This window comes from Arthrobacter sp. Hiyo1 (genome assembly GCF_001263615.2).
In the GTDB taxonomy this organism is placed as follows: Bacteria; Actinomycetota; Actinomycetes; order Actinomycetales; family Micrococcaceae; genus Arthrobacter.
The window spans coordinates 930,182-982,003 of the sequence record NZ_DF952468.1 but is presented as its reverse complement, the minus strand read 5'-3'; the positions used below and the strand labels follow the sequence as shown (position 1 = coordinate 982,003).

The window sequence follows — 51,822 nt, the reverse complement described above, 5'->3', positions numbered from 1 at the left end:
GCCTTCCTTGTCCCGACAGCATCAGCCGTTGACGTCGAAACCAAGTTCAGCGACGGAGTTGGCCAGGTACTGGAAGGCATCTGGCTCATCATTCTTCCGTACGCTTCGGTCGCCTTCGTCCTCTTCCTCATCATCATCGCGCTGAAGAAGCTCGCTGGACGTTCGCGGTAGCTGGTCGAAAGAGCCACATTGTGCCACAGTAAAAAGTGGCATGATGTGGCTCTTTCTATTTTCCCTTCTACCTCCATCGTTAGCATTGGGAGTAATAGATATGAGACTCAAAAAACAAAGTGAGCTTGATCAGGAACGCAAATCTTTCCTCATCACTTTCCCTAGCGACTTGTCCGAAGAACGCGTGCTGGCGATGCTGCGCGTATTAAGCAGTAGCATCCATTCCGGCATCGAGCGCATCTTTGGCGTGAAGACCATCGTCTTTGAAACATGGGCAACCTCTACTGGTATCAAGCACCGCGTACTCCTCCCCTGGCAGATAGCCGACCAGGTTACGAGCCACATGCGTCACCAGATCCCTGGTCTCATCGTCGAGCCGGACAAAGAGCGGCTGCGCCCGGTATGGAAGAACGCAGTCGAGATTGGAATGGCACGATCAAGTCATCAGCTTAAGGTGGGTGATGCTACCGACTTATCCACAGGAATCCTGACTGCCGCGGCTCACGCTCTTACCGATGGTGAATCAGCCGTCTTGCAGTGGATCATCACGCCGACAGCCGGCAGTAGTGAGTTCAGCATTATGGGCACACTGCTAGGACGCCAAGAGAACCCTGACGACATCAAGGACCGCCAAAAGAAACTGGAAGAGCCAAACTTCCTCGTCTCTGGACGCGTGGCCGCGACAGCAGGGACAGAGGCAAGGGCTCAGTTTCTAGTCCGTGGCATTGTCGATGTTCTGAAGTCGAGCAACGGGGGCTCGGCTTATCTAAAAGTTCTAGGCGGGTCTTCGGCGACAGTTGGTGAGAGTCTCAACCATGCTGTTACACCCTGGCTCTTCCCGTGCCAGTTCAATGTCTCGGAGCTGGCAGCGTTGGCCGGCTTCCCCATCGGCAATCCGTTCATACCTGGTCTCCCCCGCGCATCAAGTCGCCATCTTTATGCCACCGAGGAGGTAGCCCGCACTGGTCGGCATTTAGGTATAAGCAACTACCCTGGCCATCCGCGAGACATTGCCCTTAGCTATAAGTACGCGCCCTATCACAGCTATATCTCTGGGTCTACTGGTTCAGGTAAGTCAACCATGATGGCCAACGGGGTAGCGCAAGATATGGCTAACGGATATGGCGTCATTGTCATCGACGCGAGCAACAGCGAATCTGACGAGACACTGTTCAACCGGTCGCTTGGCTACATTCCTTACGATCGGCTAGGTGACACCATCATCATGGACGTCAATAAGTCGCTTGACCGACCAGTTGGCTTCAACGTCCTTGACCAGGGCCATGCACACATGGTGGTTGACCAAATATCGGGCCTGATCCAACAGCTCTACCCTGATAGCAAGGGTGTCTGGACGCGTGAACTTATCCACCATGGGCTGTACGCGCTGATCGATCACGGCAACTGCACCATCATGGATCTGATGACGTTGATCCGTCCGAACAGCGACACCGAGAAAGTCTGGGCCAGAGACGTCGTCAAATCAGTCAAGGACCCGCGTATCCGCCAGTTCCTAGAGGAATGGCTCGCACTCAAGGATGAAGAGAAGCGCACCAAGTCGCAGCCGCTGTATGACCGCCTCTGGCAGTTCAATAACCGTCCTGAGATTCACAACATCCTGGGACAGACCGAATCTGCCTTCCAAATGCAGGACGTCCTGAAACAGAACAAGATCTTGCTCATTAACCTTGCAGGGCTACCTGAGGAGACCTCCGCGCTATTGGGGACACTCCTGTTCGAGGCTCTGTGGACAACTGCTCAGTCGCTGAAGCCGGCTAGAGATAACTTCGTCTACCTAGATGAGGTGCAGCAGATGACCAAATCATCGGTCAATCTTGGTGCTATCATGGCTCGTGGCCGTAAGCATCTGTTCGGCCTGACACTGGCGACACAGTACCTCGACGGTTCCAAAGTGAGCGCTGAGACTAAGTCAGCCATCATCAACAACGTGGGCACGAAGATCATATTTGCCACCAGTTCCCAGGAGGCGAAGATCTGGGGCAACGAGTTTGGCCATCACATCACACCAGATGATTTCATCAACATCCGTCAGTTCGATGCGTACGCCAAGATCAGGAATAAGGCCGGGGCTGGTGAACCCGTCTCACTAACCGCAGCTCCCCCACTTGAACCGATGGGGAACGCGGCTAAGGCTATCGAGCTGTCAGCGCTCAAGTATGGCAAACCGATTGAACAGGTTGAAGCTGACATCGCAGCGCGGCGTAGTCCATCTAAGTCCGCTGACGAGGAGCGGCCAACGCTAGGTAGCTGGAAGTTGTAACGAAAAGCCAACAAAAAGGTCCCCACCGGCAATGGTGGGGACCTTTTTGTGGAATGGACCTCTAACCGACCGATTCGTGGTAAGCATCCTCAACGGACTTTGCGATACGTCCACGGGCGTTCACTTCAATTCCCTGCGAAGCAGCCCACTCCCTGATCTTTTTGAGTTCTTGTTTGTCGCTCTTAGCGGAGGAAGAAGCAGCGCGCGGAAGACGCGAGACTTCTTGGGTAGCAACGGATGTGTACTTCTGCATCAGCTTGCGGAACTCATCAGCGTTCTTCTGCCCAAGGTCGATGCTGTAGGACTTACCTTGGAAACCGAAAGTGAGCGTTTCACCCTGGCCTTCTTCAAGGACTTCGTTGGTGAGATCATCAATAACGCGGGTATACGTCTGCTTTGCCATATGACAACAGTACAGAACAGTCACTCAATTCAAAAGCCACCTAGCGCGCTTCTAGGTGGCTTCATTTTTTGGACGACTGTTGTATCAGGTTTTCATGTACGAACGCTGAGAAACGATGATAGCAGCCAATTAGCCACTATTTCAGGCTGCGTTGCTGGCGGATGTGCAAGACGCCAAGTCCAAACGCGGCGAGGATGGCATTGATGAACGTGGCTGTGGTGTCTGGCAGTGATATGTAGCCCGAGTCAACCAACGCGTTCGTGATGACTAGGATGACGCCGACCCAGAACGGTACGTCTGTCCAGAATGATTTGATTGTGTTTTTCATAGTTGCTCCTTTGCTTTACGTTGTTGTTCCTGCGCCAGGGCGATGCGATGCTCAATCGCTAGCTGCGTACGCAGACGCCCGATGACGACAGGGTTTGTTGTGACCACCAAGGTGTTGTTCTGCGCTTTCCAGCCCTTTGGCTGTGCGCCGAGCTTCAGGCTGATGCCAGCCCCTTCCCCCGACACGCTCCAGTTGGTCGAGCCCTCAAAGGCAATACCCTGGCCAACCAGCACCCCGGCCTTTGTGTGACTTATCTGGTGTGTTGCCGACTGGCCAATTGCAATCGAATTGCTAAATCCCTCTGGATCTCGAGCTTCATCCATGGCGAGAAGATTGCGTTCGTGGACACCGCCAGCCTGAGAGCGGTCAAGTGTCCCCTGCACCACAACCTCTGGGTTTTGGACGAGCTTCATGATGTCGGCGTTGATCTCATCGTCTGCGTACCCGTACTGGTTGAAGTCGAATTCAAACTGCTCGCGTTGGATCAGATGCCGCAAAATGCCGTGTACATCGTCCCGACCGACAAGGAATACGTAGTGGCTACCAAAGCCAGGCGTTAGCTTGCCTTCCGGGGTGAAACGCGCGAGTTCCAATATGCGTTCATCGTCAACCATCACCCGTTCCTTCTAAGTGCGCTGACAAGCCAATCCACAACTGTTGTGAGCCATGTTGATGTTTTTGGTGGAGTTAAAGGAGGATTCGTTGCTTGTGATGTAGGAGGTACGACCGTTCCGGTTGGTTTTGTCGGTACTGGCTTGTCAGCCGCTTCAAGTTGCTGAATGGTGGCGTTTGCTGCTGCAACAGCTTTGTTGGCAGCGTCGAGTTTGACAGTGAGGTCGTGGATCTTTCCCGCGTCATCGCTAGCAATGCTTTCAGCCTGCTTGACGTCTTCATTAGCGGCGGAAAGTTGAGCCGTGAGGTCAGCGACGTTCTTGACCAGCCCGACGCTCTTAGACTGTTCAGTCGCGAGTTGAGTCTTAGCCGCTGCCAAGTCGGCTGCTGTCTGGGCTTGCTGTTGAGCCACTGTCACACGGCCAGCCATATATTGCTGGCGTTCTTCGGAAGCCAGGATGTCGTCGGCAACGAAGTCGACCGTGTAGTGACCTACGTAGTGGTCAATGGCCCCCTGGTCAGGTTCTCGACCGAGATAAGCCCAGTAGATAGCGTTTAGTCCTGCGTTTGTAATCATGTCTGTATCACCTCCTTGTGATGGTTGGGTTGCTATCGTTTTGATCTTTGGTCGCCACTTGCCAAGGTAGCCTTGCGAAAAGAAGGCATCGAGTCCAGCTGTCCGCCTACCAGCAAAATTCTGGTCATAAATCTTGCCGTGGTACCAGATAGCGATGTGACCATATGGGCCAGTCCAGTTGCCGACGTCATCACCCCAAACAAGAATGTCGCCATCTTGTGCCGTAGTCCCGGCCGGTAAGCGGTCAAATGCCACAGGAATTGCTGGGTTCGGGTTCGTCCAGTAATCCACCGCGTTGCCCCAGGCGCCTGGTTGCATATCGAAACACTGGGCCAAATACTGCGAAACCAAACTAACGCACTCGCCTTGGTAGCCACCCTGGTAGTTGGGCCACGCCTTGCCTATGGTGTCGTTGTAGAACTGGTCCAGAGTCTTTGCCATGCCGCTACTTGCCTACGTGGCCGCCTACAACAAGGTAGACAATGCCGCCGACGATTACATTTGATATGGCTAACGCGGTGGCCACCTTCGACCAGATCTTGTCGTACCGCGAGTTGAGGGCGGCGATCTCGATTGAGTGTTCACCCTGCACTTTGGCGAGGTTGGTGATCTCGGTGATGAAACTGTCGGTTTTCTTCTCAACAGCCTTGGTGATACTCGCGCCGTTCTCATGAATCGCCTTATCCATGCGTTCAAAGATGACGGCGTTGTTCTCAAGCAAAGCGATCTTGATGTCGTTTTTGTCTACCTGGTTGTGCTGCGTGCTATCCATTGCTAAGCAGCCTCGTAGGTTATCGTGAAGCAAATATTGTCTCCGGACGCCCATGTGACAGGGTTGGTTGGACCCCATGAGGCACCGGAAGCGGCCGAGTTGTATATCTGGCAGACGGAAGCCCCAGCATTAGCTTTTGCAGAACCACCTAGATAGCTCACGCCGGACCTAAAACCCCATGCCGAGCCTATATACATAACGCTCTGCGTTGCTGTCACTACTGGCAGCAAAAATGTATACTCACCACTGCCATACGTCGTGGTTGAACCTGTCGTGATGGTGACTGTAGCCGTAATCGTCTTTCCGACCTGGATGTATCTTCCCTTGATGGTTCCATTCCCTAAGGTTGGCCACGTTCCTGTCGATGTCCACGTTGGGGCGTAATTTATCCATGACGCGGCGATGCCATTGCGAACGCTTGTGATGGCGCTACCACTTGTAATTACCTGTGAGAGCCATACTGCGTTGACAGGCAAAGCTGGCTGTGCGGCCCCGTTAGCTACCTCGTTGTAGGTCACGTTGCCGTAAACATCCACTGCGACATAGGTGTCTTTGCTCGCGGTGAATGCTCGGCTTGCGATAGCGGCAAGGTTGACCGCCAACATGACGCCGCTGATGTTGACGTAAGCAAGTCCCGCAGTCATTGTGCCGTTGAGTCCCGATACGGATGACCACACCAGGCCGTTGTCTACGTAGCTTGCAGCTCCAAGCGCGAGTGCATTTCGAGAAGCAGCAAAGACGCGCTTGTCAGTGATGTTTGGATTGGTGATCGTGCTGACGCTTGCGCCCACAGCAACTTGCGCCAGGATGATGTACGGGTTGGCGGCCCCAATGGCTGTCTGAATCTGGCTAAGCGTCGGGACAACTGGCGAGCCTGAAGGAGTACCGGCAACCGATGCGAACTTCAGGACGTTGTTGGTGTTGTTGACGTTGGCACCAGAGGTAGAGCCCGCCACCGCCTTATCGATGTAAGCAAGGACATAGTCGATACGAGCTGAGGCAGCGGCTGTCGCGATGGTGACTGCCTCGCCCTGGCTACCCGTGTCGTGGCTGATGAGGTAGCCGTAAGAGCTTGGATACGTGCCCGTGGTGATTCGGCCACTGCCAGGCTGCACATAGACAGTCATGTTTGGCGACGAGTTGGCAACTACCGCGAAGCCTTCAATTACGTCGCCTTGAAAGAAGCGGTTAAAAGTTACGAAAGTTCCGTATTCATCCGAGGTACTGCTGCCATTGGCGGTGTAATTTGCTACGAGTTTCGACAAGGTAATGTTCTCTATTTATGTTTCTGTCCTTAATGTAAAACAATGACCGTCTTTTGCCTACCCTATTTACGGCGTGACCTGTGCCACGGTGTACGTAGCCGGTGAGATTGTCCAAAACGAAACGCCGACGCCAAGCGAAGACGTTGTTGAGCCGACAGCTATAAGGTACAGACGAAACTTTTGCACACCGCCGACTGGCGGCAATGGATCAAATCGATAGCTCGTGACCGCACCGGATGGGCCGAATAGGTTGAAGGAGAAATCGTAGGCGATGACGGGATTGCTGGCCAGCGTATTGGGAGTCAGGGTTATCTCGATACACTGCGGCGTTGTGGTGGTAAGACTGGTCAACGTGATATCGATGTTCGATGTTTGGTTGTAGATCACGTACGTGCGCACGTCACTGGCGCCAAAGGTTTGATCCTGACGCATATCGTTCAATGTGGTGCGCAGGTAGGCCAGCTTCTCCTCAACGCCATTGTGGGGTTGGCGCTCTAGGTGGTTCATATCAGCCTCGCGTAGGCAACGCTGACCGGGACCGTCGCGTAAATGTGAGCCTTAAAGTAAAATATGCTGGCGCTGACGGCATTCCGCGCACTGATCTGATACCAGTACTGAGTTTTAGTGATGTCGTCGGTAATGATCTTGTTGTAGGTGATCTGGTAATTGCTCACCAGGGTGTCATGGTACGAGGTACTCGTATTGGGTATCCACAGCTCCGGGGTAAAGGCCGATAGGAAGCTGGAGGCGTCCACCGATGTCGCCGTCACTAGTAGTAGGGCGAGAACCTGGTTGCTGCCCGCCGATGCACCAAGCGAGCCGGTCAGGTCATAGGCGTTGCCGCTGGAGTACTCATACAGTTTTGCTTCGGTGAACTGGACGCCGGTCTTCAGTTCCCGGATACCAGCATCAAGCTCATTGACCTGAGCGATGAAAGTGTTTTCAGTTTGTTGGTTGATACGGCTAGTCATAGGTTCCCTAGTAGCTCAGGCTTAGGCTTACCCCTTTACACGTCATCATCGTTCGAATCTTGATGTAGACAGAGGCACTCGAAGACCCGGCTTGCACCGCAATCGTCCAGCTCATCTTGTTCGGCCCAGCTAGTGGCGACGGCGGCGATGGTAGCCAGGAGTAATAGGTGCCTGTTGCGTCAAGCTGCTGGTAGTCCGATAGCCGATGGCCGGCGTCCGTCCCGCCGTTATAGACCTGGCTGTACTGGATGCCATAAGGCTGGGGCTGCGACCCATCGCCGGTAACCGTTATGACGAACGAGTGCAAGGTGTTGGCTGGAATGCTGTAGGCGCTTAGGTCAAAGGCATTTGCAGTCTGGACGACGTATGTCCGCTTCACCAGTGCCCGCCCGATGCTCTGTCTCGACTTCAATTCAGCAAAATCGCTCTGAAGGTTCTTGATCTCAGTGAGCGCGGCGTTGTCCTGGTCTTGGTCAAGCCGACTATTCACTCTGGTTGACTCCGTAGTTATCAAAGGTCAGGGTGATGGCGCTCTCGAAGTCGTTTTCATCGATCGTCACGTCCATCTGCTCGATTCGGTACAGGCCGTTGATGTTGGAAAGCCACGTGTGACTGTTGACCTGGAGCGGGATGCGGTCACCGACGCTAAGGAAGCTGGCGTTCAGTTCCTTGCCCGTGATGGTGATCTTCGGCAGCTCAAGGATGTCCTTGGCAAGCGAGACCGCAGTCGTCGTGTTCTGGTCAAGCGTCGCTTGGATGACCACCGAGTTGAACTGCAGGATCTGCTCGCGAATGTAGTAGTTCAGCTGGCTTGTGGCGTCCGCTTGAGTGCTAAGCAACTGGTCGGTTCCGTAGCCGGAACCTATGCCGTAGATCTTGTTGAAAAGGTTGATTCCGCTGCGCGAAAGCTGGAAGCCGGCCACGTTTGAGAGCGGTCCCCCGTAGATGAACTTTAGATCCGTCCGCCGTGCACCGATCTTGCTGTACGTCTGGAATTTCTTGTCCCATGTAAAGGCGAAGTCGAAGTTGCCGTCAATCAGCGTGGTCAGCTCTTGGATCTTGAGCTTTACGTTGTCGCGTTGGTAGGTGCGGTCGCGGTTGACCCCCGTGATGTACTGGCTGACCGCGTTAGTGACCCCGACGCTGCCGTTGGTCTGCGCTTGGGTAGTCGTCAGTAGGTCCGTCGCGATTGAGGTTGCTTCAGTCGCCGTGTAGACCTTGGAAACATAGCGGTCTTTGAACAAGTTGAGGTAGCCGGTGCAGGTAACCGTCACCTTATAGTCCTGTGACGTCGCCTGAGCTCCCCCACCGCCTTCTCCAGCCCGAGACATGTCTGTGGCCAGGTCGAAGCTAATGTCCACCACCTGCGCGCCGAAAAGGTACTGACCGGCTCGTTTTACTTTGACGTCGGTGACATAGGGAGCAATGAGCGTGTGCGGATCTGCGCCGCCTAGGTTGTTCAGGCAGTAGTTTTCAAAGGCAAACAGGTTGAGGCTGAAGGTCAGTGTCTCCGCTTCGTTTCGTTGCATCGAGTATGAGCGGTTGAAACAGAGCGCGGATATGTCAGCAATGCGCGAACCTCCCGCGCTCCAGAGTTCGATCTCGTACAGCCGGGAGCCGCCGAAATCCATTTAGATGCCCCTGTAACCGCTTCGCCAGGAAACGGTCGCCACGGTCGTATCCGTGCCGTCATTAGTGGTCAGGTTGATGCTGTTATTGCCAGGAAGCAGCGGCCACCAGGAACTTGTGCTGGTCATGAACGGCAAGACTGAGCCGCCGTTGAGGAGAACCGTGCGGTTCTTCATGTCGATCTTGAGGACGTCACCGGCAGTCGTTGTGAGGCCTGTCAGGGTGAAGAACTGGCCGGTCGTCTGGTTGGTGATCGTTGGGTTGGTCATCTTGTCGGTCAGCGTGATCGTCGGATAGATGGTTGCATTACCGGTGTTGTTGACCGTCGTTGGTTGAGATCCAGCAGCCCACGTAATCGGCCACGTGATCGGCCAAGTGATGCCGCCGCCCCTCGCTGGGGTGACTGTGACGCTCATAGAGCCGCTGGATGAGTTGTCATAGATGATCGGATCGGTCGCGATAAGGGTGATCTTGAACGGCGCCTTATTGATAGCGCGCAGGATCGGCATATCCAGCGAGTCGATGTTGCAGTTAATGAGGTACTGGTTGCCCCCGTTGGTTGTGATGTTGAGCGTTACGCTCGATGTGGCAATAGCCGCGGCAAGGGCTCGACGGCTCGTTTCAAGAGCGGCAGGACTGCTCGAGAAGAAGAAGCCAGTCAGCGTTATGAGACGCATCCCATAGAACTGGGAGCCAACGTAGCCGCCGTCACGGCCGCTGTAGTTGCCACTTGAGGTGCGGACAGGTGGGAGACCGAGCCCGTCGATAGGTTCATCTAAGTAGAGACTGTTTGGGTTGGTCGGATCATTCAAGACGTAGCCGTTGAGTGAAACGATCATCGCAGCGACAACTTCCACCCGAGGTTAGCCAAGAACCTCCGCTCATCCATGTTGTTGTGGATGTGCAGGCCGCCGGTGATTGTTAGATTTGGACCACCCCCTTGGCCCATCGCTTGCTGGGTTTCCCTCGCGGTGTGAACCTTTGAGCCCGTAGGCAGGTTGACCAGCTCCGGACCGTTCTCGCCGACCATCGTGAGGCCGCCAGGGGCGAAGTTGGTGCCGAGGGCATAGCCGCCAACCCCATCGTTGTGCAGGAATTTCTTAGCTAGCGCTTTGGCGTTGGCATCGCTGTTTGGGTCTTTATAGACGGCAACAAAGTGGCTAACGAGTTTGCTGTCCTCAGAGGCGAGTTGTGATTTTGCATCTGAAGCAGCGTTGACGGCATCTCTGGCTTGCATGGCTGCGTTGTAGACCAAGGCAATGGCGGCCAGAGCAGCTCCCACGGCGATGGCTGGCATAGCTATAGGAGCCGCAATAAGCGCATCCAGACCGGTGACTTGAGCAATTAATGCAGGGATGCTGTTACTCGAAAGGATCATGAATCCTGTTTGCAGGACACTGAAGGCTTCTTGGAGCATCATGGCAGCTCTTAGCGCGACGAAGCCCCCGATAATCGGAATCAAGAAATCTTTGTTTGTAATAAGGAAGTTGATTACGGGGGTGACGACAGTGAGAAGAGCCGCCAAGACATCGACAGCTGCCCTAACGGCTATAACGAACAGACCGCCAAATATCTTAATGAGCGGAACGAGAACTTCCGCCCATAGTCGTTCTAAGGTTGGCGCGACCTGCGTCGCGATGACCTTTCCGAGATTTTCAAACGATGGTGTTAGAAACGCCGACACTTGCTTGGCCATGTCGATGACCTTTTGTTTTGACGCTTCGATTTTCATGCCGAAATCAACGATCGATCCCACTACCGTGGTAAGAACTGGTAACAGCTTTTGTCCGAGAGTCAGCAGACCGACGCTAATTAACTGGTGGAATTGGCTCCACTTGGTATTGAAGTTGCTTTGAATCTCGGCCCAGCCTTTGACATTGTTTCCGGCTTCAGCCGTCGCGCCGCTGATCGACTTAATCGCATCGGTGGTAACGCCGTAGTTCTCACCAGCGAGCATGAGGGCCACCTTGAGTCCAGTGGCATCACCCGTGGCTTTGCTCAGCGCCTGACCGTAGTTCTGCATGACACTTGCGCCGGTCATTTGCTGGTCACCAATGCGGTGCATAGAGCCAGCGAGGGTGGCGAATGATGCTGCTTGTTTGGCACTGATTGGATCAAGCGCCAGGGCAGCCTTGCCGTAGTCTTTGGCGCTCATCGTGCCGTCAAACAGGTGCATGCCGAGTTCCTTGACGGCAGGCGATAATCCGTTCAGCGCAGTCTTCAGGTCCAAGATCACTTTGTCTGATCCCGGAGGCATCAGGTTTTGAATTCTGGTTGAGATCTCCTGGAGCGTCCCCGACAAGCCGTGGGTCTTCATATCGTCGGCGAGCTGCGTCGTCGTCAGGCCGAGTAGAGCCAGCTCTTTACCCTGCAAGGCTGTTGGTGCCTGCATGTGGCGGATAACATCAGTCAGGTTCTCAGCTGCTTGCTGGGCGCTCATACCGTGAACGGTCATGGAGGCCATGTCGCCGAGAATGTCGTTGAGCGATACGTGGGCGGCAGAAGCGACTGGCAGGATGGCCGGCATGGCGGCAGCTAAGTCCTGGAAGCTCATTTTGCCGGCTGCGGTCGCAGCTACGAGTTTGGACGTAACTGTCGCGGCATCCTCTGCCTTGAGGTGGTAATCCACCAGGACGCTGGTGAGTGCATCAGCCGTCGTGGTTAGGTCTGAACCTTCAGCCTTGGCACCCTGGGCAGCGGCTTTGAGCACGATCAGTCCAGCAGCGCCGTGTTGTCCGCCTGATTCAACCTTGTACATGGCGTCGGCAAGCTCAGTGACGCTATCTCCAGTCTGGAGGGCGAGGCTCTTAATGCCGCTGTTGACCAGGGCTAGGTTGTTCGCGCTCTCGCCAGCACTGGTGACAAGCTTGGTGAGCTGCGCCTGGAAGTCCCCGGCTTTATGCGCTGCCTCTGAGAAGACCGCGATGACACCGCCGAAAGCGAGAAGGCTCGGAATCAAACCGCCGCTGAGTAGACCGCCGGTTTTGCTCGATTCGGCACCGAGTGCATTGACCTCACCAGTGGCAGCTTTGGTTTGAGCGGCAGTCTTAGCAATAACGGCAGAGGCTTCGTCTTTTGCTGCGATCAGAATGCCGATTGTATTTATAGATGCCATGCAGTATTTAGTTATGTGTTCCTTGACTTTAAATTATCACGTTTGGCATCAAGCGACCATATAAAGAAGGCGCGGTTTATTACTTCGATTGGTTCATTCATCGCCTGCTCATACGTCAGATGAAAACGCTCCATATATCGAAAGAGCCGTATGTCATCGGCGACAGTACGGCTAATATTCGAGGAGTCTTCAAGAACAATCGCGTCTTCGTATTGTTCGTAGATTTCTAGAGCGCGGTCGTAGGCTCGCTGGTCGGTGACGTTTCCGTCGCTGTCGATAAAGCTTTTGGGTCGAGGGATACCCCCACGATCTCGCTGAACAGCTTGTCTACCAGGTCTTTGCTGGCGTCAACGTCTTCAGGCAGCAACTCACCGAGAACCGTCTTGCCGTCGTCGTCAAGCAGGTTGACCTTGCCTGAGACGAGGTGTTTCTTGACGAAGTCGATTAAGTAGGAAACAGCCTCGAGCTCTGTTTTGTCCTTCATAGCGCTGAACTCGATATATTCGGCGTAGCTAGCTGGAGTAACGAGCGCGAAGCAGTCACTCCCCCAGCCATCAGCAACCCCTTCGAGCGAGACGCGCTTAGTGATCGCCAACCTACGCATGTGCGTAACCGTTCTGAAGGTTAGTCAGGACCGCTTGAAGCATGTAGCCGGCAGTCGTGTTGAGTTCAGCGTGGAAGTTGTAGGTTGCGCTCAAGGTCTGTTCGAGCTTGTTGTCCAGGGTTTGTGGATCAAGACGGACTTGAGGGGCTGTGAAGATCAGGCTTGGTTTGGCCGACGTACCGATGGTCACGTCTGTATTGACGATGGCGATGCTCATTGCCTGTGCGGTATTAGCGAACGCGATGTCTTCTAGCGTCGTGTCGGTGTAGCGCGTGACGATGGTGCCAGTGACACCCCAGGCGTTGGGATCGAAGGAGACAGGGTCGATGCCGCCCAATGGCGTGAAGCGTTCCGCCTTGCGGCTGATCTTCAGCTTCAGGCTCTTTGCCTGTAGTGCCGTCGCGCCAGCCAGGCCAGCCAGGTTGGCCGCCGTCTTGATGGTGACATGCTTTGAGGTGAAGAGGTTGTTAGCGGTGTAGGCCACCGTCTCGGTGCTAACCGTTCCAGATTTAGCTGTCACAGTTGCGGTGAACTGCACCCAGTCGTTCTGTTTGATATCGATTTCAAGATCGGTCAGGGTACCCATAGCGAAGCGTTGAGATCGGACTGGGTTAGAGCGAGCGAATGTCAGGCTTGGTGGCAGAGTGCTTGAGGCGACCGTAAAGGTGTTGTCGTAGACGATCGTTTCGGATGAGTGGAGCGCTGGCGTGACGATGCCAAACATGTTGGCCAGGAAGTAGCCGATAGTGGTGTCGCCGACGATGCCGTTGATTGAACCATCCACCCATTCCTCAGTTACTGCTGAGTCGTTGATGTCCTCGACACGGCCCATGGCGCTGTTGTTCTGAACAACCGTCGTCTTTGGATCGAGCGTTAGCGCCATCTGTTTCTTCCACGCTTGCGGGGCAACCGCGGTTCCTGGTGTGGTTTCAATACCGACACCGATTGAGTCTCTTTTTCCAATAAATGGATTACCTGGCATCACCTACCTTTTCTTCTTTCGTATTAGTTTCGTCGGCTTCTAGCGCCTGCACTTGGGATACAGCGTCTTCCAAAGACTCGGCTTCAACTTCACCCCTTGTTGGACTGAAATACTTCCGTTTCGGTGTAACGAGCTTCTTAGCGATTACTTTCTTTGGCTTTTCGTCCGGTGTATCTTGCATAATTTCAACTTAACATTTAGAACACGTCTTTGCTATAGGAAACTTCGATATCAAGGTTGCATAGCAACAGCGAGCCAGACTTGCCATTGGCGATATACCAACGACCTTGTTTTACGACCATTAGCCAGTTCTGGATTGTTGGATCAATCGTCGAGAGTTGACCGATGTAGTCGGAGTGCTCAGTGGTGTCGATGATCAGGTCAGTCAGGTCGTACATGCGGTTGTAGATGCTGCTCTCTACTTCGTCGGGTGAGTTCAGCGGGAAGTGCATGATGACAGCGAAGGAGACGGTGTGGTCATTCTGAGCGTTGGTGACGATGGTGCTGTTCAGGTTGTTCGGCAGGATGCGGATGGCCGGATAGCCCTCGAACTCGTCTTTAGTGTTGTCCAGGACGCTAACGAAGGCCGGCTCAGGACCAGCGCCAGTGTCGTAAGTGATCCCACTCAAAATTGTCTTCAGTGCGTCTTTGATTCGGCGGTTCATGCCTATGTACTGGGTCATATTGCTTGCATCCTTCCTAGGTATTGGGCGATTCCCTCGCTGAACATGACTGCTACAGGCCCTTTCGTAGCCTGGTAGGTCGGTTCTATGTAAGGGTGAGGTTTAGTGCCACGCAGTTCGATGCTCTTGGCGACAGCCCAGACATTTAGTCCCTTCATCTCGCACCACTGCGCCAGGGAACTGTCTGGACCCGCTGGTGGTCGGTGGGGACGTGAGCCAGTCTCGACGGCGTCGGCGTAGGCAATGCTGTTGTTCGGCTTGATCATGGCTGTTCTGAGGGCGGGATCTATGTCGATGCCGATGTTGTGCTTGAGTCCTTGGCCGTTGACACCACCAACGCCCTCTGGGGCGCGGCTGCTCATCTCTTCCTTGATGAAGTACGAAGCGTTGTGCAACCACGAGTTGATGTAGCTGTCGAGTCCCATTGACATAGCTTCCAAGCGCTCGGGCAGGCCGTTCGTATCCATAAAGATCTGATATGTGATGCCGTTACTGGCCATTGGCGTGCTCCGTCTCCGCAGTCATATGGAGATGGCTGACGAGTGGCATGTTGGCGTAAGGCTGCTTGCCGCGGATGATGTAGGTCTGGCCGTTTTGCGTCAGGCGGTCGCCAATCTTGACGTCAGTTCCATCTAGGAAGTAGATGTCCCAGGCAAAACCAACGCTAAAACCGTTCTGAATCGCCGCCTGTGCGCTCATAGGCAAAAAGAGGCATTGCATACCAGTTGCGAGCGATGTGAATGAATGACGGCCATTGGTGCCGACCGGCTGGTTCCTGGCGATGTCACAGGTATGGACAAGTAGAGGCCCCATTACAACCTCTGCAGTGCGTAACCCTTGATTGTCATGAAGTGAGCCTCAGCCGCGTCCTTGTAGGGCGTTGGACCGGTGTTGGCTCCTCGTACTGCGCCCGAATACTCCTGGCGGAAAGAGCCGACTGAGGTAGCAACGATTTCTTTACCACCCGCGATAGTCCAGTTGTACATTCCGAGAGCTACACCCATTGCCGCTTCTTTGAGATCGGCCGGCACTGCCGTCGTGCCGTAGCTATAGCTGACTTCGATGTAGTCGTTGTAGTAGCCGCTTGGACTAGACGGCCGACCTGCCAGCATCCAAAACAGCGTGATACGTCCCCACCCGTTATTGAAGTAGCTACTCGAAGGCAGTGTTGTTTGGATCTGGCCTGGCCAGCCAACCTTGATAGCGGTAACTGCCGTGACATCCATGTGTCGAAGCCAGAGCGTCTTACCCCAGTCGTAGCGCTCGACGACAGTCTTAGTCTCACCCCAACACCGATGAGTCTGTGTCTCAATGTATGCGTTGACCGATGCCGTTACCTCAGCAGCTGGACCAGACTGTAATGTTTTGCCCGAATAGGTGTTCAAATCTGCTGCGGTAAAGATGACGCTCATATATGTTTGTAATTTATAACAAAAGAAGCGCCATTACTAGACGCTTCATTTGTTGTTAGGTGATTAGCCTATTAGTTGACCTGTACTTGAACAAACACGCCGGCACCGACCGCGAGGCCAGTTCCGTTTTGTACCATCTGCACATCGAAAACGTCATTGCCTTGCACCGCGAGAGGTGCAGTTACAGGGACAGTGATAGGCGTTTCGGCGACGAGGTTCGCGCCAACAGCCAACTGCAACGAGGCAATTGTGCCGAGGCTAGAACCTGCACGAAGCTGGCGAACGTTGAACGTTACGTTGTTAGTCGCAACACCAGTGACAGTCGAAAAACCGGCTGGTGGTGTGAGCGTGACGGTGACACGGTTCGTGACATCACCATTCGTCGTTTCAGCCGTGCCCACATAGGTGGTTGACGTCGCGCCAGCGGCAGTTTGAGCGGGAAGTGCTTGAGTATAACGACTCATTACTTTTTCCCCTCAGCTGTCTTAGCGGCTACCTTGGCTTCAGCCTCGACAACCTCTGCTTCGACTGCTTTTTCTGCGCGAACGGTAGCGTCGCTGAACTCCTTGTACGCACTTGATGCAATGTGCTTGAGTTCATCATCCGCCAGTTTGACGACATCGCCAACGCAGTGCGGGTACACATCTTTTACGAATTGAACTAGTTTAGACATTTAGTTTCTCCTATTTGACAGCGGTTAGTTTGCTGAAGGATTCACCGATGACTGGTTGACCACCAACTCGTTTGATGACGCGCAAGCTGATCTTGTCGTTAGCAAAGTCGCTACCGTTTGTACCGTAGTCAACACGCAGCCCACCACGATCACCAATGAAGTAGTTTTTGAAAACGCCGTACCAGATTTCAGTGGTGTTACTGCCACCGCCTAGGTTTGCTGGGATCTCATCAACGATGAAGACCGGACGACCAAGCAGCTTGTCAGGTTGACCTTCTGCGAGACCTTCGCGCCAGATTGGACGACCGTAGTTGTCACGGACGTTCTCAAGAGCTTGAGCAGCGGCGCTTGACACGAGGTAGACAGCCATCTGGCGGTATGCCGTGGCGAGCGAGTACTTCAGAGCCGTAACGTCGGTGTAGGCGAGAGATGCACCAGCCTGAGCAACGCTGTTTGGTGTGATCGCGCTTGAGCGGAAGCCGAACGGTTTGTTTGAACCATCACCGTTAACGAATGCAGAGTTTTCAAGCAATGCCAGGGCGATCGCAAATCTGCTCTCGACGTAGTTCTGGATGCTTGGATTGGTTGCAGCGTCAGCGATAACTTCGCTCGTGAAGCTGTCCAAACCGGCAGCTTTGTGAGGCTGGAGGAGGTTCGGATCGAAGACTTCACCACTTTCAGTGATTGGAGCGCCTTCGTTTACCCAGTAGGCCGTTGCCATCGTGTTTTCGCTTGGAAGTTGCAGGCTTGCAGGCATGTTGTCGATGACCGTCGCAACCTGGCGAAGAGGTGAGATGTAGTGCATCTTCGAAATGATGCTGTCAGCCACGGTCGTAGGAACGAGGATGCCGCCAGCGGTGCCTGAGCCAATCACGCCTTCGGTCTGAGCCTTAGCGCGGTACTCTGCCAAGTCTTCACCACGCTCAACAGCGGCGTCTTCGTGTTGTTTGGCAATGATCTCGTTGATCGCGCGCTGTTCTGTTTCGTTCTTGGTGAGAAGGGCTTTGTACCAACGACGTGTTAGGTCCTTCTCTTCCTTGTCCGCGTTCGCCTTTGAGACGTGTGCGCCGTTGACTAGGTTTTTAGCTTCTTGTTTCTGGATCTCTTTAAGTTGAGCTTCAACTTCGGCCGATACCATTTGGCCCATGTAATCTTTGACTTTCATATCACCCCCTTAGGTGTATATAAGTGGTCGAATGACCGGTTAGTAGTGTTTCCGAGAGACTGGTCGTCTGCTTCGTCTTAGCACCAGGCTGGTCGGGTTACGCCGCCTTTAGCTAAGTACCACTGTGGGTGTCTGCGCTGTTTATTGATTTGAATGTGCGGCTTCTAGTTCTGCGTCGATCTGCGCTTGAAGCTCGGGGGTGAGCTCAGCGTCCTCGTCGAACTCGACAGGTTTAGCTGCATCTTCTGCAGCTTTCGCGTCAGCGGCAGCCTGAGCTTCTTCAGCAGCCTTTTTGTCGGCCTCAGCCTTTGCAGCGGCCTCTTCGTCGGCTTTTGTCTGTGCCTCTTCAGCCTCACGAGCTTCGCGCTCTTCGTCAGTTTCAACGGGGAAGGTAATAGTTTCGATCTTTGCGGACATCGCAGCGTTCTGTTCGCTGAGCGTGTTCATCGTCTCGGCGACCTTGCCAAGCGCGTCGGTGAGTGCTGATAGCTGTGATTTAACTTCGTCCATGTTTTCTCCTTCGTCAGTGATTTGTTCCTTGAGCTGGGCATCGAGCAGGTCCGCTTCTTTGCGCATGCTGTCTCGTAGCCAGGTCGCAGTTTTGGTGCTGATTTCACCGGACTTGTACTCCAGGGCAATGGCGCGTGGGTTCGCCGGGATAGCGACAACGCTGACTTCAAGCAGCTCGTTGTCCTTCAGGATCGGCACATCGTCTTGCACGTCCCAGGTGTGGTTGATAAAGCCTGCCGAGACGCAGCGCAGGGTGCGTTTGACCAACTGGCGGAAGATCGTGTCGGCCTTCGGGTTGGTAGCTGCATCATCGAACTGCGCTGTGATGTAGCTCTTGCCGTTGTTGTTCAGGTCAAGGCTGATCCCCTGGCCCAGCACATTCTCGTTCTCGCTGGGATCGTGGCCCCAGAGAATGAGCGGGTTGTTCATGTAGTTCTTGACGTCCCAGCTGGCCTGGTCGACGATCTCGCCTTGGCGGTCGAGCTGGTTATCGCTAAAGCAGAAAGTGATCGTACGCGCCTGCTCATCAACTGACTTGATGTCGATATTGAACAGTTTGTTTATCTTGCGTACTTCAGTCATAGCGATTTATTTAGAGCCTCTTAGAGTTTTCTGTCCTTAAAGTAAATTATTCCGTGGATAAATACAACAGTTAGCCGACCGGAACCGATACGCTCAAAATTCGACAGCGACAATTGGCATGGAGGGGCGGTACCGCGATGTCGTCATAGTTGATATTGATAGTCCTGTTTCCGTTCGTCACCACGTCCCCCAAGCTGTAGAAATCGCTATCCAGCTGATGATCCGCCCATCGAGAGCCCGGCAGTTCGGGCAAGTTTTTTCATCGTTCACCGTGTACCACTCTTTTCCGGTTACGATGCCGCTCTGCTGCCAAGCCTCAACGTCGGCAAACCCCTGAGCCCTGGTCACCTCTGTCCGCGCAATTCGGTCGGCACGATAAGTAAGCGCTGCGCCCATGACGATCTCAACGCGGGCCTGTAGCTGATCGTCCGACTCGTCGTTGTCGACTCCTTGGCTCAGAGTGGCGCGCAGCTGCTTCTCCGTCTCGGCGTTGACGTCCTCAGCGATCTTCTGCGAACGCTGTTGGTAGTAGTTCATGACATCCGGCGTCGTCGGGTTGAACATGCTTGGGTCCAGATTGAGGTCCTCTGTGGCGTCCTTGCCCGTCTCGACGATGAGTGCGTAGATGATTGGTGCGATGGCTAGGCGCATAGCGTCGTTGTAGGCACTCCAGGCAAGCAGAGCTGCTAAGTAGTCCCGTTTGTCATGTTTGGTGACTCGACGGCTGCCGTAGTCCTTAAAATGCTTCGTAGCCGCGTTGCCCAGGATCTCGGCCCGTTGCTTTTCAAACTGCTGACGGAGCGCAGTCAGTAGCTGCTGCTCATAGACCTCGCCGCGCTGGTTGTACTTGGCGGCTTTAGCTTCACCGCGGCGTTCACGTGCTGCCTGAATCTCTTCAGGCGTCAGGGTTTTTTTATGCTCTGCTTACCCTCTAAGGATTTGTTACTTGGGTCTTCGGTCAGATCATCGTCCCCATCGCCGTCTGGGTCTTCAGGGTCTTGTGGCTTTGGCTTAGCCGCTGGAGAGTCGTTGGCCAGGACGTCTTCCAATGAGACTGGCGCACCTTTTCCAGTGATGATGATGTGCTCACCAAGACCCTCAGGCAGTGGGTCTTCGCCGTACATGTCACGGACTTCATCAATCGTCCACCACGTATTCACTCCAGCACTGGCGGCTCTGAGCTTGGCCTCAATGTCCTCAGGGACAGGGCTTACAAAGTCGATCTCGAGAGTTGGATCGTAGACCTTTACTAGGGTGGCGTTGACCTGGCGAACGAATTGGCGCACACGTGGGACCACGTTGACGACGGCGTTTACGTAGAAGCCGGCCTCAAGGTTAGAGCGGTTGACGTTCTCGACTGATCCGATCATGCCGGGGCTCACCTTGAACATGGCCAGGATCTCGTCACGGCTGAACTTGCGGCTTTCGAGGAAGTCGAGGTCTTGCTGGTTGAGCATCCATGGCGTGGCTTTACCGCCTTCGATAAGCAGCGGTTTGTAAGCGGAGTTCGTACCTGTGTGGTCGTCGGCGAACTGCGCTTTCCAACGGGCGTAGGCATCATCATCAAGCGGCTGGTCAGTCTGGAAGATGAGGCTTGGTCGAGCACCGTTGGCGAACAGCTGTTGGTTCCAGGCTTTCATCTGCTCTTCGAGGTCAAGCGTTGCAGCTGAGGCAGCGATGATCGAGCGACCGTTGTAGGGATTGAACGGATCAGGGTTGAGGTCGCGGATAAAGGCGGTGACTGGATACGTCTTGCCACCAATCGAGACGGTGCTCTTGGTGTACGTCTCCCCCAGCCGGAACTGGGCCAGGTGAGCTGGAAAGATATCGAGGGCAGCCGGTAGCCGGCCCTTTGCCGGAATGAATTCCTCGCCGTTGATGTCGCGCATGAAGATGTAGCTCTCGCCCACGATGTTCATGTAAGTGAAGTGCAGCTGGCGCATCTGTTCGCCGGTATGGACCACGTTTGGACCGTCCAACAGCTCCATGATTTCCATGGCTGGTCCGCTGGTGACTTCCTCGCGGTCGCCGTCCTTCTTCTTTCGGTACAGCTTGAGCTCGACAGCGGCGCATGGCTCAGCGATGGCACTGTTGGCGGCGAATACCCAGCCGGTGAGGGCAGCCAGTTGTGAGGGCTTGTCGGCGTAGGTGTTGAGACGACCCCCGACGCTCATGCCTGGATAGGTGACACCATCTACGGGGTTCAACGCCGGAACCAAAGATTTACCGCTGATTACATTTGCCAGGCGCTGTCGAAATGGTGTCCGTTTTTGCATAAAGGTTGTTTATTGCCCTATTTATAATTCTGTTTTGATAGTAACAGCAAAGGACGATGGCTTAAATAGCAATTATCCGGAACGAATTCCAATCCCTCCTGAAAGTAAGTATGGTTTAATATCCTGCTTTCAGGTAAGGTTTGTCGCAACCATGGTGACAGGAGGCATCAAGTGAGCTCCGACGAGGACCACAAGTTACCGCCATCAGTGGATGTTGCGAAGGTATACCGCGTAGTCAGATCCCTTGCTTGGGGGTTGGCTTTAGTTGTATTCATTGCATCCTTATTGGGCGCCCTCCTTAGCAACTCGCAAAATCTCATTAGGAGCGTGTCGAACGCCTCCACTTCACCACCGGTAGATTTTGCAAGCACGATATTTCTCGTCGTGACGATCAGTGCTGCTGCAGTTGCCATTTCCAGCCTGTTTTCCTACTGGCAGTTTAGGGCTCGTCAGAAGTCTCTAAAAGAAATACGTGCCCTTGAGAAGAGCTTCACAGATAGACCACCAGACTTCGAACAGATCTGGGCGCTTACCCAACGAAGGCTGGAGTACTACCACGAGATCGCCATAAGCCAGTCCCGCCAAAGTTTCATTAGCACGCAGATTTCTACCGGGATAGGATTCTTGGTGATTATCTACGTTGGATGGCTAGCCTCGCAGTCTTCCAACGACATCGGGAGGATTTCTGCAGGAGCCGTTGGAGTAGCGGGCGGCGCTCTCAGTGCCTACATTGGCCGCACTTTCATGAAGGCTCAGTCAGAGGCTTCTGCGCAGTTGCAACAGTTCTTCCTTCAGCCAGTTGAGTTCTCCCGGCTACTGGGCTTGGAACGGCTCATTGAGTCTCTGCCAGCGGACGAGCGAGCAACCGCCGTGCGTCAGATAATTCGCTCGACCATGCGTACGCCGTTGGTTCCTACCGCTGCAAAGAGAGCAACTCGAAAAGTGCGACGGAACACGCGTGGCGGGTCGACCTACCCTACAGAATGACTCACGCTGTCCTCACCCTAAAAACGGCTTTCGATGGGTTCGCCACTCTGTCGTAGATCGCTGCCAAAACGTCGGGCGCATCATCGTGCTTGTTCTTGCCCTTCTTCTGGTAGCTCATCAGCTGCTTGTAAAACGCCGGATACTTGTGCTCCCAGTTGTGCGGCATGAAGACGTGCTTATTCACCCAGGCACTCGAAGCTAGGATGCGAGCCTCTTTATTCGCCGTCTGCGCTGCCCACTTCACCACGCAGCTTCTATTGCCATGGGTCTCTTTGAGCAGCCGCTCTATGTTTCGCGCGAAGCCACGTCCGCCGTTGTTACTCTCGATGGTCGCCTCATTGACCTGGTCGGCGTCGAGCATGGCCGCAACTTGGGGCTCGGTTGTCTCCATCGACTCATCGGTCATCACGACGTCGGTGATATAGACGTCACCGCCTTCCTCGATGTAATCCACGCTGCACAGGAAGTCAGAGCCCGTATCCGCGGTGTCGGTGTAGTTCCACCGCCTATGGAGTCCAGCTGGCAAGGAGCTGTAAACAGTGAAGTCAGTGAACAGCCGGCCCTTCACATCTATCGGCTGCTGGTTGTAGTTGGCCTCAACGATGTCTGGGTTCATCTCTTTGGTCTTGAGTTCATAGTCACGCTGGTTGAGAACCGACTCGCAGAGCATCGTGCCATCGTCTTGGACGGCCTTGTAGGTGACGACTTCAACCTCATCGCCATAGGCGTCGATGATCCTTCCGGCGAGATCGCCTTCAGCCCACCGGGTCATGAAGACATAGACCTTCCAGTCATCGCCCTCCGTACGCGAGAGCATTGTGTTGGTGAACCAACTCCAGTGCTTCTCAAGTACCAGGTCGCTGTAGGCCTCTTCCGCGTTCTTGATGATGTCGTCGATAACGATGTCGTTGGCGCCAAACCCGGTTGCGGTTCCACTTGGGGACGTGGCGAGATAGTTGTCCTGGCTGCTGCCTTCAAGCGCCCACTTGCTGGCGCTGGCCTGGCCATATTTCACCAGCGTCTTAGGAAAGATGTCGCGGTAGACAAGGACACCATCAGAAGGCGTCTCATCAATCGTGTCCCGGACCTTGCGGGCGAACGTAGTTGAAAGTGTCTCATTGTATGAGCCGGTCATCACCTTGCGGCTGGGGTCTTCGCCGAATCTCCATTCAACGAAGTTGCCGGCAGTGAAGCTTTTGTAGTGGCGCGGTGGCATGTTGATGACCAGGAAACGCTTTTGGTTCTGCTCGCTGAACCACTGGACCTTGTCGCAGACGTTCTTGAGATAGGTCCGATCATCCGCGAAGTGGCGGGGGTACTTTAGCTGGCAGTAGTCATAAAAGTGACGTCTAGCGAGCTCAAACCGAGCCTGTTGGCGAACGTAATCGAGCCTGTCCATTACTCACCAGATGCGAGCTTGCGCAGCTCCTCAGTAGTCAGGTTGCTGTATGCGCTGATCGACTCACCCTTGCTGGTGTGATCAACCTCTGATCGGTCTTTCCAGTTGGAGTTGTTCTTGAGCCAGAAGATAGAAGGGGTAGCCGGGGCATCGCCACTCATCATGCGCTCTTCCACCTGCTCGTTTATGCGGGCCTTAGCGTCCTTTATAGCGTCAGAAAACCGATCGCCGGACTCGTCGGTATCGTCCTGCTCGTCGTACTTGCCTGACTCGTAGTCCAGCAGCGTTTCTCGACTGGTCCTAAGCGCCCTAGCGAGCCCCAAGATCGTGTACGGTCGCTGCTCGGTCATTACTTCACGAGTGACCCAGTTGGTTGAACCGTCCTGCTTGGTGCCGTCTTCCATGCGTCGCTGCGTGGTGTGTGGATCACAGGAGTTGAAGTACGTGTCGATCTGCTGCTTCAATTCAGCGACCGTCTTGAACTTGAGCGGTCGACCGCCTTTGTTCTTCTGTTCTTCGGGGGGTGTTGCGTCTGCCATATGTGCCCCTATTTATGCACAAAGGAGCGAAAATTAAAAGAGATCCGCCGCTCGCCGCCGCCAGCACCGAGCGCAATCTCATGTGATCGACGCACCACGGCATCGCCAGGACTTGGGGCCCTAGGGACGGTAACATTGCCCTGTGCCATACTCAGCTCACCGTCGTGAAGACTTCCGCAAGATCGAGCTTTCTCTCTTGCCATCCATCGCCTCCATGACCGAAGACTCGATCGTGGCGCACGGCGACTCACTGATGCTGCTCGAGCACATGCCTGACGAGTCGGTGTCACTGATACTCACAGACCCGCCCTATCACTCGACTAAAAAGGACAACATCTACGGCGACAAGGCCTTCCAGGAAGACGAACACTTCCTGGAGTGGATGGAGGCCTACGCTGCCCATTGGAAGCGGATTCTGCGACCGAACGGCACAGTTTACGTTTACTGTTCCGCTCAGATGTCTGCCCGCCTCGAAGTCATGATGTCCAAGTACCTGCGTCCGATCAACCACATCACGTGGACTAAGCCCAACGAACCAGGCTACGACGGCTGGAAGGGCAAGATGAATAAGGAAGCGCTTCGGCGTTGGTACCCGCACTCAGAACGCATCCTCGTGTTTGAACAGGGTTCCTACGGTGATATGAACGCCATCCGTCGTTCGCCGCTTGGCCAGTACTTGCAGGATTGCCGGAAGAAAGCCGACATGTCCGGTCACAAGCTCACCGAACTCATCGGAGCATACGGCAAGGTCAACCATGGTGGCGCGGTTGCGAACTGGGAGGCTGGACGCAATATCCCAAGCCGAGAACAATACGCCAAGATTGCTGAAGCTATTGAAGCCACAGGCGCGGTCGAGAAGATGCTTCCCTACGAAGACATCGTTCGTCCGATGGATCTGCACGGTGGAGTGGAATTTACCGATGTATGGGACTTCCCGAGCGTGCGCCCTTTCAAGGGCAAACACCCAGCCGAAAAGCCTCTAGACATGCTTCGGCACGTCATTTCAGCGTCCAGTTACCCTGGCGACATTGTCCTCGACTGCTTCTCGGGTTCGGGCTCAACAGGCGTAGCAGCGCTGCAGTTGGGCCGTCGAGCCATTTGCATGGAAATCGAAGACCAGTGGGTTGCGCGCATGGCCAAAGACCTGGTTCAGACGCAGCCGCTGGACGAAGACGCGCTACCTGCTCGACCGGCTACATCTAACAGACAGCGCAGCAATGGTCTACTGACTGAGAGCCTTTTCGACTGACAATTTGTCTTCCTGAATCTTCTGCCAGCTATCACCGTTGTTGTCGACAACTCGCTTCATCCATTCCAGCGTCGGAATTATGCCAGCGTCTTTGACGACAACGTTGCAGTGATGATGGCCCCATCCAAGGTTGTACGGTCTGTGTTGCAGTTTCCCAACCCGAAGTTCCTGGATGTGGAACAAGCTGATCTCAGTAGCAGTTAGGTCGTAAGTTTCGCGACCCTCGGCTTGCTCTGATCGTTTGATGAAGTCCAACGCAGAAAGCTCATTAAGGCACAACGGACAGACGGTTTGATTGCTACTGTTCAGCATCCTCACGTCTCGAAGCCTCTCTGTATCCCATAAACCGCGTTCAGTGGCCTTGCGCATGTTCGCCTCTTTGAGCTTCTTCATTCCGTCGACAGTCAGTGACGACTCTGACGCTGAAGCGAACACATCACTACACGCCCAAAAAAAGTGCTTCAAGCTGAATCTTGGTATCTGAAATAGTCTGCGACGACGCATACTCGTAGACCCGGATGCCTGCGCCGCGAAGGGCTGACGAATTGAATCCTTCTACTACACCGTCAGCCGCAGTCGTGGCGTGGATTCGAGCAAAGTACGTGCCGCCAAGCGGGTTCGATCTCGAAGTAGCCGGTTGGAACGGCTTTCCGTTGTCCAAAGTGCCCGACGTTGGACGATATGCCAACCAATCAAATCGGCGGTTGTAGTAGAGCAGAGCGTTGACACCAAGCTCGACGCCCTCTGCTGCCAGGATCTCATCAGCTTCCGGGGTCATGAAGTACCACTGCGGTTCAATGATGACGATGAATCCGTTTTCGTATCCGTCCGAACCATCATTGGGCATCTTACATAGTTCCCATTGATCCCACGGTATAAGAACTGGGTTGTAACGTGTCACCCTGTTCTGGTAGATCTCGCGCACAGTGGCCCCACGCGTGTAGCCAGTCTTGCTCAGTTTCTCTACTACTAATGCCGGCAGCTTAGGCCGTGCGGTCCCCCCATTTGAAGTCACCGAGCAATCGTAACTGACCCAAGCGACTAAAAGCGGCAACCTAAACCCGTCGCGGCGTGCAGGCTAAACCAAACGATCAAGTTAGGACGCTGCGTTCACGATGCAGCGTTATGCTTGTTCTGGCCCGTCGGCACGCGCCCCCAATCGTTGCCGGCGGGTCTTCGCTGTCCGGTGGTCCAGGGTGTTCCGCGGCCAGCCCCAAAAAATGTCATCCACCACCGGTAACGTTGAGCCATGACTGCTGACGCTCCCATCGCAAGGACAAACACCGTCCCATTCCTCGCTGCGGGAGCTCTGTTCGAATCGATGAGTCCGTCGCTTACGGGCATCATGGGGAAGCCGTTCATTAACGTTACCCAGAACATTGGATCGATTGTTCTAAAAGAGATCGACGTGTCCGGGATCTCGAAGCTAATTGCGGGTATGACGCAGACGCCCAGTTTCTCGAAGATGATCGCTGAACAATATGCAAGCGTTGGAGCCATTGGACAGGCTCTTGCCAACATGCACAAAATCCAGTTTGAGCCGATGTACCAAAGTGCCGATCTCCAGAAGGCTATGGCAGCCTTTTATCGCTCATTCACTCACTCAGTCAGCACTCCGAACGTGGGTGCTCTCTTGAACCACGCGACCTCGCTGCAGGGCATCTTGGTTGATCGGCCCGACGTCAACGAGTTTGCGGCAGAGTTTTTCGAGGAACAACCGGAACTCGCTGAATCAATCGAGCAGTTGCCGTTCCTCATCACACTGTCGAGTGCAGATCGCAAGCTGATGGTCTGGTTCTTCACCGTTGTGGTCGCGATCTACGTCACGATGGGCCTATCAGCCATCGGCTCCGCAAGTCCTGATTTGCACTCGATCCTGGGCGATCTTGGCGTCAGCGGTATGGGTGCCGGGGCAATCGCCGGGGCCGCGACGAAGAAGGTTCTAGATAGGGCAATCAATAAGATTCCCGCAAACGAGACCGAGTAGATCGTATGGTTAGTCTTCACTTCATACACTGTTAGAAGGCTCAGATAAATACTTCGGCGTTCACCGTTTTATATCGCTTCTAATAAGCCCGCTATCGCGAATCCTAAAGCGTCGGACTAACATTCCCGCCATAGACCAGGAAATATCAATAAGCGTATAATTCTCCATACTCCCTAACGAATTCTAGGGGGCCTTTTCTTTTAAAGGTGGAAGTAATGGAGACGGATAAGCCGATTCGTTCGCGGCGCCGAATACGTCGATTCATATTCTGGTGGTTCAAACTGCTCGTCACCCTGGTCGTTCTATCTGAGCTGATAGCGGTGGCCTTCACCTGGATCACTCCCCCGCGAACTGCTTTCATGTTGGAGGACGGCGAGCCAATCGCTTATCAGTTCGTCTCCATCGACCACATCAGTCGGTTTGTGCTGGCAGCGGCAATTGTCCATGAAGATGAACAGCTTGGCACTCGGAGCGGCGCGTTCGACATGAAGGACTTCAATGCGCGGGTAGATGCCTACCTAAATGGCAAACCTGACCCGAGCGGTTCCACCATCCCGCAACAGCTCGTGAAGAACATCTTCCTTTGGCCGGATCAAAACGCGCTCCGTAAGGCGCTGGAGGCTGGCCTCTCGACTGAGTTCAGTTACACACTGAGCAAGCAGCGGATCATGGAGCTCTACCTCAACTACGCGCAGTTTGGTCCGAAGCTTTACGGCATCTGCGCCGCCAGCTGGTATTACTTCGATGAGGCTCCATGGTACATGTCGGAGTACCAGGCTGCTCAGCTCATGGGCACCCTGCCGCTGCCGAGCCTTGTGCAGCGTGCTAAGGGCGGCGGCTTCCTGCTAGACAACACGGCTCAGTCTGGTTGGGCGATCAACTACATCAATGGTGCCGCCAATGTGTGGGTACCGATGCAGATAAAGGACATGGGCGGTTGGCAAGCTGTGGTGGCGACGATTGGCATCACAGACAAAGCGTCAGACCATGCTGCAACTCAGAATCAGCCTGATGCCTGCTCGACAATGCCACAGAGCGTGAGTGATCAATTGAACTAAGAGGGCGGTAAAAGCTGAGACAACACTCGCACCTTTCGAAAGTCTCTATGCAGAGACGGGATCACCTGCCTACACTCTGAGTCACGATGCTCACTTCGGGTGTCTGGGTCTTGGGAGGGGGACATAAATGGCCAACTGTGGTCTTTGTAAAGGTTCAGGTAAGTGCCCGATGTGTGACGGGGATGGCAAGGGCCTAACCGGAAAATGCGTGATGTGCTATGGCAACCGCATTTGCGGCAGCTGCCAGGGCACTGGCAAGGCAACCGGCTGGTAAGGAACTGAGCCGGATGGGACTCGACGATTACCGACCAGAGCGTACTCCGCTTGACGAGTATGCGGCGAAAGTGGCTAGGCGCCTACGTAAGCGTTCAATCCCGACGGGCTACTGGTCAGCCCGTGGGCATACGGTGAGCGGGTGGCAACTAAACAGCGAATCCTGGAGCAGCGAAAAAGACTACGGTGGCGGAGTTTGGCGAGAAAACTGGGGGTCTAGCGGTTTCTTACTGGGTGATGATGGCAGGGTTTGGTCCTACACTGCCAGCCGCGAATACAACTCATCAACTGTTGGGATGTCCGAATCTGCTTCCCTGAGCGAAATGGATTTAGGCAACCATTATGTCGAAGATACGAACAATCGGGTCGCCATATTTCTGCGCAAGATAGACAATGAAACCGGCGGCTAGGCATTCGGCTCTCGGCAGTTGTTAAACTGCAGTTTGATCTGTCGACCGCCTAAGTCGGTGGCCGCGAGAGTCTGCTCAGTGTCATACGGAGCTGCCACACTCTTCCTATGAGTGGCCTCAACGAACCAGTCGACAACATCCCGCAGCCATTGGCTGTTGCGCCCGAGCTGGTTGACCTAGCGCATATGACTCGCCCAAAGAAGTCTCTGGCTGTCTGGGTGCGTGTAGCAGTTGATGACGGAAGTGAACGGACGGAGCCAGGCTTTGCGCTTGGGTGGACAAAGGCACACGTATTAGTACAGGTGCAGTGGCCTGCCGAGTACTACAAGGGAGCACGTGAGTTCTGGGTTGAAGCGGAGCGCGTGAAGCGGCGTGTGATCGAGCCAGGGCGATTCTAGCGACTACTGCTTACGCTGTGATGCAGCGACACGGTTGCTGTCCTTGACTAATTGATCAAATGCTGAATTAGACGTCTTAATGTATTCGTCGACCGGCATACAATCGCCGCCTACAGTGGCATGATTTATGCCAGCCTTGAACTCAATATCGGCGGTCCTTGCCTCAGCCGCATCTACCGCCTCGCTTATCGCCGCTTCGTGGAGCTGGGTGAGGGCCTGACGAGCTTCAAGTGGATTGAGCGTCTTTGAACCCGCAGAGAGCTTATTTCCATTGGCCGCGGCAACGAAGTTTCGATGGGCTAGTAGTATCTCGTCCAGTCCCTCTTCAAATGGTGTATTGGTGGTGGTCATTACTTCCCAATCCCCTTACAGTCGAGAAACCGACCATCCCAGGCGCTGTATTGTGGATAGCCGCCCATGTCCAAGCATTTTTGTCCGGCAACGCTCGGATTAGCAGGGTCTTTCGCCCAATCTTTTTGCTGCTGTTCGGCGTATGCGGTGTCTTTTGGTGTGACAGTCCAAAGACCATTCCACCATCCACCAAACCCCATAAGCAGGTGGATGACCACATAGCCCACTACTACCGCCCCTGCAATTCCGAATGCTGCAACAGCTATATCAAATCCGTCGAACTTGTCATTGTCGCTCATACCTACTCTCCTCCTTTTGCTTTGAGGGCGGTGACGGGCTTCCACCGCCTGTCGTTAGCTTTGGGTTCTTCTATTAAACTAACAACACCTTTGCATAGGTCATATAGTTCAGTTGCCAGATTATCCCAACCCATATTGCAACCACTCATCTTATTAAAAGTTTTGCTCCAGCCATGGACTCTTACGTACTCGCTGTTGCCACTAGGCCATTGAACCTTGATAATACTTCCTTTTGGGACATCACCAGACCTAATCTTAGAAATTATGTCATTGCTGTCATAGTAGATGCTTTTAGGTGCTTGAGCGTCAATACTGTCTAAATCAATCATACTCATTTCTCTCCAGTCTGTTGTTTAGGGTTGGTAAGGATGCCGATATGCCATGCAATGTGACCTTGTAGTTCGTCTTGTCCACCAGCCCTATAGCCACATTTGCAGAAGTGATAGAAGCCGTAATCTATTGCGCCGCCTTTCATGTCTTTGTGGGTGAAGAAATGCCCTTCGTTTTGTATATCAATCCGTATCTCCCTCTCACGGATGGCGTCGTGGGCGTGGATGAGCTGAAGTAGCGAATCTTGCTCTATATCAATCTGGTGGGTAATGTCGGCGCTAAAAGCCGCTGCTTGACCTGGCTGAATACGGGGTTCGCTTATCGCATACTTCCGCATAATGTCAGCGATAGCGTCTTTATAGTGATTCAGCACTAGACGTATCTGTATAGCGTCCTCATCTCGTGGGCTGGTAGTGGTCATTCGTCACCCTCCTTCAACTTCACCTCACCGATCTTCTCGAGGATGAATCGCTTGGCAGCAATGAAGCCGTTCATTTTAACCGTGGCGATAGCACTAAGTGTGTAGTCCTTCTCCGTCTGACTGACCTTGAGCCACTTCCGCCCTTCGTCGTCGGCCAGTTTGTACTCCTGTCTAAGTTCATCGATAGTCATGATTCTTCTGTTCCTTCTGGCTCAAAGCCCGCGTCTAATATCTTTGTGCTGACGTTCAATACCCGGCGCATGTCGTCCTCCGGCGGCTGCTGGTCGCGCAACCAACCTTGGACATATCCGCGGCTCACGCTGGCTGTTTCCTCGTCTAAAGCGCCAAGCTCGTTCAGTACTACGTAGGCGCTGGCTTCGGCCCGATACTCAAACTGGCCGCGATGCTCTTGGTAGAGCGCAAGGTTCTCGGGAGTCGTATCGCCGTGCGTGACGTGGGACGCCTCATGGATGGTCGTCCGCAGTGGGTACGGCGCTACCGGGTTGATCGCAATCTTGTTGCCCCTGGCATAGCCGCCAATGTTGCCGTCGTAGTTCTCGAACGGCACCCGCTCGATGCCAAGAGTCTCCAGGGCGCGGTCGACACTCCAGCCTGGTGGGCAGTACGGTGGCAGATCGTCGCCGGCCGTCTGACTGACGGCAAAGAGGGCTCGGACGACTTTGAAACGGCGCACCAGTTTGTACTGCTCATCGCTGTTGTCATCTGTCTCTACTTTGACCTGAATCGGTCGGAGGATCGAATAGGCCTTGCTGCCTTTCGTGACGTGACGACCAAGCTCTTGCCACCTCTTGAAGGTTGCGATTGGCTCTGGCGGACAATTTTGAAGTGCCAGGAAGCCAAGGTTTCGCGGGCTGTAACGGTGAAATCTGGAATATGTCTCACCGGTCGATCCAGCCAGTGTCAGTAGACCTTCGAGTAACTCGCGGGACTTTGGGACATCGATAGGAGGACGCTCACTCATATCACCGCCTTGGCGAGGAGATCGGAAGTCTCGTAGATGTTGCCGATGACCTCAAGCGCTGACCAAACTGGAGTTCGAAGCATGTCTCCGAGGTTTGGCTCAGAGGAGACTTCAGGATTGCTGAGCACAAACGCTCCTGCCGAGAACGACACCGGCGAATTTGACAGAGGTATTCCTTCTAGACCGACGATGTCACCCTCATAGATCTTCAAACCGCTCTTGTCTTTGAGGCCGGTGTACTGCATGAGGATGACGGTTGTTTGTCTATGCAGATTATCTAGTGCATTGAAAAGCAGACCCATGTCCGTGTCATAGTCTTCATCTTTATGGGCAGCGACGTACTCATCTGAGCCAGCCCAGGTCTCTGGGTACCATAGCTTTGCCCCATCCCACGCCCTAAATTTGATCTCTCTCATTTGAACCACCGGAAGAAATAGTGGATCGAGTTGGCGGCGCGGATGATGCTGAGTAGTTTCCTAGTGGTACTCATATTCAGTTGTTCCTGTTTAAAGTTCTTGATACCCCTATAGCGCTCTCGCAGTGGCGCTATAGGTTGTTGTCACCACCAGTTGCCGACGTCGCGCCCGTTGATCGGAACGCGAGCCAGCCAGTGAGCTTTCGCTGCGGCCCAGGTCTTGTACCGGGACCGCATGTAGCCGGTGAAGTACTCGTCCTGGCACTGGTAGGTTGTCTGCCAGTCGGGGCATCGTGTTGCGAGTACGCCGTTGCAGTCTTGCCCGAGGCCGATGCAGCCGGCGCTGTTTACCGCGTCCGTCCGGTTGCTGGATTCCTTCATGTAGATGAAAGCCTTGGCTTCGGACTCCGTGTCGATGGCCGGCGCTGGTGCTTCATGTATGGGTGGTACCTGGAGCTCGTGCTCAACAGGCGGTTCCGTCTGTGGTTGTGGCGCGCTGCTGACGGAGGCTAGCGGCTTTGTTCTTTTGACGTGGTTTGCACGGTCATCGCGCTGACGTTGGATCGGATGAACCAGCCGCTGACGATGCCGGCAATGGCAAACGTCATGATGGCAACGATGAACCATGGCAATGCTTCACGCAGTGGAATGGTCTTAGGTGCCTTGGTTACTTCGGTTGTTGTTAGTGTTGATTTTGACATGTGATTGATTCCTGCCCGCCCGGGGCACTAAATGTTGTGAGTGTCGGCCTTGTAGTGCCGGTACCGCTCAGGAAGTTTGGGGGTTCACCTGAGCAGAACTGGGATTGCAAGTCATTGAAGACATGTGGCTGCCGCTGCTAACTAACGCGTCACGGATAAACCACCGAAAGAGCTTGCCGCTGGTATGACTCGCCCTACCCTAAGCGTTAGCTGTACCAGCTGCGGCCAGATGCCTTCAACGTGTTGTGCGCGTGCATGGCTGCTAGATAGTTGCGCGTGCTTACCCGAGTAACGGCTCATATTCTGGATTACTCCGCGTGAACCTCAGCTGTCGACGCTCAGCCTGATGCGATAAAGGGAGCCAATCGCAGGTCAACGCTCGCGGTTCCTCACCGTCTGCTACCTACTAATCTCTTGCACGTCTTATAACAGGGGTCTTATCCGTTACCGTTGCGCGACCCCCATATAGAGGGTGGTATGTTTTTTACTTTCTAGCAACCATGTAATGCGCACAACCAAAATTTTCAATGTTCTCATTCAACCGCTGCGACCAAGCACCTCGACGACATTTGACTCTTACGTTTCGAGTCGTGGACCGCATCTCACGGTCTGGTGTGCTGGTTGCTCAGTAGTAGCGATTGAATGTTCTAGTTCGTTTGAACTGCATGTATTTAAGCACGGCAGTGCATATTTGTAAATACATAAATTAGCGTTACTGCCTACTCACCTCTGTTAGTCGTTGCATAAACTACAACGAACTACTATCGAGAGAAGCGGCGCGGATGTCGTCAATGTACTTACTAAGGATCTCCACGATTACTCGGTCAGACTCATCAAACAGACGGTCAACCCGCTCTTGCAGTTCATGATGGTCAATTGGTTCGTGGTCCGACATCTGGCTTCAATATGCGCCGAGCCGAATCGTTGGTCAATAGGATTTACACAGAATGCGTGAGCGTCGGCGTAGCGGCTGCCTTAGCTTCAATCGTCGCTCGCCAGTACTGGGCCCGTGGGACCATCATCATTGTGATGTTGTTCTGAGTGCCGGCTGTCTGGATAAGCAGCGTGCCAAAGCCCAGCAGCTGCGCGAAAACCCCTCCTTGCTTGGCGTTCACGTCCTCGACCTGGTTCCACTCGCACTCGGCGGTATTGCTAAAGAACAGTGTTTGCCAGTTAGTGATCGTGATACCGGCGTCGGTAAGCACGATGCTTGAGAGACGGTAGACGTACGTGGTTACAAGGTCTGCGAGCAGCACGACGACCATGATGACTCCCAGGAACGCGTATACGTTGGGCGTCAGCTGGCCCTGGTGAAAGGTCACGGCGACGGCCAGGACAAGTGCAAGCTCGACCGCAAGGCCGGCTGCCAGAATCACGGCAAGGCCGAACCAGTGTTTGCGAATGATTGTTGATTGACCCTGCATGTCTTCATTTATGCACAACAGCCCGATGTTTAAAAGGCCTTGGCAGCTATACAATCAGGCAGTGAGTCTCGGAAGAGTCTCGCACTTCAGGGCAGGGCAAGTACTCACCGATGGCAATCTTGAGATGATGGATGTGTTTTATGATCTCTTTTCTTGACGGGCTTCGCGACCTAAGAACTTCAATATCCTCCGGACTCATCATCTTGTTTGGCATCTGGCTGAATATTGCCCCGTTTATGAGTGAGATATCCAGTACGCCGGGATTCGGCTCAGAATTTGCCAAGCTCCTAGGCTTTCTCGGACCTGTTGGATCAGTAGCTCTAATCTCCTTCATAGCATACATTGTTGGATTACTACTGCCATTCGGAAACCTATTTATTTACATTCACGACAAGTTCGAGTTGCGCTCTCAACAGAAAGACCGTCGCAAAAATAAAAGAATAGGCCAAATAACTGAGCCCACTCGAGAACGTTTGACTGCATTCATAAAGAACGAAGTTGACTTAGCGCTGAGCAGGGGCGTTCAGCCAGCCGAGATATATTCGGCAATGGATGGACTTCCGGGAAAATCCGGTCCTCGGCTCAAGAAGCGCAAGAAAATCGACCGAAACTCGTCGGTGATATCAGACGCTATTCTGATAAGTATCATTCGATGGGAACTCAACGATCTCGCAACAAGACTGAAGTTCAATCAAAATGAAATATTTGAGCGATACGATCGATTCAGGGGAGAAGCTGAATTTCGCTTTGCGCTAGTCTTACCACTAACTTTTGCCTTGTTTACAATCTTCGCCCGTAATGCCCGACCCGAATGGATTATAGTAAAAGGGGTCGAAATTAGCTGGTGGGACCTATCAACAAAGGGCACCGTGCTGATTATATTCCTACTGTTCCTCCGAGGTCTCGAGGCCAATAGACAATCAATCAGCCTACTAGCAGACTCCATATCACTTGGCATAGTGGAGTCGGATTCAATCAAAGTATTACGGGATCTTCAAGGTAGTCGCGAGGACCGCTGGCTTAGATAAGATGCAGAAACCATGTCGCCCCCCTTCCCTTGCTAAGACGGACCGCGAGCTGCTCGACGCTTTACAACTTGTACCTGAGACCTTTTAGCATCCAAACCTACTCGGTGATACAGCCGAACTACTTGTGAGCACCGCATAGACCAGGTTGACGTTTAGGGGGCAATCAATCAGTGCCTGGGTTTAGCGCTACTAGCAAGTTCATTCATGGAGTTTTTATACATGATCTCCGAACAATTCTCTGTAAAGGTATTTACACAATCGACGCGATAAGTCATAATCAAAGGCAGCAAGAAGCGTGTCAACCCACTAGAAATAGTGGGATTACCTTTTATCAGGAGTCCCTAGTCTAACTGTATGGCTCAACGCGAATCGCAAGAAGCGCATCGAGCTGCTTAACATTATGAAGCCTAGACCGGAATATTCAAGACGCAATGTGAGAATTCCGATAGACAACCATCATAGGTTTTCCACAGACCTAAGCAGTCAACAGTAGTATTTTTGAGAGCATCGTGTGTGGATAAGTCCGAACTCGAATGCCTAGGCAAAACCGCCCCCATGATTCATAATGCCGTGTATGAGCTTTAGTGACCTTATAAACAGACGATTCGTGGTGCCGATCCTCAACGTTGCTTACTTCGGACCGACCCTGGCAGAACGGACCAAGAAACGCGACTGGGGATTCAACCGAACAAAAAAGCCGACTGATAAGTAGTCGGCTTTTTCTATGTGGTGAGTCACTTATCGCAGTACCATGATCGCAAGGAGCGCCCAGCCTGCAAAGATAAGTATTTGTCGGCCTGTGTATCGTCTTTGGGCGTATCGGCGCTGTGGGCGGCTAATACGAGCTTGAGGGTGTTGGTTTGATTGGTGGACGATCTCGCCTGTGTAACTGTCTAGAGTGTGATAGCGGCTCATGTGATTGATTCCTTGTTTACTTACTCTCTATATTTTACAAAATAGCGCCGTGTTTGTATATACAAATACACGAACTTAAGTTGTAAAACACGCTTAAGTAACAGAGGTGATGAAGCCCTCGGCCAGGTACACGCCAAGCATGTCGTCAAACTCTTCGCACTCGCGCCGTATGACGCTCTCTATGCTGCGCTTTCGCCTATCATCTGGCACCAGGAACACCACGGCCGGCACGCGTTCCATATCGCGCGTGGTGGCGTATTTGAAAATGTGGACATAGCGCTTCACCATCTCCGCGACGACTGGCAGCGATTCAAAGCCACGGTCTATCTCTAGCCAAAGACTGCGCCCCTCGCCCTGGCCAACCAGTTCATACTCCATAAACAAGTCAGGCCGCACCTTAGTTCCCTGTATATCCATGTGGCTATCTGGCTCCGTCAGAAAATTCAAGATGCGAATCTTGCCATCTAGCTCAGCGGTGTAGAACTCGCTGTAGGCGTCAGCTATCTCCAGCATGTGCTGCTTGACCGTGCGGTGTTGCGGAACGTATTTTCCGCGCTTACCAAGGAAATCGTGTCCAGCAGCGCCGAGCTGGTAGACGTATTGGCCAGATCCACCACCGTTGCCGCCAACCAGACGCCGTTCAACGCGGGCTAAGAGCTTGAGAGTTACCAGACGTTGGAGCACCCGTTGCATGGAGAATTTGTTTGTGTTGTCGAAATAACAATGCCAAATGTGACCAGACGTGAGCTGACCGAACTGGTCAACAGCCTGGATAATCGCCGCATCTCTTGAAGTCATACGCACATCGTCAGTATAGAGCAGAGCTTTCTGACGTCCTAGGGGAACGTTCTCGCAGGTCAGCAGCCGGTTTGCCGTGGGTCGACACCTACGGCAAACCTATAGGCAGACCTACAGCAGTTTGTTGGCCGACTTTTCCACAGTCTCTGATGTATTTACTACTTCATTTTTGTATTTACAAAATGACACTCATGGCTCATAGTGATGCACAGCGAACGCACGGCACAAGCGATAAGCCGACAGCAACTAGCAAACTTTCAATCACAACTTAGACAGGAGACTTAACCCATCGAAGGAGAACAACATGAACGAGATTACATATCCAAGTCGTAAAGATAACTCAGGCGTACCAAAGATACTCAGCTCCGAACGATTTGACCCACTGCTCCTCAAAGCCATCAACGAACATGTTGCTTGGCAAAAAGAGACACTAGGCGTCAACACGTCCAGGGCGAACATCTTCAGCACCTCTGTACTTCAACACAACGACCGGATCAGGAAACGATATAACGAACTAGTAAGAAAGGAGCGCAGCAATGGCAGAAAATACCTCGACGGCATCAAGACGCCGCAGCACGCAGTCTACCGAGAGAACTTTGACACTTAGGCGATTACGCGAGCAACGCCAGGCGCGTACCAATACAACGTACGTGGCTCATCGTCGGGACTTCTCGACCAAACGTAAGGGAACAGGACTATCTCTGTTCAAGGGGATCGTCGTATGGGCGAGCCTGTAGCTAAATCAGAGCCTGAGAGCTTCGCCTCACTGAACCTGTACCAGAAGCTTGCCCGCATTACCGGCGAGGTCGGAGCCATCAAAAAGGGTGGTACCAACCGGGAACAGGGATACGGCTTCATCGAGTACGCGGCAGTAGCTGGCGAGCTCCGTGGCCTATTCGCTAAATACGGCGTCGTTATCGTGCCACGGATGCAGCAGGGCATAAAGCAGAGTCGCTCCCAGGTAACAAGCGCCAGAGGAGCCGTTGGCAACTACCTGCTAGTTGATATGTACTTCACCGTCACGAACGCAGACAACCCAGAAGACAAATTTACTGTTAGCTGGACTGGCGAAGCTCTCGACTACGGCGATAAAGCCACCAACAAGGCAGCAACGTCGGCGCTCAAATACTATCTGATGCGACAGTTCAACATCAGCGAGAAGGGCGAAGATGCCGACGAGCACACGCCTGAGCCAGCCGTAACCCGCGTCCCCGAAGATTCAGCGCCAAAAGCCTCGGCTACTAAAGCAGCATCGGACAAGCAGAAAGGTCTTATCGCCTCCCTGGCTCTCGAGGCAGGCAAAGATAACGCCTGGATCGACAACGTGATGCAAAAGACCCGCACATCTGCTGACGCCTCCGCGGTCATCGATCAGCTCCAAGCACTAAAAGATAAGGACGGCATCAACCAGGAGCGGGTATGGAAGTAGCTGAGTACAAAGTCAAATTCATAGCAAGGGTAAAGGGACTCTTTGGCCCGACGTTTGAATCAGTGGAGGTATACGAAGCAGCCACCGCCGCCGAAGCCATCGAAAAGTGTAGAGAAGACTTCGTACGTCAAGGAGGTATCTATGCCGATGAGGTTGAGTTATCAATCACGGACGTGGAGAAAATCTGATGGAAGAAGAACACTACCAACCAGATAACTCCGATTTCGACGGACCCCTCGGACCTTGTATCGCCTGTCTGTATGAGGAAGAGCTCGACAACAACAGCCTGTGTGCCGGCTGTCGGCCATCTGATCCAGAGATGCTCAAAGCCTTGACCGACTTACTAAAGCCAGCGGAGCCAGCAGTATGACCGACCGAGAGTTTCTGCAATTGATCATCCGCCGCGTAGCCGCTGACCTCAAACCCGAAGCAATCAGGGAATTAGCGGCAACGATGCCGGTAAACAAGACCCAGGCGACTGTCGAGTTCGAGGAGCATCTAGCGAACTGGTTTGGGACAGAGTGCGTCGTCAATGACGTCAACCTGGCCTGGGAGCTGTTAGAGACCGTAAAGAACGCCGAGACGGGCGTACTGATCATCAAAACTAAGGAGGCTGATGCCTCGGAGAACAACTAAATGGGTAAACCCCTAACAGAGCAACAGTTCAACACCATCACCGCGCAGCTACGCAAGAAGAGCAATGACATTGCCAAGGTAGCTGAAGCAAGCGGTCTCAAGGTATCAACAATCAAAGCAGTACGCCGAGCGCAGACCTGGGAGAACTACCAGGAAGTCCGTAAGGCCCAGGGCGAGAAGATCAAGGCACTCCATCAACTCAATAAGATCGCTAAGACAGGCCCTACCGAGCCAGCGCAACCTTTGATTCACGAGATCAAGCCTGTGGCTAAGAAGGCCGCCAAAGTCGATCTGGAGAAGATTCTCAAGGACCAAAGCTACATGCTGTCCGAGCTAGCCAAGCTAGCAGAGCGCCTCGGCAAAGTTGAAGAAGCAGTCAGCGAGACTCAGCACGATGCGATTGTGAGTGACATCAACCAACGACGTACTTTCTTGGCCCGATTCCGAAGGGAACAACGCTAATATGTCCGGCAACCGAATTGGTGGAATCAAAGCCCGAGACGCAAACCTGGCGACCGATCCTGACTTTTACAAAAGGATCGGCAAAATCGGAGGCCAGCGCGGAAACACAGGCGGCTTTGCCTCGTTGATTGAAGGCAAAGACGGCCTAACCGGACAAGATCGCGCTCGTATCGCTGGAGCGCGAGGCGGACGCAAGAGCCGCCGTAACAAGTCAACTGACCAAGCAGCATCTGACCCGACGCCCGAAAGATCTGAGTTGTTACTCAGACGGCGAATCTCACGAGCGGCAGGAGCTGAATCATGAGCAAGTACGTCTCAAATGAAGATTTTGTCATCGCCTTGGTTACGGCCAAGGACATCGATGAAGTCCTAAAGACCACCGGAATGACCAGTGCCGCTGCTAAGCAACGCGCAACCATGCTTCGAAAGAAGGGCGTCAAGCTCTCACGAATGACGCGACGGGAATCGTACGGGCAACTGGAAATAGCCCGCCTCAACGCCCTCGTGAAGAGGTACTCAACGGAGAGAGCATCCTAGTGGCCAAAGTTATCGCCTACGTCCGTGTCAGCACCGACAAACAGGAGCTCGAGAATCAGCGGTACGAAATCCAGAAATACTGCGACAACCACTCGATCACGGTTGATGAATGGGACGAAGAAGTAGTGAGCGGAACAGTAAGAGTCAAAGACCGTAAGGTTGGGGCTCTCCTGGACCGCTTGGAAGCCGGCGACATGCTGATAGTCAGCGAGATCAGTCGCATCTCTCGAAGCATCGTGACGGTACTGAACTCAATTCAGCTCTGCATCGACCGCAACGTCCAAGTTGTATCCATCAAAGAGAACATCACGTTTGCCGACAATCTCAACTCAAAGGTCATGGCAGTCGCGTTTGGACTCGCAGCCGAGATCGAGCGCAGCATGATTTCAGCCAGGACGAAGGAAGCCTTGGCCCGCAAGAAGTCTGAAGGCGTCGTGTTGGGCAGGCCCGCGGGCAGTTACAAGCCAGAGCATTACAAGCTGCATGGCAAGAACGACGAGATTCTGGCCTACATGGAAAAGAAAGTTTCAATCGCCGCGATTGCCCGATTGCTTGACGTTAACCGTAAAACGTTGCAGACCTACATAGATCGCAACGATTTAAGGGGTGAGCTGCGTTGGCGTCGCTACAAACAATTGGGCGTATAGATTATATGGACTAAATACGAGCAAAAGCGCATAAAAAGGTCGCTTTCGCTACACTACCCGAGTCAAGCCACAAACTTGCACCTTCCACAAATCCCTACTCTTGCACAAACAAGGAGGCACTAAATATGTAACAAGTCCAAGGAGGACCAAATGATAAGTGAAGACCTAACAAACAAACGAGCCCAAGTCACCATCGACCTGATGGGCAGCCTGGCCAAGGCTGTCGACAAGTTCCTGGATGAAGGCAAAGCCAAGGAAGCCAGCAACGTGGCTGACTCCCTCACAATGCTCATCGTCAAGACTTTCGAGGTTGAGGCCGTGAACACGATGAGCGAGAGCGTGGACCGCGCGTCGCGAAGGGTCGGCAAGATGAACAAGCACGACTTGGGGGACCTCGAGTAATGGCCAACAATCCATACGAGATCTCTTTCACAGGCAATCCGTTCAGCTACACAATCAATGGTTACGACCTGGGCACCAGCCAGAAGTACAGCTGGGTTGAAGGACTTGCTAACTGCCCGAAGTGTGCCGCTGAAGTGACCAGCTCTCGCTTCTACTGCAAAGAATGCGGCTACGGCAAGGACAAGAAGACCAAGCCGGTGAAGGTCACGGGCTACGAATACGTCATCAATGATGAATACGAGCATGGCAAGTACTTCAGAGTCGCAGACAAGAGTCTGTTCGAAACCGTGATCATCGAGCCTTACAAGAAGCAGATGATCGTCGAAGCCCTGTCGCTCGTCGAGAACAGCGACCTCATCTTCAACCAGTGGGGATTCAAGGACACAATCGAAAAGGGCACAGGCGTATCGCTCCTGTTCCACGGCCTCCCAGGGACCGGTAAGACTCTGATGGCTCAGGCCGTCGCTGACTACCTAGGTAAGAAGCTGATCACCATCACTGCGGCCGAGGTCATGGACAAGTACGTCGGCGAGACGGAAAAGAAGATCGCAGAGCTGTTCGACAAGCACAAAGAAGACGTCATCCTCTTCGACGAGTGTGACTCCCTTCTCGGCAGCCGTGAGCGTGCTCGCGCATCCTGGGAGGTGAGCCAGGTAAACGTCCTGCTGAACAAGCTTGAGAACCACCGCGGCGTCACCGTCTTCACGACGAACCACTCCACCAACCTCGACAAAGCGCTCGACAGGCGTATCGCCGTCAAAGTGCGCTTCGAGATGCCAAGCCAGGAGCTTCGCAAACAGATCTGGCGTCGCATGTTCCCGAAGAAGGCACCCTTGGCAGCCGACATCGACTGGGACCTACTAGCCTCATACGAAATCACCGGAGGCTACGTGAAGAACACCGTTCTCCGAGCTGCCCGCATCGCCGCATTTCGCAAGGAGACAGAGATCACCTTCACTGTGCTGAAAGAAGCGCTCAAGCAAGAGCTGATGGCGCTGATGGAGTACGAGAACGTCGAGCAAGCAGCAACGGCGGCACAGGAGACACCGGAGAAAGAGCAACTGAAGCTGCACCAGAACCGATAAGCACGGCCTTGCCGCCCATAAGGAGGGTTAGCCGTCAAGGAACCACACATGGAAAGAGACTTCAAACAAGACAACGAAACCAACTCGAACGAACGCACCATCACTACGATGCTTGGTTCGGCCCGCATTGCCGTAACCTCACGCACCGCCGAGGAAATGACCGTGGAAGTGCGCCTCGAACTTGAAACCGGCGAACACAGGGACTCCTGGTATGTCGTCACTCCCCCGCAGGCCGACATAGAGGAAACCCTGGCCTACCGGGACGCTTGCGAAGCCCTGGGCATGGACGTCGACAACGTCTAGTCGTTGCTCACTCCCCCACATCGTCAAACTAACAATCATTAGTTCTTACAACTCGATGTGCGGGAGTGGCCAAGGACCACACGAACTGTCCACAGTGCGATGTTTTTATTACACCCATTTTGTATTTACAAAATTGGACGGTAGCTCATAGTACGTGGCATAACTAAATAAGGAGAATATATGGACCAACAACAAACTAAAGCCTCATCGCACAAAGGGGCGTCGATCACAGTCGGCATCGTGCTACTCGTTATCTTGTTTCTGATCTTCTGCTTTCGCATCGTCGGAGTCGGAGATATAGCGATCATCACGACCTTCGGTAACGTCACGTCGCAAACCGGATCGGGCGTGCTGATCAAGGCACCGTGGCCGATTCAGTCGCTGACAAAGATGAATGTCCAGGTTCAGAAGGAACAGCAGGACGCCAGCGCAGCGAGCAATGACCTTCAAACCGTCACGACGACCGTTGCCTTGAACTACCACCTAACGCCAAACACAGCCGGCACGGTCTTCCGGACCGTTGGCGTTGACTACAAGACTCGCATCATCGACCCACTCCTACAGGAGACCATCAAGGCGACCGTCAGCCAGTTCAACGCTGAAGAGCTGATTTCAAAGCGACCAGTGGTTGAGGCGTCGGCGCTCAAAGCTATCTCAAGCAAGCTGGGCGAACGAGGTATCACCGTCGACAACATCAGCATCGTCAACTTCAACTTCAGCACTGCGTTTGACCAAGCTATCGAAGCCAAACAGGTTGCTCAGCAGAACGCGCAGAAGGCTCAGTACGAGCTGCAGTCAGCCGAGACACAGGCCAAGGCTCAAGAGGTTCAAGCAACGACGCTCACACCTGACTACCTACGCCTACAAGCAATCAACAAATGGGATGGACACATGCCACAGTACGTTGGGGCAGATGGTGTCTTTGGAATCCCTCTAACTAAGTAACGGTGCAGCGCACCAAGGAATAACTGAATATGGCTTCGGAATCATCAAGTTCATCCAACGATGTAATCGGCAGCACGTCTATCGTTCTCACAATCGTCTTCATCGTCTTGAAGCTCACTCACGTAATCAACTGGTCGTGGTGGTGGGTGCTGTCACCACTTTGGATCGGAGCAGGCATCGCCGTCCTGACGATCATCGTCGTGCTGGTCGTGGTGGTAATAGCGGGGGCGCGGTCATGACAAGGGACACTCAACTGATCCTGACCACCGGAGGCGTGATCTTCGCCCTTGCGGTATGCGTTGGCCTACCCATATTTTTCGCGCTTCAGCCAAAGAGTCCACCGCAGCCGAGCACGGCCGAGCAGGCCCTCGCGATATGTAAAGCGAACGGCGGTCTACCGAGCGTGGCTAGTAAGCAGGTGGCGACCGACGTCGACATTGACGGCAGGACCCATCCAGTCATCAAGGAAGAGCTCACGTGCGAGGCGAAGAAGTGAGCGAATCTCTCACCCAAACCGCCAAGATCCTGAAGCTACTGAAGGCCAAGGGCAAGGTATCCAACTTCGAGCTGAGGAAGATTGCCTGGCGCTACCCGGCACGCATCCTCGATCTGAAGCACGAAGGTCACCAGATACGGAGCGTTCACGACAAGGGCGCAAGGTGGTTCTACATCTACGACGGTACTGATGGCCAGGAGCCAGCTGTATGAGCACCGTACAAGGACAAACAACCGCCCACGCTGACCTTCGAGCACGAAAGCGGATAGGAGTATCCGACGTCTCGAAGCTGTTCCAAGAAGCCCTAACGAACGGCACACGACGCCAAGAGCTTCGAGGAACCTTCAGCCGCTACATGGACAAACAGGCCATAACCCATCGGAGCAACTTCGTCATCTATAAGAACGTCGTCTTCTGGTTTGGAAAAGACAACGTACTTAAGACTGTGATTCCTCTTCATCAAAAGTGGCACAAATATATAAAGCCCAAGCCCATCATCCCGGCGAGCTCAACTACCGAGGGCGGTGTATGAGTGAGCGCTTTCCAGACCTAGAGGGAGGCGCTTGCATGGACTTAGCTCCCTCTGTCGTATCTAAGTATTTCGACTCGGATGGCCATAAACAGCCCTTCCTATCCAAGACTGCCAAAGCTATCTGCGCCCGCTGTGTCATCCAGCCGGCCTGCCTAGAAGCAGCGCTCAACCGCACGTACCCGGAGCGTGGAGTCGTCGGCGGGCTGACAGCAAATGAGATCCGTGCAGTCAAAGAGTGGGAAGCCTACGACAAAGGCCTCAGGGAGACACCGCCGAAGCGTTCACGCGTGACGCTCGTGCAGCCCACCCCATCGCCAGCAAGCGAGTTTGCAGCTGAGATCCGCGAGAAGCAAGCACTGTCCTTTGAAGAGCAGGTCTACGGAGTCTTCCTGGACGTGAGGCGAGGCAAGTACCAGAACTTGAACCTGGCCATTGCCGACATCGCTCTGATCCACAGCCAGGCCATGGAGGCGCGGGTATGAATGGCCGCATCAAATATGAAAGCACAAGGAGGTGATATGAAATTTTTCAAGAAGAAGAAAGCGGACATCGAGACCCCTCTTGAGCCAAAGATTAGTATTCCGGAGCCAGAACATCCCGCAGGAACTCGACGACTTGTTCGGATCTGGGACAAGGACCTCGCCAGGTATGCGTACGAACTTCAGCGCTATGAACGATCGGCGATGTGGTTTGGCCCCGCGGACTATTGGTACTGGGCTACTGAAAGCCAGGGCGATCTCGAATGGGCACAGCGCACAGCTGATCACTACGGCCTCACCGTTGAGGATGTTGATAAGGGAAAGGTAAGAGAGATATGAGTAACTATGCACTAATGCAAAAGAAGCGACTAGCCAGGCATCTAGGGAAAGTACGCTCCTTCCTAAGAAAGAGATACGTTGGTGACCGAAGGCAAGCGCTGAAAGCCAAGGTTGACAATGAGGGGACTGAATCATGACCACCCCAAACACTCCTCTCGCAGCTGGCGAGGAGTTTACGTTCACCAATTCAGCACCAGACGACAAGGAGTGGACAGCTGGTATTGAGCTTCTAAATAAGTGGACGACACCCGACAGATATTTGCGCCACATCATCCAGTATGCTCGCAGCGGTAAACACTACCCCACTGATATGCACGTTGATCTAATCGAACAGATTATTAACCAACGGCTAAAAGCATCCGAGAAAACCATGGCTGACATTGAGTACAAGTCTGCTATCAATGACCTCACTACGAACGGTGAGTACGTCCACAAGGATGAAGTTGCCAAACGAGAACGTGCCGCACGTTTGGATGAGCTAAAAATGATAGAACCACTACAGGGGTGTCGTTACATAGGTGGTGCTGTTGTAAATCAAAAACAAATCGACGGCAGCACTAGCACGACTATTGATTACAAAATAATTGAGCAGCGAGTCGCCGCCCTTGAACAAGAGCAGAAAGCTGTGGATAACTGATTGACAAGAATCACGCGCTGCTTCAAACTGTGGCCAGGAGAAACACACTATTAGTGAACTTGAATCCATCCATCTGTACTTTGAGAAATTACCGTCTGAAGAAATAATCGTGAAGAGAGCCGCAGCACGTCGCCGCCTCCACTCGTAAAAGCTAGTTGCTCGTTGTCTGCCCACCAGGCACGGCCAATCTCATTGTAGGCAACTGCTAACTCCAGACGATCATCACAGGCTGCCCGCCTTAGACCGTGTTGGTGGCATATTCCCACGCCAACGGCATCCTGTGCATCCAGAACTTTTACAACCAGATTGACCCAGCGACTGGTCGCAGCAAGCACCTGATGCGACCAAACCACTAGCCGTGAACGGTGAAAACTTGCCAGCATGCCTTGTCCGAGCTCCACACTTTGACATTGTTGGGTGAAACTCCCGCAGGCCGTTCACAATGACTAGTTCCAGTCGCCTGGTCAATCTATTCCACGCAGCCCCATCAGATAGACGCTGACTGGTCTCCGTGGGCAGACGAATGAACCCTCGCAAATGGCTCGTCTGTACTTGCACCTTCCAACACAACGAACTCGCTGCACCAACCACGGTTACCCTCCTTTTGATTACCCCCTGGTGCAGCACCTAGTCCTGCCTGCAATGCGTCTGTGATTGAACGAGTTGCAGGTGGGACCGGGTGAGGAGCCCCTATGTAATGCAACACGATCGAATTTTAGGATCACCAACACATCAGCTCCATGAGCGCCATGACGAACTGTTCGCCAGCCTTACTGAGATTCATCACGCGCCCGAACGGCGCGAGCAGATCCGCCGAGAGCTAGCGTTTGTCGCCTTCGAGCTTGAGCAGCGCTGTCACGCCGAGGTCAGTGGTGAGTGAGTTGATCCGACCAGTCTTTGACGAGACGGACGACACCGAAGAAATTTTGAAACAACGGGAGACGGCTGTTGTCTATCTCGGCAGGGTGTCCGTTGCTCTTTGCAATGCCAGTGCTGAGTCGATCCACACCATCAACACGATCATCGGCCTCAACATGAAGCTGCGTCAGCACGGCGTCTATGATGCGTAGGCCTGTCAGGTTTGCGTCTGAAGCCATGTTGCACCAACAGGTGTGCGACTACTTGCGGCTGCGCTATCCCTACGCGGTGTGGCGCACAGATTTTGCGGCCGGCCTCAAGCTACCGCCACAGGTAGCCATGCGTCACAAGCGACTCCAAAGCAGTGCCGGCTTCCCTGACATCACGATCTTTGAGCCAAGCCATGTGATGTACGGCGAGTATCCACTCCTGGCAATCGAGCTGAAGGCAGAGGGCGTCGAGCTGTACAAGAAGGACGGCACGCTTCGGGCAAATCCTCATATTGAAGAGCAGGCCGAGATGTTGCAAAAGCTCCGGGACCGCGGCTACAAGGCTGAGTTCGCTGTCGGGTTCGACCAGGCTAGAGATCTAATTGATCAATACTTACGAGGTGGCACAAGCCTCTTCTGATCGCTAACGGAACACTGCGCCCAATCGGACGCAGTGAACCTTTCACGATTTAGAAGGAAGTGATCAGCGTGATTCACGCAATCCAGATACCACAGGACGAAGAGCGTCCCCTTTACAAGGTGGCAATCGAGAACCTGGCGGGTATGCAAGCAGCAGTTGGCGGCTACATCGAGATCATCGACCTCGGACCGCTCATGGCTTCACTCATCATCAACGAGGAAGGCAAGCTTGAGAAGCTGCCGATCAACCGGAGGGCGACCTTGCTCTTTTGGTTGCTGTTCCCGAGCATCCGTCACCGTGATGCGATCGTCGGTGACGTCCTTATTGTCGGCCACCCCGATAAAGATGGAAACACCACTGACGCCCCGGCCAACGTGGTTGAACTCCTGTTTGAAACGAAGTCCTACAAGGCTGAGTTCCAAACGTTTGACCATCCAACTAAGTTCAACGGCAACCTGCGCCGCTTCGATGACTACTTTGAGGCGGCGAACTACGCGCTGCTGAAGGCTCAAGCTTGGACTGCAGTAGAGCAGACGCGGGTAGTTCCGGCAGGTGATGAAGTTGCCTAAGGGGATTTTGATTCCTGCGGACAACGACAAACCGCTGGAGCTACAGGAGTTCTCTGATCTCACGGCGACACTAGGCGGTGAGGTTGAACGGTTCGCAGTGAACCGGCCTGATGCTTCGCTGTTCCAGAGTGAAAGCGCCGTCTATCTTGAACTGCCGACTAACCGGCGTGCCACGCTGCTCCTGTGGTGCCATGCAACCTTCCTGAGGGGCAAGCAGGCACTTCAGGGTGACGTGGTGCTGCTAGGACGTGTGAACGACCAGAGAGAGCCGCAGGACGTGCCTCTTTGGTACGTCGCCATCCTGCTAGAGGCCGAGCACTTCAAAGTCCATGCACAGCGGCTTGAGGACAATCTCTGGCGCGAGCATGATCGAGTGTTTGATGACTGGCAACAGGCGTACACAACGATCCTGCTGCACGCTGAAAGGAACGCGATGATTGCATGCGTCAGAGTCGTACCTACCTAAATCGTGGAAGAGCCCCAGTCTTATGACCGGGGCTTCTTTCAATTTAAAGACCCGCCACCCAGAGAGAAAAACTCAAATCTGGATGGCGGGCCGCTTTTAGGGATCACCTCCTTGGTCAGGAAGTCTTGGGTGTAAACCCGTTCCTTCTTCCCCGGATGTTGTCGGCGTTTGCCAGGACGTCACTGGTCACGACTTTGTCGAAGTCCGCCTTGCTGACGATGAAGGATTCCTCCTTACCGTCCGCGTGGCGAAGCTCAACTTCAACGACGTTAGTGAGTCGCTTCAACCCTTCCAGCTCTTCAGCTGAAGCGTCGAAGAGCTTTCCGAGCCCCCGAACGACGACTGTGATTACCTGGTCGTCATCGAGAACCTTCCCGCTAATGTCGGAAGTCCGTATGTTCCGATATCCCATAATCTTTCACCCCCTCATAGGGCTAGGTGCGAGCAACCACTGAATGCGATCACTACTGCCGCTGATTATGAGGGAAGGCTATTTATTGTCAATGGGATTATTGATACAATAGACGGCAGATGAAGGAGTTTGATCTCATCACTTACCTAAACAAATCCACGCAGATTAGTGGAGTTGCTTTGAAGGTGAGATCTTCTCAACTAATAGCGAAGATTGCCGATCTGGTGGCCCACCAGGCTCACGAAGCCTAAACTCCTACGAATCTCCGTTGAGCTGAGCGGCCCGGTCCCTGAGAACTTCCGCTAAGGCTGGAGGCATCGACCATCCATCGGTAATCTTCAGGAGGTGTTGAGAGGCTAGGGTCTTTCGAGGCCGTGCCAGGGGCGTCATCGCCCATTCGGCTGTCGCGGCTAGTTCGGTCGCGATTTGATCCAGGTTCTTCTTGATCTCCAATTCCAACCTTACGGACTCGGCCGCAGCCCGGCTCGACACGTAGGCCAGCGCTAAATCTCGGGTACTATCCCTGTCATTCTCAGAGATAGGGAGAATAGCCTTCGCAACCGCTATGCGCTCTCTAGCAGGCGAGGCACGGAACTGCGGGTCCGACATAAGTTCCTCAACCAGCTTCTCTGCGTTCACTCGCTTTGTTGCTTGTTGGTCGGCGAACTGCTGCATCTTGAAACTTCCGGCCTTTCCGACTGCAAGCTTGATCTTCTCTTTTGTCTGTTCCACCCATGCCGCCTCTGCCTGCCATGAACACAGGAGGCCAGCTGTTGCCCAATGGACCGAAACCTGGGTGATATTCCCCTTGTGTCGGGCCACTGAGGCCATAATCTTCGCAACGTCGGGGTTTTCAATCGCATCAGGATCGTCGCTGATGAGGTCTTCGGGATCGAATTCTTCGTATTCTGGGAAGACCATGGCGGCTCCGGTTGCCGCCGCTGCCTCCAGAGCTTCATCCAGAGAGGTGTCAGCAGCGACAAAATACATGTCTGCAGGTCGCGCAATCCCTGGCGGACCTATCTTCAGACCATGTTGCGCTGACAAGGCCGGCAACGTGTCCCGAATACGCACGAGATCCGCAGTTGTCAGGCTGCCACCGTCGACTGACATCATTCACCTTCGCGTTGCATAGTGACCGCAGCTTGCCGCGCCTTCTGTGATGTATCAACGGCGTACGGGTCTACCTCGATGCTCGTCGCGTTCACGATACTCAAGTAGTTCAGAGCCGCCTCCTGGACGTCAGCGGTTTGCGCTCCAGTCAGCGGCGTCGTTGTTATTACCCTTAAGTGACCGACATCGAGCACAACAGTCCCAAGGACACCGAATTCATGTAGCAAGCGACTGACGTCCCTAAGTAGGTGACTAGTGAGTTCGTTGCGCATGTGGTCATCCTGCGGAGCGCGCATCCCTCGCACTGCGTCTTCAACGGTATGTCCGTAAGGGCGGCGCGAACTGATTCCAGAGCCCTGCCTCTGAAGGTCTCTTACTATGTCTAGGACTTCCGAGACAATGTCCTTCGTCTCACGTTCCGGTTGTACGTCGGCGGGCTGCTCCTCATTTATCGCCGCCAATTTTTCCTCGAGCTTCGGCCACCACACATCAAAAGCCTCAGAGACGTCGGCATCCGATCTCGACTTCGTGAGACTAGCGTTGGCCGACTTAGCCAACTTGAGAAGTCCCTCACGGTCGAGCAACGCCAGATTGAACTCCGATAGCGGCCCTTTGTAGTCAGTTTTATGCTTGAAGTCGATGAGAACGGGCACTACCTTGTTATCTTGTCCGTCTACAGCTTTAGATATCGCTCCTGCTTCAAAGCTGATCCAGGGTGCCGATTGATTGTCTGGAGTAACGCAGATAATACCGATCTTGGTTTCGGCGAGTTCATTCTTGATTCGATCCGACCACCGGGTGCCTAGCGCTATGTCATCATCGCTAACGAACGCCTCTGTTGTAGCAATGACTTGCTCAATCCACCACTTGAGCACCTTGGCAACTTCCATGCTCTTCTTGCCTGACCAGCTAATAAAGACCTTCAAGGCTCACCCCGTGCTCGTTCGGAATACTCAGGCAAGGGTACCAACGAAGGAGCACAGGCTTGGGACAGCCAGCCTGTGCTGGCTTAATTGGCCCAGCGAAACCATGCCTTAGCACGTCGTAGCTAGGGTAGTGATACGCGAGTATCGTGAGCGTATGGCTGCGCCTGGAACTGGTAGTACCTCCGGATTGCGTGGGTTCTTCCACAGACTGCATGTGTCCACTAATCCCGCTACGTGGGCAGTCATTGGTGCCGCGGTGGGTGTGCTCGTGACAGGCACCATCTCCGTCGTTACAGCCAACATCGCGTCTGATACCTCAGTCAAAACTGCCGAAATAGCCCGACAGGGAGCAGCCGATGCGGTTAACGCGGCAGCAGCCCAATCTAAATCAGATTTTCTACGCTCCCAGCGTCTGACTGAGTACACGAACTATCTCACCAAAGCTACACAGTACGAAAACGCCGCTCAGACCTATTCCGATTCGGTACAAAAGGGCTCGCCGGCTCTGAGTCAGGAAGAGCTCGACGGCTCCTACACGGCCCTTAATTCAGCGTACGCGGCCTACGTTGAGTCCGCATGGCGGGTGCGAGAGATAGCCACTGACCCAGTAAATTCTGAGTGCGACAAGATGAACCAATATGTAGATGACAACAGCAAAGCTCTTCGTCTTCCACTAGGACGAAGCCAGGTGGACCCTGTGGCAATTGCAATGATCATGACAACTTTCCATCAACAGATGGAACAACTAAAGTCTCAGGTCTCGACCGTGACTCGAACCGAGTTCGTCGCAAGCCAATAGTGCGTCGTTTCGGAGTCTCGACCCATCAGAGCCGCCAGAGGTTCGATCCGGAGCATTTCTCGGGATTCACGGGGGGGTGTCTGGAGTATCATTGCCTCGTCCAGGAACAAGACGCCACGGTGCGCCCGTGATGCCGCCCCCGGCC

At 53.7% G+C, this 51,822-nt stretch carries 75 protein-coding genes (1 of these 75 running past the window's edge); 32 read left to right on the top strand and 43 right to left on the bottom strand.

What is annotated here, in order from left to right:
- Positions 1–171: the end of a hypothetical protein gene (locus AHiyo1_RS04395; RefSeq protein WP_059387747.1), read on the top strand. Its footprint begins 264 nt before the window's first position; the window shows 171 of its 435 coding nt (coding positions 265–435); its start codon lies off the left edge, out of view; its stop codon occupies positions 169–171.
- A 100-nt stretch (positions 172–271) separates the two neighbouring features.
- On the top strand, positions 272–2,452 hold the full coding sequence (locus AHiyo1_RS04390; RefSeq protein WP_059387746.1) for a type IV secretory system conjugative DNA transfer family protein: 2,181 nt from the start codon (positions 272–274) through the stop codon (positions 2,450–2,452).
- Between the two features lie 61 nt (positions 2,453–2,513).
- On the opposite strand, the gene AHiyo1_RS04385 is transcribed toward AHiyo1_RS04390, so the two are convergent.
- The 24 genes from AHiyo1_RS04385 to AHiyo1_RS04270 form a co-directional block, all read right to left on the bottom strand.
- Positions 2,514–2,855, bottom strand: coding sequence for a histone-like nucleoid-structuring protein Lsr2 (locus tag AHiyo1_RS04385; RefSeq protein WP_059387745.1), 342 nt, complete (start codon positions 2,853–2,855; stop codon positions 2,514–2,516).
- A gap of 136 nt (positions 2,856–2,991) precedes the next feature.
- A complete protein-coding gene (locus AHiyo1_RS04380) occupies positions 2,992–3,183 on the bottom strand; it encodes a hypothetical protein (protein WP_059387744.1) in 192 nt (63 codons plus the stop codon).
- Complete coding sequence (locus AHiyo1_RS04375; RefSeq protein WP_059387743.1) at positions 3,180–3,797, bottom strand: hypothetical protein; 618 nt, start codon at positions 3,795–3,797, stop codon at positions 3,180–3,182. Before AHiyo1_RS04375 ends, AHiyo1_RS04380 begins: the two co-directional genes overlap by 4 nt.
- Positions 3,797–4,813 (bottom strand): CHAP domain-containing protein, encoded by a 1,017-nt coding sequence (locus AHiyo1_RS04370; protein ID WP_059387742.1) that lies wholly within the window; start codon positions 4,811–4,813, stop codon positions 3,797–3,799. Before AHiyo1_RS04370 ends, AHiyo1_RS04375 begins: the two co-directional genes overlap by 1 nt.
- Positions 4,814–4,817: 4 nt before the next feature.
- On the bottom strand, positions 4,818–5,144 hold the full coding sequence (locus tag AHiyo1_RS04365) for a hypothetical protein (protein ID WP_059387741.1): 327 nt from the start codon (positions 5,142–5,144) through the stop codon (positions 4,818–4,820).
- Between the two features lie 2 nt (positions 5,145–5,146).
- Positions 5,147–6,409, bottom strand: a complete 1,263-nt coding sequence (locus AHiyo1_RS04360) for a hypothetical protein (protein ID WP_059387740.1) — start codon at positions 6,407–6,409, stop codon at positions 5,147–5,149.
- A 66-nt stretch (positions 6,410–6,475) separates the two neighbouring features.
- Positions 6,476–6,916, bottom strand: a complete 441-nt coding sequence (locus tag AHiyo1_RS04355; RefSeq protein WP_059387739.1) for a hypothetical protein — start codon at positions 6,914–6,916, stop codon at positions 6,476–6,478.
- Positions 6,913–7,380 carry a hypothetical protein gene (locus AHiyo1_RS04350; RefSeq protein WP_059387738.1) on the bottom strand — a complete coding sequence of 156 codons (468 nt, stop codon included), beginning with the start codon at positions 7,378–7,380 and terminating at the stop codon, positions 6,913–6,915. The genes AHiyo1_RS04355 and AHiyo1_RS04350 overlap by 4 nt, the downstream gene beginning before the upstream one ends.
- Positions 7,381–7,387: 7 nt before the next feature.
- Complete coding sequence (locus AHiyo1_RS04345) at positions 7,388–7,870, bottom strand: hypothetical protein (protein ID WP_059387737.1); 483 nt, start codon at positions 7,868–7,870, stop codon at positions 7,388–7,390.
- Positions 7,863–9,011, bottom strand: coding sequence for a hypothetical protein (locus AHiyo1_RS04340; RefSeq protein WP_059387736.1), 1,149 nt, complete (start codon positions 9,009–9,011; stop codon positions 7,863–7,865). The genes AHiyo1_RS04345 and AHiyo1_RS04340 overlap by 8 nt, the downstream gene beginning before the upstream one ends.
- The gene (locus tag AHiyo1_RS04335) at positions 9,012–9,848 is read right to left on the bottom strand and encodes a phage distal tail protein (RefSeq protein WP_059387735.1); all 837 of its coding nucleotides are present in this window, start codon (positions 9,846–9,848) and stop codon (positions 9,012–9,014) included.
- Positions 9,845–12,124, bottom strand: a complete 2,280-nt coding sequence (locus AHiyo1_RS04330; RefSeq protein WP_059387734.1) for a phage tail tape measure protein — start codon at positions 12,122–12,124, stop codon at positions 9,845–9,847. Before AHiyo1_RS04330 ends, AHiyo1_RS04335 begins: the two co-directional genes overlap by 4 nt.
- A 226-nt stretch (positions 12,125–12,350) precedes the next feature.
- Positions 12,351–12,608, bottom strand: coding sequence for a hypothetical protein (locus AHiyo1_RS04325; protein WP_148667406.1), 258 nt, complete (start codon positions 12,606–12,608; stop codon positions 12,351–12,353).
- 112 nt (positions 12,609–12,720) lie between these two features.
- Positions 12,721–13,710, bottom strand: a complete 990-nt coding sequence (locus tag AHiyo1_RS04320; RefSeq protein ID WP_148667405.1) for a phage tail tube protein — start codon at positions 13,708–13,710, stop codon at positions 12,721–12,723.
- A gap of 197 nt (positions 13,711–13,907) precedes the next feature.
- Positions 13,908–14,393, bottom strand: coding sequence for a hypothetical protein (locus AHiyo1_RS04315; protein WP_059387731.1), 486 nt, complete (start codon positions 14,391–14,393; stop codon positions 13,908–13,910).
- Positions 14,390–14,818 (bottom strand): hypothetical protein, encoded by a 429-nt coding sequence (locus tag AHiyo1_RS04310; RefSeq protein ID WP_148667404.1) that lies wholly within the window; start codon positions 14,816–14,818, stop codon positions 14,390–14,392. Before AHiyo1_RS04310 ends, AHiyo1_RS04315 begins: the two co-directional genes overlap by 4 nt.
- A gap of 64 nt (positions 14,819–14,882) precedes the next feature.
- Positions 14,883–15,206: a hypothetical protein gene (locus AHiyo1_RS04305; RefSeq protein ID WP_059387729.1), complete on the bottom strand. Its 324-nt coding sequence runs from the start codon at positions 15,204–15,206 to the stop codon at positions 14,883–14,885.
- On the bottom strand, positions 15,206–15,805 hold the full coding sequence (locus tag AHiyo1_RS04300) for a hypothetical protein (RefSeq protein WP_059387728.1): 600 nt from the start codon (positions 15,803–15,805) through the stop codon (positions 15,206–15,208). The genes AHiyo1_RS04305 and AHiyo1_RS04300 overlap by 1 nt, the downstream gene beginning before the upstream one ends.
- A 71-nt stretch (positions 15,806–15,876) precedes the next feature.
- Complete coding sequence (locus tag AHiyo1_RS04295; RefSeq protein ID WP_148667403.1) at positions 15,877–16,269, bottom strand: hypothetical protein; 393 nt, start codon at positions 16,267–16,269, stop codon at positions 15,877–15,879.
- The gene (locus AHiyo1_RS04290; RefSeq protein ID WP_148667402.1) at positions 16,269–16,478 is read right to left on the bottom strand and encodes a hypothetical protein; all 210 of its coding nucleotides are present in this window, start codon (positions 16,476–16,478) and stop codon (positions 16,269–16,271) included. The genes AHiyo1_RS04295 and AHiyo1_RS04290 overlap by 1 nt, the downstream gene beginning before the upstream one ends.
- 10 nt (positions 16,479–16,488) lie before the next feature.
- Positions 16,489–17,643 (bottom strand): phage major capsid protein, encoded by a 1,155-nt coding sequence (locus AHiyo1_RS04285; protein ID WP_059387725.1) that lies wholly within the window; start codon positions 17,641–17,643, stop codon positions 16,489–16,491.
- 141 nt (positions 17,644–17,784) lie between these two features.
- Complete coding sequence (locus AHiyo1_RS04280; RefSeq protein WP_059387724.1) at positions 17,785–18,735, bottom strand: HK97 family phage prohead protease; 951 nt, start codon at positions 18,733–18,735, stop codon at positions 17,785–17,787.
- Positions 18,736–18,912: 177 nt separating this feature from the next.
- The gene (locus AHiyo1_RS04275; protein WP_059387723.1) at positions 18,913–19,386 is read right to left on the bottom strand and encodes a minor capsid protein; all 474 of its coding nucleotides are present in this window, start codon (positions 19,384–19,386) and stop codon (positions 18,913–18,915) included.
- A 251-nt stretch (positions 19,387–19,637) separates the two neighbouring features.
- Complete coding sequence (locus AHiyo1_RS04270) at positions 19,638–21,011, bottom strand: phage portal protein (RefSeq protein ID WP_084784351.1); 1,374 nt, start codon at positions 21,009–21,011, stop codon at positions 19,638–19,640.
- A gap of 171 nt (positions 21,012–21,182) precedes the next feature.
- On the opposite strand from AHiyo1_RS04270, the gene AHiyo1_RS04265 reads away from it, so the two are divergent.
- Complete coding sequence (locus tag AHiyo1_RS04265) at positions 21,183–21,998, top strand: TRADD-N-associated membrane domain-containing protein (RefSeq protein ID WP_059387721.1); 816 nt, start codon at positions 21,183–21,185, stop codon at positions 21,996–21,998.
- Between the two features lies 1 nt (position 21,999).
- On the opposite strand, the gene terL is transcribed toward AHiyo1_RS04265, so the two are convergent.
- Positions 22,000–23,397 carry a phage terminase large subunit gene (terL, locus tag AHiyo1_RS04260; protein ID WP_059387720.1) on the bottom strand — a complete coding sequence of 466 codons (1,398 nt, stop codon included), beginning with the start codon at positions 23,395–23,397 and terminating at the stop codon, positions 22,000–22,002.
- The gene (locus tag AHiyo1_RS04255; RefSeq protein WP_059387719.1) at positions 23,397–23,936 is read right to left on the bottom strand and encodes a terminase small subunit; all 540 of its coding nucleotides are present in this window, start codon (positions 23,934–23,936) and stop codon (positions 23,397–23,399) included. The genes terL and AHiyo1_RS04255 overlap by 1 nt, the downstream gene beginning before the upstream one ends.
- A gap of 232 nt (positions 23,937–24,168) precedes the next feature.
- Between AHiyo1_RS04255 and AHiyo1_RS04250 the strand changes: the two genes are divergently transcribed.
- On the top strand, positions 24,169–25,185 hold the full coding sequence (locus AHiyo1_RS04250; RefSeq protein ID WP_216363130.1) for a DNA-methyltransferase: 1,017 nt from the start codon (positions 24,169–24,171) through the stop codon (positions 25,183–25,185).
- Here the strand turns inward: AHiyo1_RS04250 and AHiyo1_RS25395 are convergent.
- On the bottom strand, positions 25,159–25,689 hold the full coding sequence (locus AHiyo1_RS25395; protein ID WP_253257142.1) for a BstXI family restriction endonuclease: 531 nt from the start codon (positions 25,687–25,689) through the stop codon (positions 25,159–25,161). The genes AHiyo1_RS04250 and AHiyo1_RS25395 overlap by 27 nt on opposite strands.
- Positions 25,625–26,200: a BstXI family restriction endonuclease gene (locus AHiyo1_RS25390; protein WP_275937036.1), complete on the bottom strand. Its 576-nt coding sequence runs from the start codon at positions 26,198–26,200 to the stop codon at positions 25,625–25,627. Before AHiyo1_RS25390 ends, AHiyo1_RS25395 begins: the two co-directional genes overlap by 65 nt.
- A gap of 234 nt (positions 26,201–26,434) precedes the next feature.
- Between AHiyo1_RS25390 and AHiyo1_RS04240 the strand changes: the two genes are divergently transcribed.
- The 3 genes from AHiyo1_RS04240 (at position 26,435) to AHiyo1_RS24110 (ending at position 28,913) form a co-directional block, all read left to right on the top strand.
- Positions 26,435–27,172, top strand: coding sequence for a hypothetical protein (locus AHiyo1_RS04240; RefSeq protein WP_059387718.1), 738 nt, complete (start codon positions 26,435–26,437; stop codon positions 27,170–27,172).
- Positions 27,173–27,387: 215 nt separating this feature from the next.
- Complete coding sequence (locus tag AHiyo1_RS04235; RefSeq protein WP_059387717.1) at positions 27,388–28,230, top strand: biosynthetic peptidoglycan transglycosylase; 843 nt, start codon at positions 27,388–27,390, stop codon at positions 28,228–28,230.
- A 287-nt stretch (positions 28,231–28,517) separates the two neighbouring features.
- On the top strand, positions 28,518–28,913 hold the full coding sequence (locus tag AHiyo1_RS24110) for a hypothetical protein (protein WP_216363127.1): 396 nt from the start codon (positions 28,518–28,520) through the stop codon (positions 28,911–28,913).
- Between the two features lie 401 nt (positions 28,914–29,314).
- On the opposite strand, the gene AHiyo1_RS04230 is transcribed toward AHiyo1_RS24110, so the two are convergent.
- The 10 genes from AHiyo1_RS04230 to AHiyo1_RS04190 form a co-directional block, all read right to left on the bottom strand.
- The gene (locus tag AHiyo1_RS04230) at positions 29,315–29,662 is read right to left on the bottom strand and encodes a hypothetical protein (RefSeq protein WP_059387716.1); all 348 of its coding nucleotides are present in this window, start codon (positions 29,660–29,662) and stop codon (positions 29,315–29,317) included.
- Positions 29,662–29,961: a hypothetical protein gene (locus AHiyo1_RS04225; RefSeq protein WP_059387715.1), complete on the bottom strand. Its 300-nt coding sequence runs from the start codon at positions 29,959–29,961 to the stop codon at positions 29,662–29,664. Before AHiyo1_RS04225 ends, AHiyo1_RS04230 begins: the two co-directional genes overlap by 1 nt.
- A gap of 2 nt (positions 29,962–29,963) precedes the next feature.
- Positions 29,964–30,290, bottom strand: a complete 327-nt coding sequence (locus tag AHiyo1_RS24105) for a hypothetical protein (protein WP_148667400.1) — start codon at positions 30,288–30,290, stop codon at positions 29,964–29,966.
- Between the two features lie 2 nt (positions 30,291–30,292).
- Positions 30,293–30,712 carry a hypothetical protein gene (locus tag AHiyo1_RS04220; RefSeq protein WP_059387714.1) on the bottom strand — a complete coding sequence of 140 codons (420 nt, stop codon included), beginning with the start codon at positions 30,710–30,712 and terminating at the stop codon, positions 30,293–30,295.
- On the bottom strand, positions 30,709–30,903 hold the full coding sequence (locus tag AHiyo1_RS04215; protein WP_059387713.1) for a hypothetical protein: 195 nt from the start codon (positions 30,901–30,903) through the stop codon (positions 30,709–30,711). The genes AHiyo1_RS04220 and AHiyo1_RS04215 overlap by 4 nt, the downstream gene beginning before the upstream one ends.
- Positions 30,900–31,694 (bottom strand): ArdC-like ssDNA-binding domain-containing protein, encoded by a 795-nt coding sequence (locus AHiyo1_RS04210; RefSeq protein ID WP_059387712.1) that lies wholly within the window; start codon positions 31,692–31,694, stop codon positions 30,900–30,902. The genes AHiyo1_RS04215 and AHiyo1_RS04210 overlap by 4 nt, the downstream gene beginning before the upstream one ends.
- Positions 31,691–32,110 (bottom strand): YopX family protein, encoded by a 420-nt coding sequence (locus AHiyo1_RS04205; protein ID WP_059387711.1) that lies wholly within the window; start codon positions 32,108–32,110, stop codon positions 31,691–31,693. The genes AHiyo1_RS04210 and AHiyo1_RS04205 overlap by 4 nt, the downstream gene beginning before the upstream one ends.
- Positions 32,111–32,253: 143 nt before the next feature.
- Positions 32,254–32,490, bottom strand: a complete 237-nt coding sequence (locus tag AHiyo1_RS04200) for a hypothetical protein (RefSeq protein WP_059387710.1) — start codon at positions 32,488–32,490, stop codon at positions 32,254–32,256.
- A gap of 128 nt (positions 32,491–32,618) precedes the next feature.
- Positions 32,619–32,810: a hypothetical protein gene (locus tag AHiyo1_RS04195; protein ID WP_059387709.1), complete on the bottom strand. Its 192-nt coding sequence runs from the start codon at positions 32,808–32,810 to the stop codon at positions 32,619–32,621.
- 938 nt (positions 32,811–33,748) lie between these two features.
- On the bottom strand, positions 33,749–34,234 hold the full coding sequence (locus AHiyo1_RS04190) for a hypothetical protein (protein WP_059387708.1): 486 nt from the start codon (positions 34,232–34,234) through the stop codon (positions 33,749–33,751).
- Between the two features lie 140 nt (positions 34,235–34,374).
- On the opposite strand from AHiyo1_RS04190, the gene AHiyo1_RS04185 reads away from it, so the two are divergent.
- Positions 34,375–35,262 carry a hypothetical protein gene (locus AHiyo1_RS04185; protein ID WP_059387707.1) on the top strand — a complete coding sequence of 296 codons (888 nt, stop codon included), beginning with the start codon at positions 34,375–34,377 and terminating at the stop codon, positions 35,260–35,262.
- 1,008 nt (positions 35,263–36,270) lie between these two features.
- On the opposite strand, the gene AHiyo1_RS04180 is transcribed toward AHiyo1_RS04185, so the two are convergent.
- The gene (locus tag AHiyo1_RS04180; protein ID WP_084784350.1) at positions 36,271–36,975 is read right to left on the bottom strand and encodes a replication-relaxation family protein; all 705 of its coding nucleotides are present in this window, start codon (positions 36,973–36,975) and stop codon (positions 36,271–36,273) included.
- 304 nt (positions 36,976–37,279) lie between these two features.
- Between AHiyo1_RS04180 and AHiyo1_RS04175 the strand changes: the two genes are divergently transcribed.
- The 18 genes from AHiyo1_RS04175 to AHiyo1_RS04085 all read left to right on the top strand — a co-directional run bounded on the left by AHiyo1_RS04175 (position 37,280) and on the right by AHiyo1_RS04085 (position 45,904).
- Positions 37,280–37,582 (top strand): hypothetical protein, encoded by a 303-nt coding sequence (locus AHiyo1_RS04175; protein WP_059387705.1) that lies wholly within the window; start codon positions 37,280–37,282, stop codon positions 37,580–37,582.
- 114 nt (positions 37,583–37,696) lie between these two features.
- Positions 37,697–38,404, top strand: a complete 708-nt coding sequence (locus tag AHiyo1_RS04170) for an ERF family protein (RefSeq protein WP_059387704.1) — start codon at positions 37,697–37,699, stop codon at positions 38,402–38,404.
- A complete protein-coding gene (locus tag AHiyo1_RS04165; RefSeq protein ID WP_059387703.1) occupies positions 38,395–38,592 on the top strand; it encodes a hypothetical protein in 198 nt (65 codons plus the stop codon). The genes AHiyo1_RS04170 and AHiyo1_RS04165 overlap by 10 nt, the downstream gene beginning before the upstream one ends.
- Before the next feature lie 178 nt (positions 38,593–38,770).
- Entirely contained in the window at positions 38,771–39,040 is a 270-nt protein-coding gene (locus AHiyo1_RS04160) for a hypothetical protein (RefSeq protein ID WP_059387702.1), read from the top strand.
- Positions 39,041–39,502, top strand: coding sequence for a hypothetical protein (locus tag AHiyo1_RS04155; RefSeq protein ID WP_059387701.1), 462 nt, complete (start codon positions 39,041–39,043; stop codon positions 39,500–39,502).
- Between the two features lie 300 nt (positions 39,503–39,802).
- Positions 39,803–40,039, top strand: coding sequence for a hypothetical protein (locus AHiyo1_RS04145; protein ID WP_059387700.1), 237 nt, complete (start codon positions 39,803–39,805; stop codon positions 40,037–40,039).
- Entirely contained in the window at positions 40,039–40,686 is a 648-nt protein-coding gene (locus AHiyo1_RS04140; RefSeq protein ID WP_172465488.1) for a recombinase family protein, read from the top strand. Before AHiyo1_RS04145 ends, AHiyo1_RS04140 begins: the two co-directional genes overlap by 1 nt.
- Before the next feature lie 150 nt (positions 40,687–40,836).
- On the top strand, positions 40,837–41,088 hold the full coding sequence (locus tag AHiyo1_RS04135; protein ID WP_059387699.1) for a hypothetical protein: 252 nt from the start codon (positions 40,837–40,839) through the stop codon (positions 41,086–41,088).
- Entirely contained in the window at positions 41,088–42,173 is a 1,086-nt protein-coding gene (locus AHiyo1_RS04130; protein WP_059387698.1) for an ATP-binding protein, read from the top strand. The genes AHiyo1_RS04135 and AHiyo1_RS04130 overlap by 1 nt, the downstream gene beginning before the upstream one ends.
- A 48-nt stretch (positions 42,174–42,221) precedes the next feature.
- Positions 42,222–42,476, top strand: coding sequence for a hypothetical protein (locus tag AHiyo1_RS04125; RefSeq protein ID WP_059387697.1), 255 nt, complete (start codon positions 42,222–42,224; stop codon positions 42,474–42,476).
- 180 nt (positions 42,477–42,656) lie between these two features.
- Complete coding sequence (locus AHiyo1_RS04120; protein WP_059387696.1) at positions 42,657–43,421, top strand: prohibitin family protein; 765 nt, start codon at positions 42,657–42,659, stop codon at positions 43,419–43,421.
- Between the two features lie 29 nt (positions 43,422–43,450).
- Positions 43,451–43,660, top strand: a complete 210-nt coding sequence (locus AHiyo1_RS04115; protein WP_059387695.1) for a hypothetical protein — start codon at positions 43,451–43,453, stop codon at positions 43,658–43,660.
- Entirely contained in the window at positions 43,657–43,917 is a 261-nt protein-coding gene (locus AHiyo1_RS04110) for a hypothetical protein (RefSeq protein ID WP_059387694.1), read from the top strand. Before AHiyo1_RS04115 ends, AHiyo1_RS04110 begins: the two co-directional genes overlap by 4 nt.
- Positions 43,914–44,129, top strand: a complete 216-nt coding sequence (locus AHiyo1_RS04105) for a helix-turn-helix domain-containing protein (RefSeq protein ID WP_059387693.1) — start codon at positions 43,914–43,916, stop codon at positions 44,127–44,129. Before AHiyo1_RS04110 ends, AHiyo1_RS04105 begins: the two co-directional genes overlap by 4 nt.
- Positions 44,126–44,449 (top strand): hypothetical protein, encoded by a 324-nt coding sequence (locus tag AHiyo1_RS24450; RefSeq protein WP_059387692.1) that lies wholly within the window; start codon positions 44,126–44,128, stop codon positions 44,447–44,449. The genes AHiyo1_RS04105 and AHiyo1_RS24450 overlap by 4 nt, the downstream gene beginning before the upstream one ends.
- Positions 44,450–44,484: 35 nt before the next feature.
- On the top strand, positions 44,485–44,931 hold the full coding sequence (locus AHiyo1_RS04095) for a WhiB family transcriptional regulator (RefSeq protein ID WP_059387691.1): 447 nt from the start codon (positions 44,485–44,487) through the stop codon (positions 44,929–44,931).
- Positions 44,932–44,967: 36 nt separating this feature from the next.
- The gene (locus AHiyo1_RS04090) at positions 44,968–45,267 is read left to right on the top strand and encodes a hypothetical protein (RefSeq protein WP_059387690.1); all 300 of its coding nucleotides are present in this window, start codon (positions 44,968–44,970) and stop codon (positions 45,265–45,267) included.
- A 133-nt stretch (positions 45,268–45,400) separates the two neighbouring features.
- Complete coding sequence (locus tag AHiyo1_RS04085; RefSeq protein ID WP_059387689.1) at positions 45,401–45,904, top strand: hypothetical protein; 504 nt, start codon at positions 45,401–45,403, stop codon at positions 45,902–45,904.
- Between the two features lie 50 nt (positions 45,905–45,954).
- Here AHiyo1_RS04085 and AHiyo1_RS25385 read toward each other — a convergent pair whose 3' ends face one another.
- Positions 45,955–46,287, bottom strand: a complete 333-nt coding sequence (locus AHiyo1_RS25385) for a hypothetical protein (protein ID WP_216363126.1) — start codon at positions 46,285–46,287, stop codon at positions 45,955–45,957.
- A gap of 314 nt (positions 46,288–46,601) precedes the next feature.
- Here AHiyo1_RS25385 and AHiyo1_RS24445 point away from each other — a divergent pair, with 314 nt between their 5' ends.
- Genes AHiyo1_RS24445 through AHiyo1_RS04060 form a run of 5 tightly spaced genes read left to right on the top strand, consistent with a single transcriptional unit; the run spans position 46,602 to position 48,427 of the window.
- A complete protein-coding gene (locus tag AHiyo1_RS24445; protein WP_059387688.1) occupies positions 46,602–46,784 on the top strand; it encodes a hypothetical protein in 183 nt (60 codons plus the stop codon).
- Entirely contained in the window at positions 46,777–46,974 is a 198-nt protein-coding gene (locus AHiyo1_RS04075) for a hypothetical protein (RefSeq protein WP_148667399.1), read from the top strand. Before AHiyo1_RS24445 ends, AHiyo1_RS04075 begins: the two co-directional genes overlap by 8 nt.
- A gap of 25 nt (positions 46,975–46,999) precedes the next feature.
- Complete coding sequence (locus AHiyo1_RS04070) at positions 47,000–47,392, top strand: VRR-NUC domain-containing protein (RefSeq protein ID WP_172465487.1); 393 nt, start codon at positions 47,000–47,002, stop codon at positions 47,390–47,392.
- Positions 47,393–47,451: 59 nt separating this feature from the next.
- Positions 47,452–47,961 carry a DUF3846 domain-containing protein gene (locus AHiyo1_RS04065; protein ID WP_059387685.1) on the top strand — a complete coding sequence of 170 codons (510 nt, stop codon included), beginning with the start codon at positions 47,452–47,454 and terminating at the stop codon, positions 47,959–47,961.
- Entirely contained in the window at positions 47,954–48,427 is a 474-nt protein-coding gene (locus AHiyo1_RS04060) for a hypothetical protein (RefSeq protein WP_148667398.1), read from the top strand. Before AHiyo1_RS04065 ends, AHiyo1_RS04060 begins: the two co-directional genes overlap by 8 nt.
- A 115-nt stretch (positions 48,428–48,542) precedes the next feature.
- Here the strand turns inward: AHiyo1_RS04060 and AHiyo1_RS04055 are convergent, their stop codons facing one another.
- The 3 genes from AHiyo1_RS04055 to AHiyo1_RS04045 all read right to left on the bottom strand — a co-directional run bounded on the left by AHiyo1_RS04055 (position 48,543) and on the right by AHiyo1_RS04045 (position 50,878).
- The gene (locus AHiyo1_RS04055; protein WP_059387683.1) at positions 48,543–48,839 is read right to left on the bottom strand and encodes a hypothetical protein; all 297 of its coding nucleotides are present in this window, start codon (positions 48,837–48,839) and stop codon (positions 48,543–48,545) included.
- Positions 48,840–49,094: 255 nt separating this feature from the next.
- Positions 49,095–49,829: a hypothetical protein gene (locus AHiyo1_RS04050; protein ID WP_148667397.1), complete on the bottom strand. Its 735-nt coding sequence runs from the start codon at positions 49,827–49,829 to the stop codon at positions 49,095–49,097.
- Positions 49,830–49,951: 122 nt separating this feature from the next.
- Positions 49,952–50,878 carry a toll/interleukin-1 receptor domain-containing protein gene (locus AHiyo1_RS04045; protein WP_113990546.1) on the bottom strand — a complete coding sequence of 309 codons (927 nt, stop codon included), beginning with the start codon at positions 50,876–50,878 and terminating at the stop codon, positions 49,952–49,954.
- Positions 50,879–51,146: 268 nt separating this feature from the next.
- On the opposite strand from AHiyo1_RS04045, the gene AHiyo1_RS04040 reads away from it, so the two are divergent.
- The gene (locus tag AHiyo1_RS04040) at positions 51,147–51,677 is read left to right on the top strand and encodes a hypothetical protein (RefSeq protein ID WP_148667396.1); all 531 of its coding nucleotides are present in this window, start codon (positions 51,147–51,149) and stop codon (positions 51,675–51,677) included.
- Positions 51,678–51,822 lie beyond the last annotated feature (145 nt).

What these genes read in the sequence shown, in the direction of transcription:
- AHiyo1_RS04390 (WP_059387746.1), top strand. Translation starts at nt 272, where the DNA reads ATGAGACTCAAAAAACAAAGTGAGCTTGATCAGGAACGCAAATCTTTC.
- AHiyo1_RS04385 (WP_059387745.1), bottom strand. Translation starts at nt 2,855, where the DNA reads ATGGCAAAGCAGACGTATACCCGCGTTATTGATGATCTCACCAACGAA.
- AHiyo1_RS04380 (WP_059387744.1), bottom strand. Translation starts at nt 3,183, where the DNA reads ATGAAAAACACAATCAAATCATTCTGGACAGACGTACCGTTCTGGGTC.
- AHiyo1_RS04375 (WP_059387743.1), bottom strand. Translation starts at nt 3,797, where the DNA reads ATGGTTGACGATGAACGCATATTGGAACTCGCGCGTTTCACCCCGGAA.
- AHiyo1_RS04370 (WP_059387742.1), bottom strand. Translation starts at nt 4,813, where the DNA reads ATGGCAAAGACTCTGGACCAGTTCTACAACGACACCATAGGCAAGGCG.
- AHiyo1_RS04365 (WP_059387741.1), bottom strand. Translation starts at nt 5,144, where the DNA reads ATGGATAGCACGCAGCACAACCAGGTAGACAAAAACGACATCAAGATC.
- AHiyo1_RS04355 (WP_059387739.1), bottom strand. Translation starts at nt 6,916, where the DNA reads ATGAACCACCTAGAGCGCCAACCCCACAATGGCGTTGAGGAGAAGCTG.
- AHiyo1_RS04350 (WP_059387738.1), bottom strand. Translation starts at nt 7,380, where the DNA reads ATGACTAGCCGTATCAACCAACAAACTGAAAACACTTTCATCGCTCAG.
- AHiyo1_RS04340 (WP_059387736.1), bottom strand. Translation starts at nt 9,011, where the DNA reads ATGGATTTCGGCGGCTCCCGGCTGTACGAGATCGAACTCTGGAGCGCG.
- AHiyo1_RS04335 (WP_059387735.1), bottom strand. Translation starts at nt 9,848, where the DNA reads ATGATCGTTTCACTCAACGGCTACGTCTTGAATGATCCGACCAACCCA.
- AHiyo1_RS04330 (WP_059387734.1), bottom strand. Translation starts at nt 12,124, where the DNA reads ATGGCATCTATAAATACAATCGGCATTCTGATCGCAGCAAAAGACGAA.
- AHiyo1_RS04325 (WP_148667406.1), bottom strand. Translation starts at nt 12,608, where the DNA reads ATGAAGGACAAAACAGAGCTCGAGGCTGTTTCCTACTTAATCGACTTC.
- AHiyo1_RS04320 (WP_148667405.1), bottom strand. Translation starts at nt 13,710, where the DNA reads ATGCCAGGTAATCCATTTATTGGAAAAAGAGACTCAATCGGTGTCGGT.
- AHiyo1_RS04315 (WP_059387731.1), bottom strand. Translation starts at nt 14,393, where the DNA reads ATGACCCAGTACATAGGCATGAACCGCCGAATCAAAGACGCACTGAAG.
- AHiyo1_RS04310 (WP_148667404.1), bottom strand. Translation starts at nt 14,818, where the DNA reads ATGGGACTCGACAGCTACATCAACTCGTGGTTGCACAACGCTTCGTAC.
- AHiyo1_RS04305 (WP_059387729.1), bottom strand. Translation starts at nt 15,206, where the DNA reads ATGGGGCCTCTACTTGTCCATACCTGTGACATCGCCAGGAACCAGCCG.
- AHiyo1_RS04300 (WP_059387728.1), bottom strand. Translation starts at nt 15,805, where the DNA reads ATGAGCGTCATCTTTACCGCAGCAGATTTGAACACCTATTCGGGCAAA.
- AHiyo1_RS04295 (WP_148667403.1), bottom strand. Translation starts at nt 16,269, where the DNA reads ATGAGTCGTTATACTCAAGCACTTCCCGCTCAAACTGCCGCTGGCGCG.
- AHiyo1_RS04290 (WP_148667402.1), bottom strand. Translation starts at nt 16,478, where the DNA reads ATGTCTAAACTAGTTCAATTCGTAAAAGATGTGTACCCGCACTGCGTT.
- AHiyo1_RS04285 (WP_059387725.1), bottom strand. Translation starts at nt 17,643, where the DNA reads ATGAAAGTCAAAGATTACATGGGCCAAATGGTATCGGCCGAAGTTGAA.
- AHiyo1_RS04280 (WP_059387724.1), bottom strand. Translation starts at nt 18,735, where the DNA reads ATGACTGAAGTACGCAAGATAAACAAACTGTTCAATATCGACATCAAG.
- AHiyo1_RS04275 (WP_059387723.1), bottom strand. Translation starts at nt 19,386, where the DNA reads ATGCGCCTAGCCATCGCACCAATCATCTACGCACTCATCGTCGAGACG.
- AHiyo1_RS04270 (WP_084784351.1), bottom strand. Translation starts at nt 21,011, where the DNA reads ATGCAAAAACGGACACCATTTCGACAGCGCCTGGCAAATGTAATCAGC.
- terL (WP_059387720.1), bottom strand. Translation starts at nt 23,397, where the DNA reads ATGGACAGGCTCGATTACGTTCGCCAACAGGCTCGGTTTGAGCTCGCT.
- AHiyo1_RS04255 (WP_059387719.1), bottom strand. Translation starts at nt 23,936, where the DNA reads ATGGCAGACGCAACACCCCCCGAAGAACAGAAGAACAAAGGCGGTCGA.
- AHiyo1_RS25395 (WP_253257142.1), bottom strand. Translation starts at nt 25,689, where the DNA reads ATGCGTCGTCGCAGACTATTTCAGATACCAAGATTCAGCTTGAAGCAC.
- AHiyo1_RS04240 (WP_059387718.1), top strand. Translation starts at nt 26,435, where the DNA reads ATGACTGCTGACGCTCCCATCGCAAGGACAAACACCGTCCCATTCCTC.
- AHiyo1_RS04235 (WP_059387717.1), top strand. Translation starts at nt 27,388, where the DNA reads ATGGAGACGGATAAGCCGATTCGTTCGCGGCGCCGAATACGTCGATTC.
- AHiyo1_RS24110 (WP_216363127.1), top strand. Translation starts at nt 28,518, where the DNA reads ATGGGACTCGACGATTACCGACCAGAGCGTACTCCGCTTGACGAGTAT.
- AHiyo1_RS04230 (WP_059387716.1), bottom strand. Translation starts at nt 29,662, where the DNA reads ATGACCACCACCAATACACCATTTGAAGAGGGACTGGACGAGATACTA.
- AHiyo1_RS04225 (WP_059387715.1), bottom strand. Translation starts at nt 29,961, where the DNA reads ATGAGCGACAATGACAAGTTCGACGGATTTGATATAGCTGTTGCAGCA.
- AHiyo1_RS24105 (WP_148667400.1), bottom strand. Translation starts at nt 30,290, where the DNA reads ATGATTGATTTAGACAGTATTGACGCTCAAGCACCTAAAAGCATCTAC.
- AHiyo1_RS04220 (WP_059387714.1), bottom strand. Translation starts at nt 30,712, where the DNA reads ATGACCACTACCAGCCCACGAGATGAGGACGCTATACAGATACGTCTA.
- AHiyo1_RS04215 (WP_059387713.1), bottom strand. Translation starts at nt 30,903, where the DNA reads ATGACTATCGATGAACTTAGACAGGAGTACAAACTGGCCGACGACGAA.
- AHiyo1_RS04210 (WP_059387712.1), bottom strand. Translation starts at nt 31,694, where the DNA reads ATGAGTGAGCGTCCTCCTATCGATGTCCCAAAGTCCCGCGAGTTACTC.
- AHiyo1_RS04205 (WP_059387711.1), bottom strand. Translation starts at nt 32,110, where the DNA reads ATGAGAGAGATCAAATTTAGGGCGTGGGATGGGGCAAAGCTATGGTAC.
- AHiyo1_RS04200 (WP_059387710.1), bottom strand. Translation starts at nt 32,490, where the DNA reads ATGAAGGAATCCAGCAACCGGACGGACGCGGTAAACAGCGCCGGCTGC.
- AHiyo1_RS04195 (WP_059387709.1), bottom strand. Translation starts at nt 32,810, where the DNA reads ATGTCAAAATCAACACTAACAACAACCGAAGTAACCAAGGCACCTAAG.
- AHiyo1_RS04190 (WP_059387708.1), bottom strand. Translation starts at nt 34,234, where the DNA reads ATGCAGGGTCAATCAACAATCATTCGCAAACACTGGTTCGGCCTTGCC.
- AHiyo1_RS04185 (WP_059387707.1), top strand. Translation starts at nt 34,375, where the DNA reads ATGATCTCTTTTCTTGACGGGCTTCGCGACCTAAGAACTTCAATATCC.
- AHiyo1_RS04180 (WP_084784350.1), bottom strand. Translation starts at nt 36,975, where the DNA reads ATGACTTCAAGAGATGCGGCGATTATCCAGGCTGTTGACCAGTTCGGT.
- AHiyo1_RS04175 (WP_059387705.1), top strand. Translation starts at nt 37,280, where the DNA reads ATGAACGAGATTACATATCCAAGTCGTAAAGATAACTCAGGCGTACCA.
- AHiyo1_RS04170 (WP_059387704.1), top strand. Translation starts at nt 37,697, where the DNA reads ATGGGCGAGCCTGTAGCTAAATCAGAGCCTGAGAGCTTCGCCTCACTG.
- AHiyo1_RS04165 (WP_059387703.1), top strand. Translation starts at nt 38,395, where the DNA reads ATGGAAGTAGCTGAGTACAAAGTCAAATTCATAGCAAGGGTAAAGGGA.
- AHiyo1_RS04160 (WP_059387702.1), top strand. Translation starts at nt 38,771, where the DNA reads ATGACCGACCGAGAGTTTCTGCAATTGATCATCCGCCGCGTAGCCGCT.
- AHiyo1_RS04155 (WP_059387701.1), top strand. Translation starts at nt 39,041, where the DNA reads ATGGGTAAACCCCTAACAGAGCAACAGTTCAACACCATCACCGCGCAG.
- AHiyo1_RS04145 (WP_059387700.1), top strand. Translation starts at nt 39,803, where the DNA reads ATGAGCAAGTACGTCTCAAATGAAGATTTTGTCATCGCCTTGGTTACG.
- AHiyo1_RS04135 (WP_059387699.1), top strand. Translation starts at nt 40,837, where the DNA reads ATGATAAGTGAAGACCTAACAAACAAACGAGCCCAAGTCACCATCGAC.
- AHiyo1_RS04130 (WP_059387698.1), top strand. Translation starts at nt 41,088, where the DNA reads ATGGCCAACAATCCATACGAGATCTCTTTCACAGGCAATCCGTTCAGC.
- AHiyo1_RS04125 (WP_059387697.1), top strand. Translation starts at nt 42,222, where the DNA reads ATGGAAAGAGACTTCAAACAAGACAACGAAACCAACTCGAACGAACGC.
- AHiyo1_RS04120 (WP_059387696.1), top strand. Translation starts at nt 42,657, where the DNA reads ATGGACCAACAACAAACTAAAGCCTCATCGCACAAAGGGGCGTCGATC.
- AHiyo1_RS04115 (WP_059387695.1), top strand. Translation starts at nt 43,451, where the DNA reads ATGGCTTCGGAATCATCAAGTTCATCCAACGATGTAATCGGCAGCACG.
- AHiyo1_RS04110 (WP_059387694.1), top strand. Translation starts at nt 43,657, where the DNA reads ATGACAAGGGACACTCAACTGATCCTGACCACCGGAGGCGTGATCTTC.
- AHiyo1_RS24450 (WP_059387692.1), top strand. Translation starts at nt 44,126, where the DNA reads ATGAGCACCGTACAAGGACAAACAACCGCCCACGCTGACCTTCGAGCA.
- AHiyo1_RS04095 (WP_059387691.1), top strand. Translation starts at nt 44,485, where the DNA reads ATGGACTTAGCTCCCTCTGTCGTATCTAAGTATTTCGACTCGGATGGC.
- AHiyo1_RS04090 (WP_059387690.1), top strand. Translation starts at nt 44,968, where the DNA reads ATGAAATTTTTCAAGAAGAAGAAAGCGGACATCGAGACCCCTCTTGAG.
- AHiyo1_RS04085 (WP_059387689.1), top strand. Translation starts at nt 45,401, where the DNA reads ATGACCACCCCAAACACTCCTCTCGCAGCTGGCGAGGAGTTTACGTTC.
- AHiyo1_RS25385 (WP_216363126.1), bottom strand. Translation starts at nt 46,287, where the DNA reads ATGCTGGCAAGTTTTCACCGTTCACGGCTAGTGGTTTGGTCGCATCAG.
- AHiyo1_RS24445 (WP_059387688.1), top strand. Translation starts at nt 46,602, where the DNA reads ATGCAACACGATCGAATTTTAGGATCACCAACACATCAGCTCCATGAG.
- AHiyo1_RS04070 (WP_172465487.1), top strand. Translation starts at nt 47,000, where the DNA reads ATGTTGCACCAACAGGTGTGCGACTACTTGCGGCTGCGCTATCCCTAC.
- AHiyo1_RS04055 (WP_059387683.1), bottom strand. Translation starts at nt 48,839, where the DNA reads ATGGGATATCGGAACATACGGACTTCCGACATTAGCGGGAAGGTTCTC.
- AHiyo1_RS04050 (WP_148667397.1), bottom strand. Translation starts at nt 49,829, where the DNA reads ATGTATTTTGTCGCTGCTGACACCTCTCTGGATGAAGCTCTGGAGGCA.